The following is a 44,312-nucleotide window of genomic DNA, read 5'->3' as shown; positions in this document are numbered from 1 at the left end:
AAGGAGCGGCTCCGGCTGGTCTTCAAGATGCGACCCGAGGATGCAGCCGATTACCTCGACGAGTGGATCGACCAGGCCAGCCACAGCGACATCGCACCCATGGCAGAACTCGCCGAACGCATCACCAGACACCGCACCCGGATCCTGGCCGCGATCGAACATGACATGTCCAACGGCCCCGTCGAGTCGGTCAACACCAAGATCCGACTCCTGACCCGGATCGCGTTCGGCTACAAAAACCCCGAGGCCCTCATCGCCTTGGCCATGCTCGCCCTCGGACCCCACCGACCCGCCCTGCCCGGCCGACCCTCCTAACCCACACATGAGTCAGGGGAGCCAAAGTTTCGGGCGGGTCAACGTGTTTTTGGTCAGTTCCGGGCGGGAGTACGAGCGCAGCGAGTACTCCCAATGGAGGGACGAAGTCCCTCCACGGTCAGCGTTATCCAGAGGCGCGGGCGGTGAGGCCGGTGGGGCCGCCGGGTGCGCCGTGGCACTGCTTGAACTTCTTGCCCGAGCCGCAGGGGCACTTGGCGTTGCGGCCGACCCCGGCGAACTCGTCGTCGGCGTTGGTCGCCGTGGTGCCCTTGACCTCGACCTGGCCGTCCTCGCTGGGTGCGGAGTAGGACAGGTTGGCCGGGGCGGCGGGCCGCTCGAGACCCTTGGCCCGGATCGTCGGGGCGTGCTGCTGGACGGTCCCCTCGGGCTGCAGGAGCGGCTCGTAGACCTCGTCGTCCTCGTGGACGTGGTCGTGACCGGCGTGGTCGTCGTCCTCGACCTGGACCTCGAGGTTGAACAGGAAGCCGACAGCCTCCTCCTTGATGACGTCCATCATCGCGGCGAACATGTCGAAGCCCTCGCGCTGGTACTCCACGAGGGGGTCGCGCTGCGAGTAGGCCCGCAGGTAGATGCCCTCGCGCAGGTAGTCCATCTCGTAGAGGTGCTCACGCCACTTGCGGTCGAGCACGGAGAGCAGCACGCGGCGCTCCAGCTCCCGCATGACCTCCTCGCCCACCTCGGCCTCGCGGGCGTCGTAGGCGGCGTGGACGTCCTTCTTGAGCAGGTCGATCATCTCGTCGCGGTGCAGGTTGCCCCGCCCGCCGGCGTCTTCCTCGAGCTTCTCGAAGTCGACCGAGAGCGGCCAGATCTGGCCCAGGTCGGTGCGCAGCTGGTCGAGGTCCCACTCCTCGCCGAACTCCGCCAGCGAGCCGTTGACGTAGCCGGTGACGACGTCGTCGATGAAGGTGCGGATCTGCTCCTCGAGGTCGGCGCCCTCGAGCACCTCGCGGCGCTCGCCGTAGATCACCTGGCGCTGACGGTCCATCACGTCGTCGTACTTGAGGACGTTCTTGCGGGACTCGAAGTTCTGCGACTCGACCTGACCCTGGGCGTTGGCGATCGCGCCGGTGACGCGCTTGTTCTCGATCGGTACGTCGTCGGGGATCTTGAGCATCTGCAGGACCCGGTCGACCCACTCGGACTTGAACAGCCGCATCAGCTCGTCCTCGAGGGACAGGTAGAAGCGGGACTCGCCCGGGTCGCCCTGACGGCCGGAACGACCGCGCAGCTGGTTGTCGATGCGTCGCGACTCGTGACGCTCGGTGCCGACGACGTAGAGGCCGCCGAGGTCGCGGACGGCGTCGTGCTGGAGCGCCACCTGCTTCTTGACCCGCTCGAGGGTCTCGGGCCAGGCCGCTTCGTACTGCTCGGAGGTCTCGCCGAGGGGCTCGAGACCCTTCTTGCGCAGCTCCTGGTCGGCGAGGAACTCCACCGAGCCGCCGAGCATGATGTCGGTGCCTCGACCGGCCATGTTGGTGGCGACCGTGACCGCGCCCTCGTGGCCGGCCATCGCGACGATCTTGGCCTCGTCGGCGTGGACCTTCGCGTTGAGGACGCTGTGGGGGATGCCGCGTCGCTTGAGCAGGTCGGACAGGTATTCGGACTTGGCGACCGAGACGGTGCCGACCAGGATCGGCTGGCCCTTGGCGTTGCGCTCCGCGATGTCGTCGGCGACCGCTTCGTACTTGGCCTCCTCGGTCCGGTAGACGAGGTCGGGCTGGTCGATGCGCGTCATCGGCTTGTTGGTCGGGATCGGCACGACGCCGAGCTTGTAGATCTTGTCGAACTCGGAGGCCTCGGTCATGGCCGTGCCGGTCATGCCCGAGAGCTTCTCGTAGAGGCGGAAGTAGTTCTGCAGGGTGACGGTCGCGAGCGTCTGGTACTCCTCGCGGACGGTCACGCCCTCCTTGGCCTCGATCGCCTGGTGCAGGCCGTCGTTGTAGCGGCGGCCCGACAGCATCCGGCCGGTGTGCTCGTCGACGATGAGCACCTCGCCCTCCATGACGACGTACTCCTTGTCGTTGCGGAAGAGCTCCTTGGCCTTGATCGAGTTGTTGAGGAAGGAGATCAGCGGGGTGTTGGCCGACTCGTAGAGGTTCTCGATGCCGAGGTGGTCCTCGACCTTGGTGATGCCGGGCTCGAGGACGGAGATGGTGCGCTTCTTCTCGTCGACCTCGTAGTCGACGTCCTTGACGAGGGTCTTGGCGATCTTGGAGAACTCGCCGTACCACTTCACCTCGTCCTGGGTCGGGCCGCTGATGATCAGCGGGGTCCGGGCCTCGTCGATGAGGATGGAGTCGACCTCGTCGACCACGGCGAAGTTGTGGCCGCGCTGGACGCACTCCTCGATCGAGCCCGCCATGTTGTCGCGCAGGTAGTCGAAGCCGAGCTCGTTGTTGGTGCCGTAGGTGATGTCGCAGCTGTAGGCCACACGACGCTCGTTGGGGCGCATCTCGGGGAGGATCACGCCGGTCGTGAGCCCGAGGAAGTGGTGGATGCGACCCATCCACTCGGCGTGGTACTTGGCGAGGTAGTCGTTGACCGTGACGACGTGGACGCCCTTGCCGGAGATCGCGTTGAGGTACGACGGCAGCGTGGCGACCAGCGTCTTGCCCTCACCGGTCTTCATCTCGGCGATGTTGCCGAGGTGGAGCGCCGCGCCGCCCATGATCTGGACGTCGTAGTGGCGCTGGCCGATCACGCGGTTGGCCGCCTCACGCACCGTGGCGAACGCCTCGGGCATCAGCTCGTCGAGGCTTTCGCCCTTCTCGTAGCGCGCCTTGAGCTCCCCGGTCATGCCCTGGAGCTCGGCGTCGCTCATGGCGACGAAGTCGTCCTCGATCGCGTTGACCGCTTTCGAGATGGTTTCGAGCTGCCGGAGGATCTTGCCTTCGCCGATGCGGAGAAGCTTGTCGAAGAGGACGGGCACGACGGGGTGACTCCTTGTGTTGACAGATTTGGGCCGTTGGAGCGGCGCTCACACTCTACCCAGCGGTCAGAAGGCACCTAAACCGCGAGTCGGGCAGCGAGGTCTCCGCGGGGCTCGACGACCACCTCGTCGAGGCCCAGCCACCCCGCCAGCTGCCGCAGCTCGGCTCCCAGCTCCGCCGCCGTGTCGGGCGGCGCGGAGGGCTCGGCGTGGGCGGCCTTGACCAGCAACCGGCCCGTACGACGGTCCGCCTTGAGGTCGACCCGCGCCACGATCCGCTCGCCCAGGAGGAAGGGCAGCACGTAGTAGCCGTGCACCCGTTTGTGGGCCGGCGTGTAGATCTCGATGCGGTAGTGGAAGTCGAAGAGCCGCTCGGTACGCTCCCGCTCCCAGACCACCGGGTCGAACGGGCTCAGCAGGGCGCGGGCACCCACCCGGCGGGGCAGCCGGGCGTCGCGGTGGAGGTAGCCCGGGCGTTTCCAGCCCTCGATCGAGACCGGCAGCAGCTCCCCGGACTCGACCAGGGTGGCGATCGCGGGGCGCACCTGGTCGATGTGCATGCGGTAGTAGTCCTGGAGGCAGCGGGCCGTCGCCACCCCGTGCGACCGCGCGGCCCGGCGTACGAGCTCGACGTGGGCGTCGTCAGGGGTGGGCGTGGGCCGGGCCAGCACCTCGGGCGGGATCACCCGCTCCGGCAGGTCGTAGAGGACCTCGAACTGCCCGTTGCGCCCGGCGATCGCCAGCTCACCGGCGGAGTAGAGGTAGTCGAGGACGTGGCGCGTGTTGGACCAGTTCCAGCCCCACTGCTCCTTGGTGCGCGGCAGGCCGTCGTCGAGGTCGCGGGAGGTGGCGGGGCCTCGGTCGCGGATCTCGGCGATCAGCGACGCCTCGAGCTCGGGACTGTTGTCGATGACGGTCCACTTGCCGCGCCGGACGCGGAAGGCGTCCATCCGGAACCGCATGAACGGCCAGAGCTCGACCGGCATGAACGCCTGGACGTGGGCCCAGTACTCGACCACCCGCCGCGGCCGCTTCTCCGCGGCCCGGCGGAGCAGGTCGACGTCGTAGGGGCCCATCCGGGAGTAGAGCGGCATGAAGTGGGCCCGCTGGAGCACGTTGACCGAGTCGACCTGGAGCACACCGGTGCGGCCGAGCGTGCGCTGGAAGGTCCGCATCGTCGGCACGGCGGGGCGCGGGTCGAGGAAGCCCTGCGCGGCCAGGGCGATGCGGCGGGCCTGTGACTGCGAGAGGGACTGGGTGGTCACGGCCGAACTCAACCACTCGCCACCGACGGACGGCGTCAGTCGTCGTCGTCGACGGTGCTCACGTCGTCGGGGTCGACCACGACCACCGTGTCGCCGGCGCGGATCTGGGCGCCCAGCTCGGCCAGCCAGTCGTCGTCGGTGATCTCGAAGCCGCGCCCGGCGAACTCGGCCTTCAGCCAGTTCTCGACGTCGGGCTCCCCCTCACGGAAGGCCTGCGCCGTCGCGTCGATCGCCTGCTGGGTCACGGTCTCGACGTACTCGGCCAGCTCGGCTTCGGAAGCGAATTCCATCTCGGAGTCCATCCACTGAACGCTACCCGGGCGGTCACGCACCACGGCGGTCACCCTCGGCGCCCATCCCACCGGGTCTCGACACGCCGGTCGCGAGCTCGTGCCTCGCTCGCGCGGCTGCTCGACCTTCGCTGCGCTCGTAGTCCTCGCGAGCTCGGACTACGGCAGCTCCAGCAGCTTCTCGCGCACGGCGTACATGACGGCCTCCATGCGGGAGTGCAGCTGGAGCTTCTCGAGGATGTTGCGCACGTGGTTCTTGACGGTGTTCTCGCTGATGTAGAGGCTCTTCGCGATGTCGCGGTTGTTGAGGCCCCGCGCCACCCAGCTGAGGACCTCGAGCTCGCGCTCGGTCAGGCGCAGACCGGGCATGTTGTCGCGCTCGGGGCGGGACATCTGCTTGAACTCGTCGATCAGCTTGACCGCCATCGACGGGCTGATCAGCGACTGGCCGTCGGCCACGACCCGGACGGCCTGGGCCACCTCGTCGATCGAGGAGTCCTTGAGCAGGTAGCCCGACGCGCCGCTCTTGACCGCCTCGTAGAGGTCGGCCTCCTCGTCGGAGACGGTGAGCATGATGATCTTGGCCGAGGGCACGGACTCCTTGATCGCCAGGCAGGCCTCGATGCCGGAGCGCTTGGGCATCCGGATGTCGAGCAGCACGACGTCGGGGGCCGCCGACTCGGCGAGGGTCGTGCCTTCGACGCCGTCACCGGCCTCGCCCACGACCTCGATGCCGGGCTCGACGCCGAGCAGCATGGTCAGACCACGACGGAACAGCTCCTGGTCGTCGACCACGAGCACGCGGATGGGTTCATCCTTCTCGGTCACCCGCGCATCATGGCACGTTCGGGTGGTGTCAGTGGCCTGTCGGCATAGACCGAGCAGGCCACTGACCGTGGCCCGTTCGGGTCATTCAGGCAGGAGGTCCAGCGAGATCACTCCGTAGTCGTAGCCCCGACGGCGGTAGACGACCGCCGGTCGGTCGCTCTCCTTGTCGACGAAGAGGAAGAAGTCGTGGCCGACCAGCTCCATCTCGTAGAGGGCCTGGTCGAGGGTCATCGGGGACGCGGGGTGGGTCTTCTCGCGCACCACCAGAGGACCGTCGCCGGTGACCGAGATCGGTCCGACCTTGCGCTCGGTGACGGTCTCGTCATCGGCTACCTCGTCGCCGTCCCCGAGGAGCGGCATGCCCGCGAGCGCCTCGCCCACCGACGGCGGCGTACGACGGCCACGATGCACGCGTCGCCGGTCGGCGGCGCGCCTCATCTGGGCGGCCATCTTGTCGAGCGCGAGGTCGAGGGCGCCCATCTTGTCGTCGGCGGCCGCCTCGGCCCGGATGACCGGGCCCTTCGAGAACGCCGTCAGCTCGACGTGTACGCCGCGTTCCTGCTGGCGGGGGTTGGGCTCTGCGTCGACCTCGACGTGGACCCGGATGATGCGGTGGTCGTGCTTCTCCAGCTTGCTCAGCTTCTCGTTGGCGTGTGCGCGGAATCCCTCCGACAGCTCACAGTGCCGACCCGTGACCACAACTTCCATGTTGAACCTCCCGTTGCACAGTTGGTTTTCTCGATCCACGTGCATGAAGTCCGTCCGGCCGACCTGGTCTTCGACCCCACAACCGCCTGCTGAGGCTCTCGCAGCTTGAATGCCACTACTGACCTTCTCCCACCGGCTCGCGCATCTGACGCGAGGGGCGAGGCAGGACTTACTTCTAAGCCGCACCGTGATCGGCGTGCCCGGGCGGACCCGGCCAGCGCCTTACGTGGGCCGTTTTGCCTGCGACTGGCATCGGCTAGCCGTCCCGGCACTGCCTGGACGACGCAACCACGGACCCGGACGGACTCCATATAGAGACGTTAGTCCGTGCCCTGGTGGCGCGAAAGGCTGGGCCGGATTATGGCCCTGAAGTTTCGCTGTGGATGTCGCCGGGTCCGCTCCCCCAGCGTCTGCGGGTCGCCGCCACCGCCGCGATGCCGTGCACCGTGAGGCCGACGGCCTCCAGCGCCCGCTGGGCCTCGCGGGCCGTGGCACCGGTGGTGAGCACGTCGTCGCACACCACGAGCCGCGCTCGCGGGCGTCTCCGGGCGAGCCGGCGCAGCGCCGGCCCGGGGCAGGTCATCGACCCCTGGAGGTTGGCGGCCCGGGCCGCGGCGTCCAGCCCGGCCTGGTCAACGACGCCCGGTCGCAGCGTCAGCAGCCGGTGTACGACGACGTCGTGGCCGGCGGCCACCAGGTGGCCTGCGGCCAGGCGGGCGAGCGTGTGGGTCGGGTCGTGGCCGCGGGCGCGCACCGACGAGCGTCGTGAGGGCACCGGGACCAGGACGAGCGGGCCACGCACGTCGTACGCCGCGGCGGCGACGGCGACCGCGAGCAGCTCACCGAGCGGCCGGGCCAGCGCCAGCATCCGGCGCTCCTTGAGGCCCAGCACCATCGCGCGGGGCAGGCCGTCGTAGTCGGCGGTCGCGAGCGGGGTCGCCAATCCTGGCGGGGTCGGCACCGGCCAGGCCAGCCGGGCCGTGCGCGGCAGCGTCGAGCGGCATGGCGGACACACCAGCCGGCCCGGCCGGTCGCAGCCGACGCACCTGCTGCCGAGCAGCAGGTCGCCGAGGGCGTCACGGAAGGACATGGATCGTCATCGCACCAGGGGCGGGCGCGCCGGGCAACCGCGCCCTCGGCCGCCTGTGGATCCAGGCTCAGCCCACGTAGTCGATCGAAGCCACCCTCGCCTCGAACGGGACCAGGGCACCCGTGGCGAGGTCGACCAGGGCGTCGCGGGTGACGGCGTACTGCCGGGCGTCCTCGACCGGCGAGCCGGCGAGCCCGACGACACGGGCCGAGATGGTCGTGGACAGGGCCTCGGCCCCGGCGGGAGCGCCGTCGACCGCGACCGTGCGCACCTCGAAGAGCTCGCCCGGGACCACCTGGCTGAGCAGCGCGATCGAGGTCGGCGACGTCCAGGCGATGTCGGTCACGCGCAGCGGCTCGGTGTCGCGGAAGGTGACCGTGCGGACGGCGACCGCGCGGCGTACGCGCCCCTGGAAGTCGACCTCGATCCGGCCGACCCGCAGGCCGTCGACGCCGTTGGTGCGTACGACGGCGACGAAGCGGGTGCCGTCGCGCGAGACCAGGAACGAGCGGACGTCCTCACCGGAGACGTCGGGCACCGTGAGGGACCGGAGCCGGCCACCCTCACGGATGCTGACCCGTGCCCCGGCAGCCGTGCGGTCGACCAGCCACAACCGGTCGGTGAAGTCCCAGGCCGGCGGCAGCAGGTCGGTGGCACCGGAGACGACCTGCTCGACACCGTCGGCCGGCTCGTCCGCGAGGTCGGTGCGCACCGGCGCCAGGAGTACGGCGGTGCCGTCGCTGGAGATGCCCGCCGCCGAGCTGGCCGACAGGTTGACCGACACCGAGCGCAGGCCGTAGCCGTCGAGGCCGAGCGGGCCGTCCGCGGTCGAGAGGGTCTCCGGCTCGCCGGAGAACAGCAGGCCGCCGCGCAGCCCGTAGAGGAGCTGGCTGGCCTGGTAACCGGTGGGGTCGTACTGCGGCGCGTCGTCGACCCCGAACTCGCTCGCCCCGCCCGGGAGCCGGACCTGCTCGTCGCCGACCGTGAGCCTGAGGGCCTGGATGGTGGGCTCCTGGCGCAGCGTCCACGCGAGCTGGGCCAGCATCTTCTCGACGACCTCGGCGTTCTGCTGGCCGGCCTCCCCGACCAGCCGGACGTCGGCGACCCCGTTGGAGACCGGCACGGACAGCCCGACGGTGAGGTCGGGTGGCAGGAAGCTGCGCGAGACCCCGGCCAGGTCCGGGCCGGGCCCGGCCAGCAGGCCGTCGATCAGCGTCGTCGCCAGCTGCTTGTCGCGCGGCACGAAGACGGGCTCGGGCACCAGGATCTGGGCGGTGCGGTCGAAGAAGTAGAGCGAGACCTGGCGGAAGCGCTGCGCGAACCACGACGCGGGCACGATCAGCGCGTCGGGAGCATCGGCGATGCGGTACTCACCGTTCTCGATCACCATCGGGAACTCCAGCACCTGCTGGTCCTCCGGGAGCGGCCCCTGCCAGGCACCCTCCGCGTCGAGCGACTCCGCGTCTCCGAGCGTGACCATCACCTGGGCGCCCTCGACCCGGGGGGTGCTCGAGTCGGTGTAGGTGATGGTCGCGGCGTCCGGGTCCCAGGAGGGCTGGGCGTCGCGGGCGAGGTACTGGCGGGCGGTGCTGGTCTGCACGGGGTAGGCCGTCATCGCCTCCAGGAAGCCGTTGACGATCCCGTTGGGGAGGTCGCCCGGTCGCGGGGGCACGGCGTCGATGGCCGCGGCCTGCGGCTCCTCGACGTCGCTCGGTGGCTGCGTCTCCACCACCGGGCCGCTCTCGGGCAGCCGCACACAGCCGGACAGGGTCGCGGTCATCAGCACCGCGACGGCCCCGGCGACGAGACGGCGTACGGCGCTCATCGCGTCACCTCGGCCACGGGCTCGTCGGCGTCGGCCGGGACCAGGGGAAGCGGGCTGTGCCGCAGCGGCTCGCCGGCCCTGCGGGGCAGCGTGAGCCGGAACTGCGCACCGCGGCCCGGGCGGCCCCAGGCCTGAAGCCAGCCACCGTGGAGGTGCGTGTCCTCGAGGGCGATCGAGAGCCCGAGGCCGGTGCCGCCACTGGTGCGCGCCCGGGCCGGGTCGGCGCGCCAGAAGCGGTTGAAGACCATGGCCGACTCCCCCGGGGCCAGCCCCACGCCGTAGTCGCGCACGGCGATCGCGGCCGCCTGGTCGTCACACGCGAGCAGCACCTTGATCTCGTCGCCGAGACGGGTGTCGGCGTGGTCGATGGCGTTGGTGACCAGGTTGCGCATGATCCGCTCGACCCGGCGTACGTCGGCCTCGGCCAGGCACGGGTTGGCCGGCGGCTCGATGACGACGCGTACGCCGCGCTGCTCGGCGAGCGCCCGCGTGGAGTCGACGACCCGGTGGGCGACGTCGAGCAGGTTGATGTCGTCCGCCTCGAGCACGGCCGCGCCGGCGTCGAAGCGGCTGATCTCGAGCAGGTCGGCCAGCAGCACCTCGAACCGGTCGAGCTCGACCTGGAGCAGCTCCGCGGCCCGCGCGGTCACCGGGTCGAAGGACGCCCTGGCGTCGTGGAGCACGTCGCCGGCCATCCGCACCGTCGTGAGCGGGGTGCGCAGCTCGTGGGAGACATCGGAGACGAAGCGCCGCTGGACCCGGCTCAGCTCCTCGAGCTGGCGGATCTGGCGCTGCAGGTTGCTGGCCATCTGGTTGAACGACGTGGCGAGGCGGGCGAGGTCGTCCTCGCCGGAGACCCGCAGCCGCTCCTGGAGACGTCCGGCCGCGAGCCGTTCGGCGACGCGGCGGGCCATCCGGATCGGGGTGACCACCTGGCGTGCGACCAGCCAGGTGATGCCGGCGACCAGCACCAGCAGCGCGATGGCGGCGGTGAGCAGCGCCCGGGTCACCAGCGCCAGCGTCTCCCGCTCCTCGTCGAGGGGGAACAGGAAGTAGAACGTGTAGGTCTTGCCGTCGGAGGGCAGCACGACCTGGCTGCCGACCACGATGCCCGGTTCCTCGGCGACCTCGTCACCGAGCGGGTTGGTGACGATCTTCGTGTAGGTCCACGACATCGGCGCGGTCTCCTCGAACTGCCCCTGGAGCGAGTCGGGGACGCTGACCAGGTCCAGGCCGGGGGTGTACTCCGGCCCACCGTCGGAGAGCCGCGCGCCGTCGCCGGCCGGGACGCCGAGGACCACGCTGAAGCCGCGGGTCTCCCCGCGGGCGATGATCTGGTCGGCCAGCTCACGCTGCTGGCGGCCGGCGTTGACCTCGGTGCCGGACGCCGCCTCGAGCCGGGTGCGGGCCTCGTCGGTCGTGGCGTCCGCCTCCGCGAGCACGGCGTCGACCCGGTGGTCCAGCAGGCCGTCCTTGGTGGACGTGAGCAGGAACCAGCCGACCCCGCTGATCACCAGGGACGACAGCACGAGGGTGCTGGCCACCACGCGCGCCTGGATCGAGCGGCGCCAGAACGTCAGGGCCCGCCGTACTCCGGGAGGAAGGCCAACGCGGGCCATGACGCTCAGCTGTTTCCGGCCTTGTACCCGACGCCGCGCACGGTCACCACGATCTCCGGGTGCTCAGGGTCGTGCTCGACCTTGGAGCGCAGCCGCTGGACGTGCACGTTGACCAGGCGGGTGTCGGCGGCGTGGCGATAGCCCCACACCTGCTCGAGCAGCACCTCGCGCGTGAACACCTGCCACGGCTTGCGGGCCAGGCACAGCAGCAGGTCGAACTCCAGGGGCGTCAGGTTGATCGGCTCGCCGGCGCGGCTCACCGCGTGGCCCGCGACGTCGATGCTGAGGTCGCCGATCGTGAGCGACTCGACCGACGAGGCGTCGAAGCGGCGCACCCGCGCGCGGATCCGGGCGACGAGCTCCTTGGGCTTGAACGGCTTGACGACGTAGTCGTCGGCGCCGGACTCGAGGCCCACGACGACGTCGACGGTGTCGCCCTTGGCGGTCAGCATCACAATGGGGACGCCGGACTCCGCCCGGATCTCCTTGCACACGTCGATGCCGTCCTTGCCGGGCAGCATCAGGTCGAGCAGCACGACGTCGGGCCGGTAGTCACGGAACTCCTCGATCGCGAGGTCACCGCGCCCGCACATCCGGCTGTCGAAGCCCTCCTGGCGCAGCACGATGGTCAGCATCTCCGCCAAGGAGGCGTCGTCGTCGACGACGAGCACCCGCCCCTTGGGCGTGAGGCTGCTCGCGGTCCCCACCTGTGTCATGACGTCCATAGTGCCACCCGCCCTCCTTCATGAGCCCGCCCCCGGACCCGGGTGGGGTCAGGGGGCGGGAACGTGCTCGGCCTCGGAAGGCTCAGTAGCGGTACTGGTCGGACTTGTAGGGACCGTTGACGTCGACCCCGAGGTAGGAGGCCTGGTCGTCGGAGAGGGTGGTGAGCCGCACGCCGAGCGCGTCGAGGTGCAGGCGGGCCACCTCCTCGTCGAGGTGCTTGGGCAGCACGTAGACGCCGACGGGGTAGTCCTGCGGCTTGGTGAAGATCTCGATCTGGGCCAGGACCTGGTTGGTGAACGAGTTCGACATGACGAACGACGGGTGGCCGGTCGCGTTGCCGAGGTTCATCAGGCGACCCTCGGAGAGCACGATGATCGCGTTGCCAGCCGGGAAGGTCCAGACGTCGACCTGGGGCTTGACGTTCTTGCGGACCGCCACGCCGTCGGCCTCGAGGCCCGCCATGTCGATCTCGTTGTCGAAGTGGCCGATGTTGCCGAGGATCGCGTTGTGGCGCATCTTCGACATCTGCTCGACGGTGACGACGTCCTTGTTGCCGGTCGCCGTGATGATGATGTCGGCGACGTCGAGGACGTCGTCGAGGGTGGCGACCTGGTAGCCGTCCATCGCCGCCTGGAGCGCGCAGATCGGGTCGATCTCGGTGACGATGACGCGGGCGCCCTGGCCACGCAGCGACTCCGCGCAGCCCTTGCCGACGTCGCCGTAGCCACAGACGACCGCGACCTTGCCGCCGATGAGGACGTCGGTGGCGCGGTTGATGCCGTCGATGAGCGAGTGGCGGCAGCCGTACTTGTTGTCGAACTTCGACTTGGTGACGGAGTCGTTGACGTTGATGGCGGGGAAGAGCAGCGAGCCCTCCTTCATCATGTCGTAGAGCCGCAGGACGCCCGTGGTGGTCTCCTCGGTGACGCCCTTGATCTCGCCGGCGATCTGCGTCCAGCGGTCCTTGCTCTCGGCGAGCGAGGCGTTGAGGACGTCGAAGACGACCTTCTGCTCGACGGACTTGGCCGTGGCCGGGTCGGGGGCGACACCGGTCTTCTCGGCCTCGACGCCCAGGTGGACGAGCATCGTGGCGTCGCCACCGTCGTCCAGGATCATGTTGGCGAACTTGCCCTCAGGCCACATCAGGATCTGCTGGGTGCACCACCAGTACTCCTCCAGCGACTCGCCCTTCCAGGCGAAGACCGGGACACCCGACGGGTTGTCGGCGGTGCCCTCCGGGCCGACCGCGATGGCGGCGGCAGCGTGGTCCTGGGTGGAGAAGATGTTGCACGACGCCCAGCGCACCTCGGCGCCGAGAGCGGTCAGCGTCTCGATCAGCACCGCGGTCTGGATCGTCATGTGCAGGGAGCCCGCGATCCGGGCGCCGGCCAGCGGCTTGGAGTCGCCGTAGCGCTCGCGCATCGCCATGAGGCCGGGCATCTCGTGCTCGGCCAGCTGGATCTCGGTACGACCGAAGTCGGCCAGAGAGAGGTCGGCAACCTTGTAGTCCATGCATGCTCCTGAGTCCGGCGGTTGGGCGTGAGAGCAAGGCTAGAACGGGTTCCCGCGGAACAGAGAATCCTCGCGACCCCCCTGAGCGGTCTCTTGAAGTGAGGGTGTAAAGGGCCGGATCGGCTCAGCCTGGCTCAGCCTGCCTGGTGCTCGGAGGCGTCCGCGGACTTGTCGTGACCCTTGCCGTGGCCGAAGGGCAGGAAGTGCATGACCACCACGACGACCGCGCCCACGAGCACGCCGGCGACCGCCGAGAGGGAGGTGTTGACCAGCCAGCCGAGGGTGGAGCCGAAGGCGCCCGTCGCGTGGTGGACGTCCTCCTCGAGGTGGTGCACCCAGGAGTACGGCGCATGCCAGCCGAGGTCGTCGGCGCCGACGAGCAGGATGTGCCCACCGACCCAGAGCATCGCGACCGTGCCGACCAGCGAGATCGTGGCGAGCAGCCCGGGCATGGCGCGGACGAGCCCGTGGCCGAACCGCTGCGCGGCGGCGGAGCTGCGCTGGGTCAGCGCGAGACCGGCGTCGTCCATCTTCACGATCAGCGCGACGATGCCGTACACGACGACGGTGATCAGGATGGCGACGACGACCAGGATCACCGCGCGCGACACGAACGGCTCGTCGGCCACCTCGTTGAGCGAGATCACCATGATCTCGGCCGACAGGATCAGGTCGGTGCGGATGGCGCCGGAGACCATGGTCTTCTCGGCGTCGGCGTCGAAGTTGGTGGTCTGCTGCTCCTCCGGATGGTGCCCGGAGAGGCGTTCCCAGACCTTCTCGGCGCCCTCGTAGCAGAGGAACGTGCCGCCGAGCATCAGGATCGGCGTGAGCAGCCCCGGCAGGAACTGGCTGAGCAGCAGGGCCGCGGGCAGGATGATCAGCAGCTTGTTGCGGATGGACCCGATCGCGATCCGCTTGATCATGGGCAGCTCGCGCTTGGCGGCGACGCCCTGGACGTACTGCGGGGTCACGGCGGTGTCGTCGACGACGACGCCGGCGGCCTTCATGCTGGCCCGGCCGGCCGCGGCCGAGACGTCGTCGACGGAGGCCGCCGCGAGTCGTGCCATCGCCGCGACGTCGTCGAGGAGGGCGAAGAGGCCGCCGCTCACTGTGCCCCCGCCTGGGCGGCTCCGGTCGTCATGGGGGTCAGCCTACTGAGGCACCGGGTGGGCTCAGGTCCCCGGTGGCGAGGGGGTCGGCGGCGGCAACGGGCTCCCGTCGGGGCGCTCCTCCGCGAGCTGGTCGACGAGCTGGTCGAGCACCGGCGCATCGTGGTCCTCGTGCGCCACGACCGTGACCCCCAGGTCGACGGCGTGCCGGGCGTGACGCTCCGCGTAGCCGAACGGGTCGACCAGGACCCCCAGCCGCGCCGCCACGGGCGGCCAGGCAAGGAGCAGCGAGAGGCCGATGGAGACAAGAGTGGTGGACAACAGGCCCGCCACCAGATGGTCTTCGGCCCAGTCCGGGAACCCTGCGTAGAGCGCGCTCTTGACGAAGAAGCCGTGGAACAGGTAGACGACGAGGGTGGCCGCGCCCATCCGCGCGAACCAGCCAGGGACCCGCGGGACCAGGGCCAGGAACGACATGGCGGCAACGCCTCCGACCACGAGCAGGCCACCACGGATGAGGATGGCCTCGACATCCGAGTCGCCAAGCGTGTCGTAGCGGGCGCGGTAGTAGAGCCACTCCGTCGACACCCGGGTCTCGGTGACCCAGGTGAGCGCGACCACGCCGCCGAACACGACGACCGCACCGACCCGGAGCGGCGTACGCCTCAGCAGCTCGAGTCGCTCAGGCGTGGCCTTGAGCCCGAGCACGAAGAACGGAAGAAGCCCGCAGATGCGCGCGATGTCGAACGTGTCACCCGCCCATAGCCCGGCACCCAGGCTGATCGCCACGGCCACGACGACGCCCCCTGGGAGCGGACGGAAGACCGGGGTGACCAGGCGCCAGAAGAACAGCGCGGAGAGGTACCAGAGCGGCCAGTGCGGGTCGAGGAAGAGGTCTGCCATCTCCTCACCGCCGACGTAGACCCGGAAGAGCGCGATCGCGCACTCGAAGATCACGTAGGGCACCGCCACCGTGCGGACCAGCTGCCACAGGCGGGTGGAGGTCCACTCGAAGGAGCGCGAGAGGTAGCCGGTGACGAACACGAACGCCGGCACGTGCCACAGGTAGAGGAAGTCGTAGAGGTGGTCGACCACCGGCTGGTTCGGCAGCAGGGTCCAGGCGTGCCCCACGACCACCAAGGTCACGAGGGTCATCTTTGCGTTGTCGAACCAGGCGTCCCGAGTCGCCATGGGGCGTGCCTCCCCTACCCCTCGATCAGGCCGAGGCGGAGGTACTCGGAGGCATAGGTCCCGCTGAGCAGCAGCGACGCGTAGCGCGCCACCTCGCAGCCGGCCTCGCTCGACACCGTCTCGACGCGCACGCCCCGCTGGTCGGCGGCGGCCCGGAGCCGGCCGCGGTGCTCCCGGAGGACGATGTCGTCGGCGCCGTCGTCGAGCACCAGCAGCATCGGCCGCAGCTCGCCGCCGTCGTCGGAGAACGGGTCGTCGAAGACGTCGCGCGGTCGCGCCGCCTCGATCACGGGCAACAGGTGCTCGGCGTCGCCGGCCAGCGCGGTCCGGCCGCTGGCGCGGCGGATCGACTCCGCCACCCGCCGGGCCGCGCGCGCGGCCAGCACCGAGCCGCCCCACACGAGCGGGTTGGCGTCGGCGAGCGCGATCGCCAGCATCTTGGCCGGGTTGACCGCGAGGTCGCGGTGCGGGGAGCAGGCCGTGGCCACCGCGTCGAGCGACTCGGCGACCTCCTCGGGCGGGGCGCTGGGGCCCAGACCGATCTGGTGCAGGTAGGTCAGCATCACGACCGCGGTCGCGAGCTGGTCGCTGGTGGTCGTCGGCAGGATCGTGCTCCACCGGCCCGCGGCGTGCTCGGCCACGATCGAGCCCGGCGGGCAGGCAGCGACGACCTGGCAGCCCCGGCGTACGGCCTCGGCCACGGCGGAGGCGGTGCCGGTGTCACCACCGTCGGGAGCGAGTACGACGACCAGGTCGAGGCTGCCGGCCCAACCCGGGAGGGCCTGTCCCGGCCACGCCACGAACGGCACCGGGCACCACGGCTCGAGGACGGCGCGCAGCAGCCGGGAGTCGGGGCCGGCGGCGATCACGGCACGGGGCCGCGCCTGCTCCTGGCTGCGGGCGACGACCTCGGCGATCGCCTGGTCGGCGTCGCCCGCCTCCCGGCGTACCCGCGCGCCCGACTCGGCCAGCGTGCGCAGCCGCAGGTCGGCAGCGCCGAGCGCCAACTCGTCGTCGAGCCGGGACTCGTCGAACCAGGACACGACGCTCAGCCCGGCTTGCGGGCTTCGTCGACGAGCATCACGGGGATGTTGTCGCGGATCGGGTAGGCCAACCCACAGCCCTGGCACACGAGCTCGGGGCTGTCAGTGTCGTCGCCGACCAGCTCGAGGTCGGTGTGGCAGGCCGGACAGACGATGATCTCCAGCAGGGTGGGATCCAGGTCCATCTTCGACTCCTTCTCGTTCGCGTTCATCGGGTGCTCCTGATGCGGGCGAGGACCTCGTCGCGCAGGCGCACCATGGTGGCCTCGTCCTTGCCCTCGGCGTTGAGCCGCAGCAGCGGCTCGGTGTTGGAGGGTCGCACGTTGAAGCTCCAGTCGGCGTGGCTCACCGACAGCCCGTCGAGCCGGTCGGTGGTCACCCCGTCCTGGCCGCCGTACTGCGCCTCGAGCGCGTCGACGACGCCGGCCTGGTCGGCCACCTCGGAGTTGATCTCGCCGCTGACCGGGTAGCGCTCGTACTGCGCCATCAGCTGCGACAGCGTCTGGTCGGTGCCGGCCAGCGCCGCCAGCGCGTGGAGCGCGGCGAGCATGCCGGAGTCGGCGCGCCAGAAGTCACGGAAGTAGAAGTGGCCGCTGTGCTCGCCGCCGAAGATCGCGTCGGTCTCGGCCATCGTGGCCTTGATGTAGGAGTGGCCGACCCGGGTGCGGACCGGGTTGCCGCCGAGCTCGCGGACGATCTCGGGCACGGCCCGGCTGGTGATCAGGTTGTGGATGATCGTCGAGCCCGGCTCCTTGGCCAGCTCGCGCGCCGCGATCAGCGCGGTCAGCGTCGAGGGCGAGACCGAGCGGCCGTTCTCGTCGACCAGGAAGCAGCGGTCGGCGTCGCCGTCGAAGGCCAGCCCGATGTCGGCGCCGGTCTCGAGGACCTTGGCCTTGAGGTCGGCCAGGTTCTCGTCCTCGATCGGGTTGGCCTCGTGGTTGGGGAACGACCCGTCGAGCTCGAAGTACATCGGGACCAGCTCGACCCGGTCGGCGCCGAGCAGCCCGAAGACGGCCGGCGCGGTGTGGCCGGCCATCCCGTTGCCGGCGTCGGCGACGACCTTGAGCGTGCGGCCCGCGACCGGGGCGAGCGAGAGCAGGTGAGCCGCATAGGCCTGGAGTACGTTGGTCTCGCTCACCGAGCCGGTGCGCGCGGCCGGGGCGAAGTCGCCCGAGACGACGAGGTCGCGGATCTCGGCGAGCCCGGTGTCGGCACCGATCGGCCGCGCGCCGGTGCGGCACAGCTTGATGCCGTTGTACTGGGCCGGGTTGTGGCTCGCGGTGAACATGGCGCCCGGCAGGTCGAGGTGGCCCGACGCGAAGTAGAGCTGGTCGGTCGACGCCAGCCCGATCATCACGACGTCGGCACCGGCCTGGGTGGCGCCGTCGGCGAACGCGGCGGCCATGCCCGGGGAGCTAGGCCGCATGTCGTGACCGACCACGACCTGCGTCGTACCGACGACCTGGACGTAGGCCCGGCCGGTGGCCCGGGCGAGCTCCTCGTCGATCTGGTCGGGCACGGTCCCGCGGACGTCGTAGGCCTTGAAGATCGCGTGCACGTTGGCGGGATCGAGCGTGCCAGCAGAGGTGCCAGCAGTGGTGTCGGCCATGCGGCAGACCTTAGTCAGTCGGAGGTCAGCACTCGCAGGTGGCCACGTCGCGACGACTCGTGGCCGGTCTCGTCGGTGGGTGCTACGCGGGCGACCGGCACCGGTCGGGCGGCCTCGCGCACGGCGTCGGCCAGCGCCAGCAGGTCGTCGCCCGAGGGACCGGCGTCGACGGGGTCGCAGGCGAGCCGGATGACCTCCCAGCCGCGGGGGGCCGAGAGGCGCTCGCTGTGGATGGCGCACAGGTCGTAGGCGTGGGGCTCGGCGAACGTCGCGAGCGGGCCGAGGACGGCCGTCGACTCGGCGTAGACATACGTCAGGGTGTTGACCGCGGGGCGCCCACAAGGGGTCCGCGAACAGCGACGGGCGAGGCTCACGACGGTGACGGTACCCGCGTGCGGGCCCCCACCCGTTTAGGCTCGCGGCTGTGGAGGACAGGCACCGCACCCGAGATCGCCGCGGCCGGGGCATGCGCGGCCCCGCGGTGACCCCGCGCCGGCCCGGCAAGCCCGAGCGGCGTACCCAGCGCGAGCGCTTCGACGCACTGGTGCTCGGCATCGTCACCGACATCGACGAGCGCTGGTCCGACCGTCTGGGCCTCGTGGAGTACGCCGTCGAGGACACGCCGCTGATCCCCGACGACTGGAGCGGCAACGTGCCCCTGTCGTCGCTGGTGCGCGGCACCGGCACCCAGGCCACCCGGCTGGTGCTGTTCCGCCGCCCGATCGAGCACCGCTGCGAGACCCGCTCCGACCTGGAGGCGATGGTGCTCACGGTGGTCGTGGAGCAGGTGGCCGAGCTGCTCGGCATCGAGGCCGACGAGGTCGACCCGCGCTACGGGGAGTGACTTCGTCACTCCCTCGGGAGTCCGTTAGGGCCGGGACATACGAGCGTAGCGAGTACTCCCAATGGAAAGACGAAGTCTTTTCACAGACCGGGTCGGACGGAGCCGATCAGGCCGCTGGTGACCTGCTCGCGCAGCCGGATCACGGCGGCACCGTCGTCGTCGGCGACGACCACCGACCCGATGACGTCGGTACGCCGCGGGGTCACCGTGAGCAGGACCGCGCGCCTCGGTACGTCGACGACGTAGCCGCGACCGGCGACCACCTCGATCCGTTCGTCGGCGACGACCTCGCCGTCCGCCGTACGCGCCGTCACGGTCACGGTCCCGGCCTGGGTGGCTCCGGCCAGGACGACCTGCTTGTCGCCGGTGGGGGCGAGCACCGTGGTCGGCTGGGCGATCGGCGCGCCCGGCACCGCGTGGGAGAGGTCGCCGCCGGCGTAGGTGCGCACGGTCGCGGTGATCGGGGCCGGGGAGTCGACGAGCAGCCCGAGCGCTCCGTCGCCGGCGGCGCCACGCATCAGCTCGGTCAGCGACACCCGGGTGACGCTCTGCGGCGGCAGCACGACCTCCTCGAGGCCGGCGGGGCTGAAGACGGAGCGATCGGACACGACGCGCACGGTGGCCCGGGTCTCGTCGGTCCCGGGGTTGAGCAGCACGAGGGTGCGCAGCCCGGCGCCGGGTGCCATGCCGAGGAGCAGGTTGCTGGTGGCAGGCGCGTCCTGGGGGCGCAGCCAGTCCTCGGCCGCGCCGCCGGTGCCGAGCTGCTGGTAGCGGTCGCGCAGGCTGGCCGTGACACGACCGCGTGAGGTCGTGACGTGCAGGGCGAGCTCGTCGCGGCGCGGCACCAGCTCGGCCAGCGAGAGACGGACGGCACCGCGGCCGGGCACCGCGACGCCGCGCAGCTCGGGGGCGTCGACGACGCCGGAGACGCCGTAGAGGGTGGCGTCGACCACGGCCGGCCCGGCGTCGGGGTTGACCAGCTCGAGCACCGAGGTGTGCCGGGCGCCGGAGCCGAGCCCGGTGAACCACTGGTCGGGCGCCGGGGCGCGGCACTCGGCGGAGGCCAGCGGGGACTCGAAACGACCAGCGACCAGTCCGGGTGCCAGCTCGCCCTCGGCCCGGACGACCAGCGGGCCCTTGCCGCCGGTGACGGTCGTGACGCCGGTGGCCGTGACCTCCGCGGAGCCGTCCTGGTCACCCAGCAGGTAGTCGACGCCTCCTCCGGCGCCGTTGCTCGTGGCGAGCGCAGCTTCGGGCGCACCGCTGGGGCAGATCACGACCGAGCGGGTCAGCGCGGTCTCCTCGGGCGGGGTCGCGTCGGGGGTGGGTACGTCGGGTCGCACCAGCGCCAGCGCGGCGACGGTGAACAGCGGCAGGACGACGGACAGGACGGTCGTGACGTCGAGCCGGCGGCGGTTGCGCGACCGGCCGGCGGCCGGGGTGGTGTGGCTCATCGCCGCCTCCTGCGGGCCGTGGGGGCACAGAGCACCGCGACGACGACGATCGCCACCGCCTGGAGGACGAGCAGCCCGACGCGGAGCCACGAGCGAGGCCCGTCGACGGCGTCGGTGGCCAGCGGCCGGTCGACCTGCCAGGCCCGGGTCGTGCGCTCCTCGGCGCTGGCCTGCTGGAGCCCACCCGTCGCGTCCAGCGCCGCCAAGACGGCCCCGTCGGCCGGCGCCGGCAGCACGACGTACTCGATGCCCGACTCGGCCAGGGCGTCGACGACCCCCGTGGTCGGACGCGACAGGAGCGTGCGCACGACCTCGGTGAAGGCCGGGTCGGCGGTCGCGAGGGTGAGGACCTCGTCCTCACCGAGGGTCACGCCGTCACCGCGGCGCACGGTGTAGGTGAGCCCGTCGGCGACCGAGCCGCGCACGACGAGGATGCCGTGCTCCTGGCCGGTGACGGCGCTCTGGACCATGTAGGCGGGGATGTCGGCGTCCTCGGTGTCGGTGAGCTCGTCGTGGCCGCCGATCCCGAACCACACGATCCCGCCGAGCGGTACGACGGCAGCGGCGACGGCGACCGCGGCGACCAGCGGACGGGCCCGCGAGCCGCCGGACACGGCTGCGGCCAGTCCCTGGCCACCGAGGGTCGCGGCCGTGACGAAGGCACCCTGGAGGACCACGAGCAGGAAGCCGACCCCGAGCGTGGTCTCGGTCGCGTCGAGGGTCACGGTCACGTTGCCGAGTGCGGCGGCGAGGACCCCGGCCACCAGGGCGACGACCCAGCAGACCAGGACCGGGATCCGGGTGGCGCGCGGCACCAGCGCGAGGACGGCCGCGACGAGCACGATCATCCCGAGCCACCACGGGGCGCCCAGGTCGCCGAGCCGGCCGGTGAGCAGGTCGAGGGCGTCGGACGCGGGGGCCGGCAGCCGACCGATGTCGAGCAGCAGACCCTCGCTCGCGCCGTGGATGACCGACGGGAGCCACCAGGGGGCGAGCAGCACGGGCACCGTGAAGACCGCCGCGGCGGGAGGTCCCCAGGTGGAGCGGTCGCGCATGGCGCTGGGCACGATCGCGAACGCGGCGGCGACCACGACGAGGCCGACGCTCAGCCCGAACAGCCACGCCACCGGGGCGAAAGCAGTGGTCAGGGCGAGCAGCAGCGCGGTGCGCCAGCCGGCGCGCCACCGGCGGTCGGCCGACGGGTCGGCGAAGCCGAGGGCGGCGTGGGCGAGCCAGGGCAGCAGCACGGCGGTGACGACCGGGCCGAGGCGTCCGTCACCCCAGGCCCCGCTCGCCACGGGCACCAGCGCATAGGTGGTGGCGCCCCACAGCAGCACCCAGCGCGATGCGCCCCGCGTGGAGACCAGACGGCCGGTGACCCGCAGGAACCGCCAGGCGCCCCAGGCTCCCGCGGGAACCGCGAGCACGAGGAGCGCGGAGATCGTGAGGCTGGTGCCGAGCAACGAGGCGAGCAGCGCCAGGGGCAGGAGGTACGCCGGGGCGGGCACGGCGGTGCCCTGGCCGAGGGCGTGCCAGGTGTCGAGGTGCAGGCTCCACCAGGCGCCGGCCGAGGCGGGCACCGGCGACAGCCCGCCGCCGACGACGGAGCCGAAGGCGTCGCGCGCGCCGATCAGCGCGGCCACGACGAACAGCGCGAGCAGGACCGCGATCGGGCTGGTCAGGAACCGGGCGACGACGCCGGTGTCCTCGAAGCTCTCGTCGTCGTCATCGGCGACGGGTCGGCGGGCGGCCAGCGACGACGGGTCGCGCTCGATGGCCGCCGCACGGCGTCGCTCGGCGACGTCGGCGGCCTGGTTGGTCGCGGCCGCGGCAAGGTCGCTGACGAAGTCGAGGCCGTGCCGGTAGGGCAGCCAGGTGGGGGCGAGCAGCGCCCGCACCTCAGCAGGGTCGGCGACCTGGCGCCCCTGACGCTCGCGCCGCGCGGCGAGGATCTCGCGCGGGCTGGAGTAGAGCGACAACAGTGCGGCGAGGTCGTCGAGCGCCTCCCCGACCGAGCGGACCAGCAGGAACCCGATCATCCGCAGCAGCGTCCCGAACAGCAGCCGCACCCACTGGAACGGCAGGAAGCGGGCGCGGGTGTTGACCAGCAGCGTGTAGAGCGCGGCCCGGCGCTCCTGGTAGTGCGTGTGCCGCCCCGTGAGCGGCGTACGGCGGATCCCGCGGTGGGCGGCCTCGGCGTGGAACACCACGGCCTGCGGGACCACCAGCGTGGTGTGGCCGGCCGCGGCGGCGCGCCACCCGAAGTCGATGTCGTTGCCGAAGATCGGCAGCTGGTCGTCGAAGCCCCCCAGCTCCTCGAGCACGGTGCGGCGCACGAGCATGCCGGCCGTGTTGACGGCGAGCACCCGGCGTACGGCGTCGTGCTGGCCCTGGTCGTACTCGCCCCGCTCGAGTCCGGTCTCGCGCCGGCCGGTCCCGGAGATGGTGACGCCCACCTCGAGCAGGCGGCGCAGCGATGGCCACTCGCGCAGCGTCGGGCCGAGCACGTCGGCCTCGGGGTGGTCGACGGCGGCGGCGAGGAGGGCGGCGAGCGCGCCGGGCGCGGGGTTCGCGTCGTCGTGGAGGATCCACACCCACTCGACCGGCTCGCCCGCGGCGCGCAGGTGCTCGAGGCCGAGCTCGACCGCGGCCGGGAAGTGCGTGGTGCCCGGGGCCCGGAGGACGGCGCCGCCGGTCGGGGTGAGCGCCTGGTCCAGGAGGTCGGCGCTCGCGTCCTTGCTGGCGGTGTCGACGGCGACGGCGTGGTCGACGGGGCGGGTCTGGGCGGCCAGCCCCTCGAGCACGGTGGGCAGCCAGCGCGCGCCGTCGTGGCTGACGAGCAGCGCAGCTACAGAGGTCCCGGACACGGTCGGCCACACTAGCCGCGCCCTCAGAAGGGGCGAAAATGAAGGAACCCCGGCCACGGGGGCCGGGGTGATCCTTCGTGCGTCAGACTGCGCGCTTCTTCAGCTTGCGGCGCTCCCTCTCGGAGAGACCACCCCAGATGCCGAAACGCTCGTCATTGAACAACGCGGCCTCGAGACAGTCGTCTCGGACCTCACAGGTGAGACAGACCTTCTTGGCCTCTCTCGTCGACCCACCCTTCTCGGGGAAGAACGCCTCAGGATCGGTCTGCGCGCACAGCGCGCGGTCTTGCCAACCCGCATCCTCGGCATCCGGTTCGAGAAGAAACAGTTCTCTCACGGTTTACACCCTTTCGACCCAGCAACACCCCGAACAACACTGTGGGAATTACATGCCTGTCGTACACCGGAAGTCAAGCCCCGATCTGCTAAGGGGGCCGTCCGGGAGGCAACAGTTCTGCCCCGCGTCGACACGGAACCGCAGCCGTGCGGCAAGGTATCCGCCATGGTGCAGCAGATCACGGTCCTGTCCGGCGGCATGGGCGGAGCCCGGTTCCTGCAGGGCCTCATGCACGGCATCGCCGCCGGAACGCTACCCGGCGTCGCCTCCGACGCCCAGGTGACGGTGGTCGCCAACACCGCCGACGACATCTGGGTGCACGGCCTCAAGGTGTGCCCCGACCTGGACACCGTGATGTACACGCTGGGCGACGGCATCGACCTCGAGCGCGGCTGGGGCCGGCGCGAGGAGACGTGGAGCGTCAAGACCGAGCTGGCCGAGTACGGCGTCGAGCCGACCTGGTTCGGCCTCGGCGACCGCGACGTCGCGACGCACCTGGTGCGCACCCAGATGCTCGACGCCGGCTACCCGCTCTCCGCGGTCACCGAGGCGCTCTGCCGCCGCTGGCTCGCCCCTGTCTTCGGGCAGGGTGTGACCCTGCTCCCGATGACCGACGACCGCGTCGAGACCCACATCGCGATCGCCGACCCCGAGACGCCGAGCGGGCGCCGGGTCGTGCACTTCCAGGAGTACTGGATCAAGCTGCGGGCCTCGGTCCCGGCCGAGGCCGTGCTGTTCGTGGGGCTCGACGACGCCACTCCCGGCCCCGGCGTGATCGACGCGATCACCGACGCCGACCTGATCCTGCTGCCGCCGTCCAACCCGGTGGTCTCCGTCGGCACCATCGTCGGTGTCCCCCGGGTACGCGAGGCGCTGGTCGCCACGAAGGCGCCCGTCGTCGGCCTGTCCCCCATCGTCGGCGGCACCCACGTGCGTGGCATGGCCGAGCAGCTGCTGACCGCCATCGGCGTCGAGGTCAGCGCCGCCGGCGTCGGCCTCCACTACGGCTCCCGCTCCGACGGCGGCATCCTCGACGGCTGGCTGGTCGACGAGCGTGACGCCGACCAGGTCGCCCGGGTGACCGAGAGCGGCCTCGCGTGCCGCGCCGTGCCCCTGATGATGAGCGACCACGACGCCACCGCCGCGATGGCCGCAGCCGCCATCGAGCTCGTGCGATGACCGGCACCGTCTCCGTCACCGCGCCGGACGGGCTGCCGGAGGTGCGCCCCGGCGACGACCTCGCGGCCCTGGTCGCCGGCGCGCTGGAGGGCCTGGCCGAAGGCCTGGCCGACGGGGACGTCGTGGTCGTCACCAGCAAGGTCGTCAGCAAGTCCGAGGGCCGCGTCGTCCAGGGCACCCGGGACGAGGCGCTCGCCGGCGAGACGGACCGGGTGGTCGCGCGCCGCGGGCCGACCACCATCGTGCGCACCCACCACGGACTGGTCCTCGCCGCCGCGGGCATCGACGCGTCCAACGTCGAGCAGGGCTCCGTGGTCCTACTCCCCCGCGACCCCGACGCGTCGGCACGCGGCCTGCGCGAAGGCCTGCGCCGGCTCACCGGCCGCAACGTCGGCGTCGTCGTCACCGACACCGCCGGCCGGGCCTGGCGCGAGGGCCAGACCGACATCGCGATCGGCGCGGCCGGGCTGCTCGTGGCCGAGGACTACGCCGGCCGGGTCGACGACCACGGCAACGAGCTCGCGGTGACCGCGCCCGCCGTGGCCGACGAGATCGCCGGCCTCGCCGAGCTGGCGCAGGGCAAGCTCGGCGGCCGTCCCGTCGCCGTGGTCCGCGGCCGCTCCGACCTCGTGCTGGCCCCGGACGATGACGGTCCGGGTGCGCGCGCACTGGTGCGGCCCGAGGGGGCCGACCTGTTCGGCTTCGGTGCCCGCGAGGCCGTCCTGCGCGCCGTGGCCGGCGACCCGGCCGACCGACGGGTGTTCGGCAGCCCCGCTCCCGACGACGAGATGCTGGCCGCCCTGCGCGCCGCCGGCGCCGAGGGCACGCCGTACGACGGCGGGGTGGTGGTGACCGCGGGGCCCTCCGCGGAGGTCCTGGCGGTGCTCGCCTTCGCCCACGGCTGGGTGCTCGACGCGTCCGCCGCGACCGACCGCCTGCGGCTGCGACCGGCCACTCCGTAGACTCTCCGCGACCCGCACCCCGAACCGAGGTACTCCTAACCGTGGCCAAGCAAGCCAAGTCCGACCGCCAGAAGGTCATCGACGACATCCGCAAGAAGCAGAAGGGCGCCGACAAGCGCCGCGGCTACATGATCGTCGGCGTCTGCGTGGTGGTCGCGCTGCTCATCGTCGGCGCCGCCGCCTACCGGCCCGTGATGAACTGGATCGACCTGCGCGGCTTCGAGGACCTCGACCTGGAGAGCATCGGCGCCCCGGCGTCGGCCTGCGGCAAGGTCGAGACCAAGCCCGCTGAGGGCTCCAACGACCACATCCCCACCGGCACCCCGGTCGTCTACGACGACGCGCCGCCCGCCTTCGGTCCCCACTGGAACGAGCTCAACGTCGCCCCGGCGCCGATGGACGACAAGTTCTACTTCGCCGACGAGCGCCCCGAGCTCGAGTCGCTGGTCCACAACCTCGAGCACGGCTACACGATCGTCTGGTACGACGAGACCATCGCCGACGACGAGGACGCCGTCACCGAGCTCCAGGCCGTGGCCAAGAAGTTCCCCGGAACCGACAACTACCGCTACAAGTTCATCGCGGCACCGTGGACCTCCGACGACGCCGACGGCGCCGAGTTCCCCGACGGTCAGCACATCGCCTACACCCACTGGTCGGCCGGCGGCGAGGGCGAGACCGACCCCGAGAAGGCCGAGGGTGTCTGGCAGTACTGCTCCGAGTTCAGCGGCGAGGCGCTCGAGGAGTTCATGATCGACTACCCCTACCTGGACTCCCCCGAGCCCGACGCGATGTAGTCGCGGCCCGTCGCGCAGGTCCTCACGCGCCCGGACAGCGTCAGGTCAGCTCGACGCGGCTCTCCCGCAGCGCGGCCACGATGTGCTTGACGTCCTGGGCCCGGGCCCGGCTGGTCACGAGCAGTACGTCGGGGGTATCGACGACGACCACGTCGTCGAGGCCGATCAGGGCGACCAGGCGGTCGCCGGCGGGGACGACCAGGCCGGTCGACTGGAGCGCATGGACCAGGGAGGAGTCTCCGAGGACGGTGGTCTCGGTGGTCTCGTCGCTCTCGAGAAGGGTGGCCAGCGAGTCGAAGTCGCCGATGTCGTCCCAGCCGAACGACGCCGGCACGGTCACGACCCGGCCGGCGGCGGCCGCCGGCTCGGCCACCGCGTGGTCGAGGGCGATCTTGGGCAGCGTGGGCCACAGCGCCTCGAGCCGGCCGCCGTCGGCGGCGATCTCGCGCAGGCCCGCCGCGAAGTCGGGGTCGACCTCGGCCAGCAGGTCCAGCAGCACCGTCGGCCGGACCACGAACATCCCGGCGTTCCAGCGGAAGCGTCCCGTGGCGAGGTACTCCTGAGCCACCGAGACCGACGGCTTCTCCACGAACTCCCGCACCGCGCAGACACCCGCGTGGCCGTCCAGGGGCTCGCCGAGGTGGACGTAGCCGAAGGCGGACGAGGGGAACGTCGGCTCGATGCCCAGGGTCACCAGCCACCCGTCGCGGGCGACCTCGACCGCCGTACGCACGCACTCGCCGAAGGCGCCCTCGTCGGAGATGACGTGGTCGGCGGCGAAGGAGCCCATCACGCCGTCGGGGTCGGCCCGTTCGAGCAGCGCGGCGGCCAGTCCGATCGCGGCCATCGAGTCGCGGGCCGACGGCTCGACCAGGATCGACTCCGCACCGAGCTCGGGAAGCTGCGCGGCCACCGCGTCGCGGTGCGCGCGGCCGGTAACGACCACGACCCGGTCCTCGACCAGCGGAGCCAGCCGGTCGTAGGTGCCCTGGAGCAGGGAGCGACCGCCGCCGGTGAGGTCGCGCAGGAACTTCGGCGACGCGGAGCGGGACAGGGGCCACAGGCGGGTGCCCGCGCCACCGGCCGGGATCACCGCCCAGAAGTGCTCGATGGCAGTCATGCACGGAGCCTAGGGCCGGAAGGCGAACCCCACTCGGGAACACTGGCGATGTGACCACCTTCGCAGCCGTCCTGTCCGCCCGCCTCCGGGACGACCCCGGCCAGCCGCTGGTGACGTTCTACGACGACGCGACCGGCGAGCGCGTCGAGCTCTCCGTCACGACGTACGCCAACTGGGTGGCGAAGGCCGCCTCCCTGCTCGTCGAGGAGCTCGACCTCGAGCGTGGCGACACCCTGCGGCTGGACCTGCCGGCGCACTGGCTGGGCCCGGTGTTCCTCGGGGCTGCCTGGACCGCCGGCCTCGCCGTCACCGACGCCGACGACCCCGACGTCGTGGTCTGCGGGCCGGACGAGCTGCACCGGTGGGCGGCCCGGGCCGACGACCTCCCGGTCCTCGCCTGCTCGCTGCTGCCGATGGGCGTCCGGTTCGCCGAGCCGGTGCCGCCCGGAGTGCACGACGTGGGCGTCGAGATCTGGTCGCAGCCCGACTCGTTCATCCCCTGGGACCCCACCACGCCCGACGACGTCGCCACCGCGTTCGGCGGGGTCGCGGTGAGCCAGCAGGAGCTGTGGAGCGCGGCCGCCGCTGGGACTCTCGTCCCGAGCGGCGGCCGCCTCCTGTCGGTGGCGAACCCGGCTTCCCCACCGGGGATCGCCACCTTCGCGCAACCGCTCGAGAAGAGCGGCTCGCTGATCCTGGTCACCCACGCCGAACGGGAGCGTCTCGAGGCGACGTACGCCACCGAGCGCGCGACCGCTCGCTTCCCTGCCTGAGCTCCAGGACGTCTGTTATCCCGCCAGGTCGTAGGCTCCCATTCCGTCTCCGATGAAGCGGCGCTTGCCGAACCCGGTCGGGGTGGTCGGCACGAGGTAGAGGTAGCCACTGGCCTTGTCGCGCACGATCAGGTCGGCGTGGCCCACCAGGCCGATGTCGCTGATCCCGATCACCCAGTCGTACGGCGTCAGGTTGAGCGACAGCGTCTTGGAGCCGGTCAGCCCGCCCGGGCCGTTGCCGGGGTAGAGCAGCAGCTGGGAGCCGTTGCGGAACAGCAGGTCGGGGGCTCCGTCGGTGTTGTAGCGGCCGATCGGAATCTGGCGCGACGCCGTGACCCGGCCCGCGGCCACGTAGCCGCTGCGGAGGCCGTCGACGCCCCGGCCCGGGTAGATCCGCATGTCGGAGCCGGCCGGCTGGCCCATCAGGTCCGGCCACCCGTCACCGGTCATGTCGCCCACGGCCGCGAGGAGCTGCACCTTGGAGAACCCGCTGGCGATCGCCTTCGGTGCGGCGAAGGCGCCCTTGCCGTTGCCGAGCCGCAGGTGCAGGGTCCCGGTCGCCGTCTCGCGGGTGATGATGTCGCCGAAGCCGTCGCGGTTCCAGTCACCGGCGTTGAGTACCCGGTTGACCGTGGACAGGTTGACCCCGGTCGCGATCGGGCGGCCGGTGTCGAAGCCGTTGGTGTTCTGGAGGACCAGGATCGCGTCGCCGCGGCGGGCCACGAGGTCGGCCCCGCCGCCGCCCACGAGCGGCGCGGCGGTGATGCCGTAGGTGTCCTTGGTGCGCACGATCGGGCCCAGCGGGTGGCCGAACGTGCCGCCACCGCGGCCCGGCAGGACGAAGCCCATCTGGTCGGAGGTACGTCGGACGTAGAGGTCGGGCACCCGGTCGGAGTTGAAGTCCCCGAAGCCGGTGATGGTGTCGAACTGCTTCCAGGCCCCGGCGACCTGCGTGCGGGTCTTGAGGCTGGCGCCGGCGCCGCCGGCGTGCAGCCACACCTTGCCGCCGGTCTCCCGGGCGATCAGGTCGGGCTCGCCGTCGCCGGTGAGGTCCGCAGCGCCGACGAGGCGGTTGTAGCCGCCCCAGCCCTGGCCCAGCTCCTGGCGCACGAAGCCACCTGAGCCGCCGCCGAGGAAGACGTCGAGACGTCCGGTCCCGCCGGCTCGCGCCACGACGTCGTTGTTGCCGTCGTCATCGAGGTCGCCCACGGCCGTGATCAGCTCGTAGCCGGCGAACAGGTCGCTCTTCTTGACGGGGTCGCCGAAGGTGCCGTCGCCGGCGCCCGGCATCACGCCGGCCTCGCCGCTCTTGGCGCGCACCAGGAGGTCGCCCTTGGCGTCGCCGGTCAGGTCGGGTGAGGCGACCACCGTGTCGACCCCGGCGAAGCCGGTGGCCACGCTCTTGCCCGGCGCGAAGGCGGTCAGGCCGCCGGTCGGGATGATGTAGCCCATCTTGTCCGTGGCGTTGCGCACGATCAGGTCGGGATGCGCGGTCGAGGCGAGGTCGGACTCGAGCTCGCGACCGGCCCAGCCGCGCTGGGCGGCGGCGGCGAGCTGCCGGATCCGCGCGATCTTGGCGTAGAGGTACTTGCCGGGGCAGGCCGTGGAGGCCGCGTCCCGGTGGCCGTTGACGGCCGGGAACGCCTTGCTGCCCACCAGCTGGCTCGGCGACGACGCGTCGACACCGTGCAGCGAGAGCTTCCAGGCGAACAGGGCGCCGTACGCCTGGACCATCGCGGCCGGCGGCTTCTTGATGTCGAAGTTGCCGATCGCCGACATCGCGAACGCGTAGTCGTTGTAGCCCAGCGTGTGCGCGCCCACGACGGGGCGGTCGACGCCTCCGTAGCGGCCCTCCCAGATCCGGCCGAACCGGTCGACGAGGTAGTTGTAGCCGATGTCGCTCCAGCCGCGGGACTTGGTGTGGTAGGCGTAGATGCTGCGCAGCAGACCCGGCACCTCGGCCTCGGTGTAGTCGTTGGCGTTGACCGTGTGGTGCACGAACCCGGCGTGCACCTCGAAGTAGTGCAGCGAGCTCTTGTCGCGCATCTTCTCGTCGGCGCCCCACTGGGCACGGGAGTAGATCACCGGCTTGGGGGTGTACGTCGCGGCCTGGAGGTCGATCGCGGGGTCGGTGGCCGGGTCGGTGGCGGGGTCCTCGACCGGGGGCTCCTCGACCGGCCCGTCGCCGGCGGCCTCGTCGAGCTCACGGGTGTTGATCTCGGGGGCCTCGACCTTGGTCGTGGCCGGCTCGCCCGGAGCGATCACGGCGAGCTTGAGGTCGGGCGGCGGGGCGCCGTTGGGCGTGGTCACCCGCACCTGCACCCCGTCGACGTTCCCGACCAGCAGGGCGTCGGTGCCGGGGCGCGCGTGCCGGGCCTCGTCGCTGCGGGGGTCGGGGCCGTGCTCGGCGTCGTACTGCACCGGCATCCAGGAGGTCCACGCGCTGTCGGTCTCGGTGCGGACCTGCACCGTGATGTCGCTCTCCGCGAGCTCGAGCCCGTGCTGCCAGGTCACGCCGACGGCGCCGTAGCCGGTCACCTTCTGGGGCACGCTGGTCAGCTTGCTGCCGCCCGCGCCCGCACCGCCCGCGACGACCCGCGCCTGCAGGCCGCTGGCGATGAGCTTCCCCGAGGCGCCGGACGGCGGCGTGAGCGCGTACTCGGTCACCACCGGGTCGACCACGGTGGCCGGCAGCACCGACGTCGCGGTCGTCGCCCGGGCGTAGGCCGCGAGCGAGGTGGGGGTGTTGAGCGGCGCCTGGTGGACCACGTCGATGGAGACGACGCTGGCAGCCGGGGTGAGTGCGGCGAGGACCAGACCGAGGGTCAGCAGCTGCTGACAGGCAGTCACGTAGCGAGCTTTGTTCGAGGGCATTTTCACTTGCTCCAGTGCGAGGGGAAGAGTCACACGAGAAGCAACTGTCACACGAGCAACAGGGGCCCGAACAGAGAAACTGAGTAACTACAAACGTGTAATTTCCACTCGACACGCCGATCGCTTCGAGATTTGTCAAGTTTCTCGCGCCACGCGCGGGCGCGCCGGTCGACCCGAGGATCAGTCGGGTGTGGGCTCGCGGCTCCGACTCAAAGCGGAGTCAGCGCGGGAGTCAGCGCGGGGGGATGGTGATCGTGGTCTCGGCGCGCGAGCCGCGGACGACGCCGTTGCCGGGGTAGACGACGGTCACGTTGTAGCGGCCGGGCCTGAAGCCGCGACCGCGTCCGAAGCGGGCCACGCCCGCGCCGTCGGCGAGGGAGACGGTCTTGGTCCGGTTGTTGACCTGGACCCGGATCTTGCCGGTGGCCACGGCGGTCGAGCCGGAGGGCGGGCTGACCTGGACATAGATCGTCGCGTAGCCCTTGCTGCCGGCGCGGGTGCCGACGGTGACGGTCGACGGAGCGGTGACGGGGCCGGGCGCCCGCAGCACCTGGGTGACGGGCTCACGCCCTGGCGAGCTGAGCTCGAGACCACCCGAGATCACGGCGCCGACGTCGGCGGCGACGCAGGTGTAGACCGCCCCGGAGGCACCCGTGATCACGACGTCGTCGCGGGCCCAGGCGAAGGTGTGGGTGGCGTCGGCCGGTGTGTAGTCCCCGGGCGAGAGGACGAGCTGCTCGCCGAACGCAGGGGTCCCGGACAGGGTGGCCGGTCGGGTCACAGCGATCGGGTCGGCAGCGTCGCGGTAGCGGTCGATGACAGCCTGGGTGCGCTTGCGGATGGTCGGCAGCACGTCGTAGAGGTGCTGCCCCGGGCAGGCGGTGTCGTTGGTGTCGCGATGGCCGTCGATGGCGGGGAGCTTGACCACGCGCGACGCGCTGTACTTGTCGCTGCCCTCGGACGCGACGCGCACGAAGCCGTCGGCCTTGCGGCCGTAGAGGTCGAGCTTCCACGCCGCGATCGACGCGACCGCGTCGATGATGGCCTTGCCGGGCTTGACCAGGTCGAAGTTGCCGATGACCGAGATGCCGGTGGAGGTGTCGTTGAAGCCGAGGGTGTGCGCGCCGCGCACCGCCTTGGCAGGTCCCCCGGCGCGTCCCTCCCAGATCCGGCCGAAGCGGTCGACGAGGAAGTTGTAGCCAAGGTCGGACCAGCCCAGGTTCTGGGTGTGGTAGCGGTACATGCCCCGGATCAGGCCCGCCACGTCCTCCTTGGCATAGTCGTTGGAGCTGACCGTGTGGTGGATGTGGACCTGCTTGATCGTCTCGTTGTAGCGCGGCGCTCCGTCGCGCAGGGACTCGTCGGCCCCCCACGTCCTGCGCGCGACGATGGTGGGGCGCGGGACCGTGGGGGTCGCGCGAGTCTGCACCGAGGTCGTACGACGACTCGCGTCCGCGTCGAGCAGTGCGTCGCTGCGCTCGCGCGAGGGGTGCAGGAGCACCAGCGTCAGGTCCTGCGGACGCCCGCCGGCCACGTGGATCTGGATCCCGTCGGAGTCGCCGATCCACAGCAGGTCAGTGCCCGTGACACCGCTCCGCTCCCCGGAGTCGAGGTCGGGCAGGTCGCGCAGGACCTCGACCGCCTGCCACGGGCTCCAGGCTCCACGGCGGCGGGACTTGATCTGGATGCGAGGCTCCGCGGTGCCGGTCCAGGTGAACGCGAGCATCGAGTGCGTGGTGGTCGGCAGCTGGGCCGACCGGAAGCGTCCGCCGGAGATCTGTGGGAGCAGGTCGTCGCCGAGGCGCAGGTCGAGTGCGCCGACCCCGCCCGCGCCCTGGCCGGACAGCTCGAGGCGGCCGCTGGCACCACCCGGTCCGTCGTCGCCGCTCGTGACGCGCACGACCGCGCCTACCGCACCTATCGCGACGACTCCGCCCGCCATGGCCTTGAGCAGGGGGCGGCGCGGTGTCGACTCGGGAGGCATGACCACCATTGTGAGTCACATAGGCCACTCACGTCGCAACCCGGGGACCCAGGCGTGTCAGATGTCGGCGCCGAGCTCCTCGTCGAGGTCGCCCATGTCGTCGGGGTCGTTGTCGGGGTTCTCGTCCTCGTACTTGAGGTACTTGATCCCGGCGTTGACGGCGCCGTCGAAGCCGACCTTGCCGTTCTCGAGGACGATCACCCGGTCGCACATCTTGCGGACCGAGGCGGCGGCGTGGCTGACGTAGAAGAGGGTGCGGCCGCTGTCGCGGATCTCCTGCATCTTCTCCATGCACTTCTTCTTGAACGGGCGGTCGCCGACGGCGAGCACCTCGTCGGCGAGGAAGATGTCGGAGTCGACGTGGACAGCGACGGCGAAGCCGAGCCGGGCGAACTGACCCGAGGAGTAGTTGCCGACGGGGGCGTCGAGGTGGCGGCCGATCTCGGCGAACTCGATGATGTCGTCGAACTTGCGCGCGGTCTCCCGTTCGCTCATCCCGAGCACCGCGGCGTTGAGGTAGACGTTCTCGCGGCCGGTGAGCTGGGGGTGGAAGCCGGCGCCGGTGGCGATCAGGCCCGCGATCCGCCCGCGCGTGAGCACGGTGCCGGAGTCGGGCTTCATGATCCCGTTGACCAGCTTGAGCAGGGTGCTCTTGCCGGAGCCGTTGAGCCCCATCAGGCCGATCGACTCGCCCTGCTTGACCGTGAAGCTCACGTCGTCGAGCGCGTTGAACGTGTCGCTGAGGTCGCGGCCCTTGAGCAGCGCCACGGAGACCTGCTTGAAGGTGCGGTGGTAGCGCAGCGTGAACGTCTTGGTGACGTCCTCGACCACGATCGAGGTGTCGCTGGGGTAGCTCATCAGAGCCGCTCCGGGATCTTGTTCTCGAGCCTGCTGAACACGAGCTGCGCGATGACCAGCATGACCACGGACGCCCCGAGCGCGATCGCGCCGCGGCTGAGCAGGTGGTCGGGCAGGTGCACCAGCGCGGTCGCGGCGGGGTCGTCGGTGGTCCCGGTCCAGAACGCGCGCTGCATCAGGAGCACGGCGTCGGCGATCGGGTTGGCGAGGTAGAGCTCGGTGTGACCAGCGAACCGATCGGCGACGAGGGTGTAGGGGTAGATCATCGGGACCCCGAAGCGCACGAAGTTGGTCATGATCGAGACCGCGCTGCTGAAGTCGCGGAAGAACACGTTAGCGGTGCTGAAGAGCAGGGCCAGCGACGTGCCCAGGAACATCACGATCCCGAGCGCGAGCAGGCCCGCCACCATTCCCACCGGATCCGGTGCCCACCCGGTCGCGAGGCACGCGACCAGCAGGATCACCAGCTGCGGGCCCACGTGGAACAGCGACACCAGCATCGAGGCGACCGGAAACATCTCCCGCGGCATCGCCATCTTCTTGACCAGGGCCTTGTTGCGCACGATCGAGCGGGTGCCGGCGTTGAACGTCTCGACAAAGAAGTGGACGATGATCAGTCCGGCGAAGACGTGGACGGGATAGTTCTCGGCCTTGTCGCCCATCCCGATGATCTTGCCCATCACGAACCAGAAGATGAAGAACTGCGACAGCGGGTTGATGTAGGACCACAGCAGGCCGAGGAACGAGCCCTGGTAGCGCGCGCTGATCTCACGGCGTACGAGAAGCCGCAGCAGGTAGCGGCGCCCGAAGACACCGAGCAGACCGTTGGACGCCGACGGCGGGGCGAGCGGCTGCTCCGCGACTGGCACGTGCTCAGTCATCGACACCCTGGGTCCACGGCTTGAAGGTCTCGTCCCACGCCTCGGGGGCGGTGATCGAGCCGAGCTCGTCGCGGTAGAGCTGGGCCAGCCGCGGCCACTCGCGCCGGTAGCGCTCGTGGATCTCCAGGGTGCGCTTCATCAGGTCGCGGAACTTGACGTTGTCGCGCTGGTAGAACGCCGCCGACGTGCCGTCGTTCATCGACACGATCGCGGAGTCGAAGCTCGCCAGGCGGTACCACTTGGCGTCCATGGCCCGGATCTCGGCCTCGGGGTGCTCGCGGGACAGCTCGCGGGGCGGCTTGAGCTGGCGCAGCGGCGCCAGCCCGGCGGTGATCAGCTGCGAGACCCGGCCCGGCACCTCGACAGCGCCGCGGCCCTTGCGCGGGGGCTTCTTGCGCCGGATGGACGGGAACGCGTCCGGGTCGGGCTGGAGCTGCGCGTCGCGGAACTGCTTGCGGAACGCGTTGACCTCCGTCAGCCGGTTGGGCAGCATCCCGTGCAGCTTGTGCGGGCCGGCGAGCACGTCCTCCATCGCCTGGAGCCGCAGCTCGGCGGTGGAGTACTGCATCGACACCAGGTGCGCGATCTGGTGGTTGAGGCTCTCGCGGATCATCCGCCCGCCCTTGGGGTACGGCGAGTGGAGCAGCGCCGTCACGAAGCGGTTGCGGTGGTGGAAGTAGGCCTGCCAGTCGAGGGCGTCGTTCTTGTCGGTCCACGGGACGTGCCAGACGGCGGCACCGGGGAAGGTCACGGTCGGGTAGCCGGCCTCCTTGGCGCGCAGGCCGTACTCGGAGTCGTCCCACTTGATGAACAGGGGCAGCGAGAGCCCGATGTCGGCGATCACCTGGCGCGGGATCAGGCACATGAACCAGCCGTTGAAGTCGACGTCGACGCGCTTGTGCATCCAGCGGCTCGAGCGCAGGTTGCGCGCGGAGAGGTCCCAGTCGGAGAAGGTGTCCAGGGGCGACTGCCACCAGAAGCGCCAGGGCTGGATGATCTCGCCGAACGAGTGCAGTCGCGAGCGGCTGAAGAGGCTGAACATGTGGCCGCCCACGATCGTGGGGCGGCGAGCCAGGTCACCGAACGTGATCGCCCGGATGATGCCCTCGGGCTCACAGACGACGTCGTCGTCCATCATCATCGCGTAGGTCGCGGTGCCCTTGCGCAGCGACTCGAGCTGGCCGCGGGCGTAGCCGCCGGAGCCGCCCAGGTTGCCCTGCTCGATCATCCGCAGAGTGGCTCCCAGGGTGCCCTCCGCCTTCGCGAACTCGGGCGAGTCGACGACCTTGTCGGTGCCCTGCTCCATGACGAACACGGTGTCGAGGTAGGGCCGGAGGTCGTCGTCCTCGCCGATCTGCGTGAGCAGCTTGGCGCAGAAGTCGGGACGGTTCATCGTCGTGATCGCGATGTCGACGGTGCCGTGGGCCGCGCGGTCCTCGGGAACGTCGGTGCTCCACTCGGCCGACTCGACGACGACGTCCTCGTCACCGGCGACGACGTTGTACCAGTACCAACCGCCGTCGACGAAGGGCTTGAGCGACAGCTCGAACTCGAACGTCGCGGACCCCTCGTCACCGACGGCGGCCGACTCGACGCGCTGCGAGCGACCGTTGGCCATGGACTTGTAGACGATGACGCTGGCGCCCCTGCCGGCGACCCGGACGGTGAGCGTGACGTCGGTGACGATCGTCCAGCGCCGCCAGTAGCTCGCCGGGAACGCGTTGAAGTAGGTGCCGAAGGAGAGCCGCTCCCCGGACTTCACCCGGAACGCCGTGCGCGACTCGATCTGGTCGGGGTGGATGCTGCGCCCGGTCGAGGTCGACTGGCGGATCGCGGCGTTGTTGAGGTCCTTCGCCGCCCGGTTGCCACCGATCTCGTACTTGTCGGCGTCCAGACGCGCCTCCTCCGGGTCGACGTAGAGCGCGAGGACGTCGAAGTCCCGGTCGAGCGGGAAGATCTGTCGTTGCAGCAGGCGCTTCGTCATTTATTCGTCCACTCCCCCGCTCGTCAACGGCGCGCCGTCGACGAAGTGCGGCTTCAGCTTGTTCTCGAACATCGACAGCGCCGACCCGATGGCCATGTGCATGTCAAGGTACTTGTAGGTGCCGAGCCGGCCTCCGAAGAGCACCATCGGCTCCTTCTTGGCGAGCTCACGGTATTTCAGGAGCTTGGCCCGGTCGTCGGCGGTGTTGATCGGGTAGTAGGGCTCGTCGTCGTCCTCGGCGAAGCGGCTGTACTCGTGGACCACGATCGTCTTGCCCGGCAGGTAGGTGCGCTCGGGGTGGAGGTGCTTGAACTCCAGGATGCGGGTCCACGGCACCTCCTGGTCGTTGTAGTTGACCACGCCCGTGCCCTGGAAGTCGTCGACGTCCAGCTTCTCGGCCTCGAGGTCGACGGTGCGCCACGACAGTCGACCCTCGGAGTTGTCGAAGTACTCGTCGACCGGGCCCGTGTAGACGATCGGGACCTTGCCCTTGTACTGCTCGGCGACCCCGTTGGAGGCGTCGAGGAAGTCGGTCTCGAGCCGGACCCCGATGTTGGGGTGCTCGGCCATCCGGGTCAGCCAGGCGGTGTAGCCGTCGGTCGGCAGGCCCTCGAAGTCGTCGTTGAAGTAGCGGTTGTCGAAGGTGTAGCGGACCGGGAGCCTCGTGATGATGTCAGCGGACAGCTCGGTGGGGTCGGTCTGCCACTGCTTGGCGGTGTAGCCCTTGACGAACGCCTCGTAGAGCGGGCGGCCGATTAACGAGATCGCCTTCTCCTCGAGGTTGGTGGCGTCCTCGGTGGCGATCTCGCTGGACTGCTCGGCGATGAGCGCGCGCGCCTCGTCGGGGGTGTGCGACCGGCCGAAGAACTGGTTGATCAGCGCGAGGTTCATCGGGAACGAGTAGACCTGCCCCTGGTACTTCGCGAAGACGCGGTGCTGGTAGCCGGTGAAGGTGGTGAACCGGTTGACGTACTCCCACACCCTCTTGTTGGACGTGTGGAACAGGTGGGTGCCGTAGACGTGGACCTCGATCCCCGTCTCCGGGTCGATCTCGGAGTAGGCGTTGCCCCCCAGGTGGTGGCGACGCTCGAGGACCAGGACCTTGAGCCCCAGCTCGGTCGCGCAGCGCTCGGCGATGGTCAGGCCGAAGAAGCCGGAACCGACGACGACCAGATCGGGAAGTCCGTCAGGGCTCGAGTCAGGGGTGGGCACGATCGGTCAGTCTACGGATCGGCTGGACTAGCCACCCACTCCCCGCGCGTCGCGCATGGCGCGGGTCACACGCCGTGAAGATTGCACCAACTGTCGGGGGGTAGTTCTAGGCTGTCCGCGTGCAGGTGCGAACGATGTCACGATCTGTTGGCGAAGACTTCCGCTATGCGTGGCTTGCTGGCCTCCTCATGGCCGCCGCCACGCTCCTCATCGCCTGGCTCGAGAACCTGCCCATCCGCGACCCCGACAGCCTCATCCCGGGCTACATCCGCTTCCCGGCGATCGTGCTCGGCGCGATCTCCCTCGACATCGTGCCGCGCGCCCTCTGGCGGGCCCGCCGGACGCCCCGGACGCTCTGGACGGTGACCCGCGAGATCACCCGGGAGCGGTGGCCCGCCTCGCACTGGCGCTTCGCGCTGGGCGGCGTCATGGCCTGGTACCTCTGCTACGCGACGTTCCGCAACCTCAAGAGCTTCGTCCCGTTCGTCCACGCCGAGGGCGACCCGCTGTCCGCGACCGACAACGTCTACGACACGCAGATGGCCAACCTCGACAAGATCCTGTGGCTGGGCCACGACCCGGCCAAGGTCCTGCACGACCTGCTCGGCACCGGCTTCGCCGCGCAGCTGTTCTCGGCCGTCTACATCATCTGGATCGTGCTGGTGCCGGTCTCGATCGCGATCGCACTGGTCTGGACCCGCCACACGGCGGCCGGCTCCTGGTACGTCACCGCGGTCGCGTTCGACTGGGCGCTGGGCGCGGCGATCTACCTCATGTTCCCGTCCGTCGGCCCCATCTACTCCGATCCCAAGACCTTCGCGGACCTGCCGGAGACCTACGTGTCCAAGCTGCAGACGAGCATGTGGGACGACCGGGTCACGGTGGTGGGCGACGTGGTCGGCTCCGGGACCCTGCAGACGATCGCGGCCTTCGCGTCCTTGCACGTCGGGATCATGCTGACGATCTGCCTGATCGTGGAGTACGTCGGGCTGTCGCGGTGGATCCGGGTCACCTCGTGGGTCTTCCTGGTGCTGACGGTGTTCGCGACCGTCTACCTCGGCTGGCACTTCTTCATCGACGCGATCGCCGGCGCCGCCCTGGGCGCGAGCACGGTCTGGCTGGCCGCGATGGCCACCGGCAACCGGGTCGGGCTACGGCCCAAGCTGCGTCGGAACCACGAGCCTGAGCCGAGCGTCGTCAGCGAGGACTCGACGGCGGGTTGAGCAGCGCCGCGGGTGCCGCGGCCGGCGAGAGCCGGCGCAGCCCCCGGGCGTCGCGCAGCGCGCGGAGCACGTTGCGGGCCTCGGACCGCCCGCCGCGCAGGGGGCTCAGCACCGCCACCGCGAGCGCGATCAGCCACGGCTTGAGGCGGACGGCGACGTTCTCGCCGTACCGCAGGTGCACGACGAACAGGTTGCGGTACATGAAGTAGCCCTTCCACCCGGCCAGGTCGTGCTGCTGGTCGAAGGCGAGCTGGCGGACCAGGACGGCGTCGCGGACGCCCCAGATCCGGCGGCCGGCGCGACGGGCGCGCAGGGCGAAGTCGACGTCGTCGTAGAAGATGAAGTAGGCCGGGTCGGGCAGCCCGATCTCCGCGACCACGGTGCGTCGGACCAGGAACCCCTCGAACGCCACGTTGTCGAGCTCCACGAGCTCGGGCATCGCCTCGCGGGTGCCGTAGACGGTCTCGACCATGCCGGTCTTCGGCTTGATCGCGAGCGGGTTGCGCAGGTCGAAGCGGGTGGCGGCCTTCTCGACCAGCTGCCCGGAGGTGTCCTCGCGCACCGACATCAGGCAGTCCTCGTCGTGGGACATGAGCACGGTGAGGCAGTCGGGTGCGGGCACCACGTCGTCGTCCATGAGCCAGATCCGGTCGAAGCCCTGGTCGTACGCCGTCCGCACGCCGAGGTGGAACCCTCCGGCGCCGCCGAGGTTCTCGGGGGTGGTGAGGACCTGGAGCGGCAGGTCGTCGCGGCGCAGCACGTCCTGGGTGTGGTCGGTGCTGGCGTTGTCGACGACGATCACCGCGTCGGGCCGGCGCTCGAGGGCCGCGAGGCCGTCGAGCATCCCGACCAGCAGGTCGGCGCGGTTGTAGGTCACGACCACGACGGCAACGGTCTCGCGCTGCGCTCGCACCTCAGCCATGGCCGGGGTCCCCGCGGCGTTGTTCGTCGGAGGAGCGAAGCGGGGGAGACGAAGAACGTCGTGGGGTGGTACTGAGGTATCTCCGGTGGCCGGTGAAGTCGCCGCGCAGACCGGCGTACGCCGCCCGGGCGCTGGTGACCACGCGGCGCGGCTGGGGGCGGGTGAACAGGTAGAACCACACGGTCTTGACCCAGAACATCAGCACGTGCGGCCAGCCGCGGTAGGTGCGCAGGTTGAGGGTGTTGTTGCGGGCCATGCAGTAGTGCTTGAGGTCGCTGGGCGTGTGGTTGTAGGTCGTGCGGCCGAACATCATCGGGGTGCCGAGCTCGCCCACGCTGGGGTGCAGCACCCGTGCGCCCACGACGGTGGCGATCCGGCCGCCGGCACGCTCGGCGCGCAGGCGGTACTCGTGGTCGTCGCCCCAGATGAAGAACTCCGCCCGGGGCAGCCCGATCCGCTCGACCAGCGCGCGGGTGACCAGCACGCCGTTGAAGGGGATGACCACGTCGCGGATCAGCCCGTCGTCGGCGGCCGCCCGGACGTCGTCCATCTCGTGCACGGTCCTGGTGCCGCCGGGGAGCCGGATCGGGAAGACCAGCCGCTCAGTGCGCTGCTCGTCGACGACCACCGGCCCCCAGAAGTCCAGGTCGGTGCGCTCGAGGAGGAGGCTCAGGCAGTCGCGGTCCGGCAGGCCGTCGTCGTCCATCAGCCAGGCCAGGTCGGCGCCGCGCTCCATCGCCCACTCCAGCCCGTCGTGGAACCCGCCGGCGCCACCGCGGTTGTCGGCCAGGGTCCGGCTGACCAGGTCACCCTGGTCGCCCTGCTGGGCCAGCCACTCCCCCGTGCCGTCGGTCGACGCGTTGTCGACGACCAGGATCTCCGCGACCGCAGGGAAGTCACGCAGTCGCCCGACCAGCCGCTCGAGCAGCCCCAGCCGGTTGAACGTGACGACCACGGCCACCACCCGCGGGGAGGTCGCAGGGGGCTGGTCGGTCACGGCGTACACCCTAGGGCGAGGGTTGGTCGGGTCGTGTGCCCGAGGGTGCACCGGAGCGCACGGTGGGGCACACGACCCGCGTTCTCGCGGCGCAGTGCAAGGTCAGCAGGCGGCGCCGAGGTCCTCGGAGTCGTTGGCGGCGTAGCCCTCGCTGAGGGAGCCGACGGAGCCCCCCGTGACGGAGTCGGGCTGCTTGGCCTTCGCTGACTTGTCGGGGGGCGGGGCCTGGCCCTCGGCGCGGTCGATGGCCTCGGCGACCTTGCGGTGGACCAGCTTGATGTCCGGGTCGCCGGTGTTGATCATCGGCGGGACCAGGGAGAGGCTCGCGATCTTCTGGTCACGGGCCTTGAGGGCCAGCGACACGAAGGTCGCGAACTCCGAGGACGGCAGGTTGGTCGAGAGCATCTCGGAGGACGCCTCGGCGATGTCGGAGAAGTTGCGGACCGCGGTCTGCGGGCTGACCTGCTCGAGCATCGCGTTCATGACGCACTTCTGCCGGGCCATCCGGGAGTAGTCGTCGGAGCCCTCGCGGGCCCGGGCGTACCAGAGGGTGTCGTGGCCGTTGAGCTTGCGGACGCCCGGGTCGATGTAGCCGGTGACGTCGGAGCCGAGGCCGCCGACCGGGATCGGCTGACGCACGTTGAGGGTGACGCCGCCGACGGCGTCGACGAGGTCCTTGAAGCCGGCGAGGTTGACCATCGCCCAGTAGTTGATCTTCAGCCCGGTGATGCCCTCGATCGCCATGATCGTGGCGTCGACGCCGGGGTTGGTCGAGTCGGGGAAGAGCTCGGTGTTGTCCTGGGCCCAGGTGCTGACGCCGTTGAGGTAGCAGCCCTCGCAGTCGAAGCCGTCGGGGAACTGCTCGCGCATGACCGAGCCCCTGGCGAACGGGAAGTTGGCCATGTTGCGCGGCAGCCCGATCAGCACGGTGCGGCCGGTGTCCTCGTCGATCGAGGCGACGGTCATCGAGTCGGGCCGCAGGCCCCAGCGGCCGGCGCCGGAGTCGCCGCCGAGCAAGAGCACGTTGTAGCGGCCGTCGTGGGCGGAGGTGGCCTCACCGTCGCCGGACAGCGCGAGGATGAAGTCGCGCTGCACCCCGACGATGTGGGCGCCGAACAGCAGCACGCCGGCGACGCCGAAGCACAGGAGCCCGTTGACGCCGACCATCGCGCGGCGGTGCGTCATGCCCAGCGACAGCGGCTGGCCGAGGCGCCAGGCGTCGACGAGCAGGCCGGCCCAGCCGATCGCCGCGGCCATCAGCGCCAGGCGCAGGAAGAGCAGCAGCGTCGTGTTGAAGCCCATCTCCAGGACCAGGCTGCGGTCGACCAGGACGGCGAGCAGGGTGACCGCACCGATGCCGAGCAGGCACAGCCAGATCCGGAACGCGACCAGGCCGACCTTGCGGTTGCCGGCGGCCAGCTGCGCGGATCCGGGGACGACGAGCGTCATCACCATCAAGGACACGGCTCGACGGAAACGGACGCGGGCAGCGCGCTCGACCGTGGAGGTCATCGGACGCCTCTTTCCAGCACCGGGGGGAAGAACAGTGCTGCCAGCCAGTATCACCAGTCACACGCGTCACACGGCGCAGCGACGCGCCGAGGTCTGCAGGAGGTCTCAGGAGTCGACGCGACCCTGGTCGATCTCGGTCTTCTTGGCCAGGCGGTGCGCCCGCCGGATCTCGGCCTCGCGCATCCGGCGTACCTCATGAGGCGTCTCGGGTAGCAGCGGTGGTACGGCGCGGGGCTGGCCGTCGGCGTCGATCGCGACGAAGACGAAGTAGGCCGACGCGACGTGCAGGCCCTCGGCCGACGGGTCGTTCCAGGGCTGGGCCTCGACCCGCACCCCGATCTCCATCGAGGAGCGACCCGCCCAGTTGACCTGGCCCAGGGTGCGCACGATGTCGCCGACGTGGACCGGCGCGAGGAACGCCATCTCGTCCAGGGCCGCGGTCACGGCCGGACCACCGCTGTGCCGCTGCGCCACGGCGCCGGCCGTGGAGTCGGCGAGCTTGACGATCTCGCCACCGTGGATGTTGCCCAGCAGGTTGGCCTCGTTGGCGGAGGTCATCATCGCCAGCGAGACGCGGGCGTACGACGGGTGCAGCGGGGCGAGGGGGGTGGTCACCGCGCCACGCTAGCGCGCTCAGATCTCCTCGGGCACCATCGCGATCGCCCCCGCGGGGCACTCGGCGACGCACAGGCCGCAGCCCTTGCAGTAGTCGAGGTCGATGAGGTACTCGCCCGGCGGACCGAGCCGGCGTACCGCGTTGTCCGGGCACACGCCCACGCAGTTGTCGCACGAGAAGCAGTTGCCGCACGACATGCAGCGCCGAGCCTCGTAGAGCGCGGTCGTCTCGTCGAGCCCGAGCACGACCTCGTCGAACGTCGACTGCCTCCGCACTGCCTCGAGCATGGAGCGCTGCTGGTGAGGCGCGTCCTCGTAGTACCAGGTGTTGAGCATCGCGAAGTCGGCCAGCTCCCGGTGCGGCACCGGCTCCGGAGCCCGGTCGGCCAGCCAGTCGTCGATCGCGCGCGCCGCCCGCCGGCCGTGGCCGACCGCGACGGTCACGGACCGCTCGTGCGGCACCGCGTCGCCGCCTGCGAAGACGCCCGGCCGCCCGGTCATCAGCTCGTGGTCGACGGTCACGACTCCGTCGCGTACGGCGATGTCGTCCATGCCCTCGAGCAGCGAGAGGTCCGTGTCCTGGCCTAGCGCCAGCACGAGGGCGTCCGCGGACAGCGTGTCGAACTCGCCCGTCGGGTGCGGGAAGCCCGACTGGTCGAGCTCCATCCGCTCCACCGTCAGCGAGCCCTCGTCGACCTGCGTGATGGTCGTGAGCCAGCGGAAGAGGACGCCTTCCTCCTGCGCCTCGCGCACCTCGCCCTCGTGGGCCGGCATCCGGTCGCGGGTGCGCCGGTAGATCACGACGGCCTCGTCGGCACCGAGCCGGCGCGCGGTCCG

38 protein-coding genes (1 of these 38 cut by a window edge) are annotated in these 44,312 nt (G+C 70.9%); 7 read left to right on the top strand and 31 right to left on the bottom strand.

The genetic code is table 11. The features are described 5' to 3' along the window. The coding region (locus BLR90_RS19660; RefSeq protein ID WP_143016280.1) for a transposase at nucleotides 1-315 on the top strand (315 nt) is incomplete at its 5' end. A gap of 124 nt (nucleotides 316-439) precedes the next feature. Here the strand turns inward: BLR90_RS19660 and secA are convergent. The 16 genes from secA to BLR90_RS19580 form a co-directional block, all read right to left on the bottom strand. Beyond that, on the bottom strand, nucleotides 440-3,265 hold the full coding sequence (gene secA / locus BLR90_RS19655; protein WP_091026926.1) for a preprotein translocase subunit SecA: 2,826 nt from the start codon (nucleotides 3,263-3,265) through the stop codon (nucleotides 440-442). A gap of 77 nt (nucleotides 3,266-3,342) precedes the next feature. Then, the gene (locus BLR90_RS19650; RefSeq protein WP_245715422.1) at nucleotides 3,343-4,530 is read right to left on the bottom strand and encodes a winged helix-turn-helix domain-containing protein; all 1,188 of its coding nucleotides are present in this window, start codon (nucleotides 4,528-4,530) and stop codon (nucleotides 3,343-3,345) included. A gap of 35 nt (nucleotides 4,531-4,565) precedes the next feature. Further along, a complete protein-coding gene (locus BLR90_RS19645; RefSeq protein WP_091026925.1) occupies nucleotides 4,566-4,832 on the bottom strand; it encodes a hypothetical protein in 267 nt (88 codons plus the stop codon). A gap of 147 nt (nucleotides 4,833-4,979) precedes the next feature. After that, nucleotides 4,980-5,648: a response regulator gene (locus tag BLR90_RS19640; protein WP_091026924.1), complete on the bottom strand. Its 669-nt coding sequence runs from the start codon at nucleotides 5,646-5,648 to the stop codon at nucleotides 4,980-4,982. 81 nt (nucleotides 5,649-5,729) lie between these two features. After that, nucleotides 5,730-6,356 (bottom strand): ribosome hibernation-promoting factor, HPF/YfiA family, encoded by a 627-nt coding sequence (hpf, locus tag BLR90_RS19635; RefSeq protein WP_091026923.1) that lies wholly within the window; start codon nucleotides 6,354-6,356, stop codon nucleotides 5,730-5,732. Nucleotides 6,357-6,714: 358 nt separating this feature from the next. Then, complete coding sequence (locus BLR90_RS19630) at nucleotides 6,715-7,446, bottom strand: ComF family protein (RefSeq protein WP_091026922.1); 732 nt, start codon at nucleotides 7,444-7,446, stop codon at nucleotides 6,715-6,717. A gap of 67 nt (nucleotides 7,447-7,513) precedes the next feature. Continuing rightward, a complete protein-coding gene (locus tag BLR90_RS19625; RefSeq protein WP_091026921.1) occupies nucleotides 7,514-9,271 on the bottom strand; it encodes an LpqB family beta-propeller domain-containing protein in 1,758 nt (585 codons plus the stop codon). Beyond that, a complete protein-coding gene (mtrB, locus tag BLR90_RS19620) occupies nucleotides 9,268-10,890 on the bottom strand; it encodes an MtrAB system histidine kinase MtrB (RefSeq protein WP_091026920.1) in 1,623 nt (540 codons plus the stop codon). Before mtrB ends, BLR90_RS19625 begins: the two co-directional genes overlap by 4 nt. Nucleotides 10,891-10,895: 5 nt before the next feature. Further along, on the bottom strand, nucleotides 10,896-11,615 hold the full coding sequence (gene mtrA, locus BLR90_RS19615) for an MtrAB system response regulator MtrA (RefSeq protein ID WP_425433651.1): 720 nt from the start codon (nucleotides 11,613-11,615) through the stop codon (nucleotides 10,896-10,898). 82 nt (nucleotides 11,616-11,697) lie between these two features. Further along, nucleotides 11,698-13,128: an adenosylhomocysteinase gene (gene ahcY / locus BLR90_RS19610; RefSeq protein WP_091026919.1), complete on the bottom strand. Its 1,431-nt coding sequence runs from the start codon at nucleotides 13,126-13,128 to the stop codon at nucleotides 11,698-11,700. A 134-nt stretch (nucleotides 13,129-13,262) separates the two neighbouring features. Continuing rightward, nucleotides 13,263-14,237: a DUF808 domain-containing protein gene (locus BLR90_RS19605; RefSeq protein ID WP_091026918.1), complete on the bottom strand. Its 975-nt coding sequence runs from the start codon at nucleotides 14,235-14,237 to the stop codon at nucleotides 13,263-13,265. Nucleotides 14,238-14,300: 63 nt separating this feature from the next. Next, a complete protein-coding gene (locus BLR90_RS19600) occupies nucleotides 14,301-15,428 on the bottom strand; it encodes an acyltransferase family protein (RefSeq protein WP_091026917.1) in 1,128 nt (375 codons plus the stop codon). A gap of 14 nt (nucleotides 15,429-15,442) precedes the next feature. Continuing rightward, nucleotides 15,443-16,471: an SIS domain-containing protein gene (locus BLR90_RS19595; RefSeq protein ID WP_091026916.1), complete on the bottom strand. Its 1,029-nt coding sequence runs from the start codon at nucleotides 16,469-16,471 to the stop codon at nucleotides 15,443-15,445. A gap of 5 nt (nucleotides 16,472-16,476) precedes the next feature. Beyond that, nucleotides 16,477-16,683: a Trm112 family protein gene (locus BLR90_RS19590; RefSeq protein ID WP_245715421.1), complete on the bottom strand. Its 207-nt coding sequence runs from the start codon at nucleotides 16,681-16,683 to the stop codon at nucleotides 16,477-16,479. Then, complete coding sequence (locus BLR90_RS19585) at nucleotides 16,680-18,080, bottom strand: phosphomannomutase/phosphoglucomutase (RefSeq protein ID WP_091026915.1); 1,401 nt, start codon at nucleotides 18,078-18,080, stop codon at nucleotides 16,680-16,682. Before BLR90_RS19585 ends, BLR90_RS19590 begins: the two co-directional genes overlap by 4 nt. A gap of 14 nt (nucleotides 18,081-18,094) precedes the next feature. Further along, entirely contained in the window at nucleotides 18,095-18,454 is a 360-nt protein-coding gene (locus BLR90_RS19580) for a DUF3499 domain-containing protein (protein ID WP_091026914.1), read from the bottom strand. A 50-nt stretch (nucleotides 18,455-18,504) separates the two neighbouring features. On the opposite strand from BLR90_RS19580, the gene BLR90_RS19575 reads away from it, so the two are divergent. Beyond that, nucleotides 18,505-18,924, top strand: coding sequence for a metallopeptidase family protein (locus BLR90_RS19575; protein WP_245715420.1), 420 nt, complete (start codon nucleotides 18,505-18,507; stop codon nucleotides 18,922-18,924). Between the two features lie 80 nt (nucleotides 18,925-19,004). On the opposite strand, the gene BLR90_RS19570 is transcribed toward BLR90_RS19575, so the two are convergent. The 3 genes from BLR90_RS19570 to BLR90_RS19560 form a co-directional block, all read right to left on the bottom strand. Next, complete coding sequence (locus tag BLR90_RS19570) at nucleotides 19,005-20,378, bottom strand: DUF5719 family protein (RefSeq protein ID WP_091026912.1); 1,374 nt, start codon at nucleotides 20,376-20,378, stop codon at nucleotides 19,005-19,007. Continuing rightward, nucleotides 20,375-23,245, bottom strand: coding sequence for a glycosyltransferase family 2 protein (locus BLR90_RS19565; RefSeq protein ID WP_143016279.1), 2,871 nt, complete (start codon nucleotides 23,243-23,245; stop codon nucleotides 20,375-20,377). Before BLR90_RS19565 ends, BLR90_RS19570 begins: the two co-directional genes overlap by 4 nt. A gap of 82 nt (nucleotides 23,246-23,327) precedes the next feature. Then, complete coding sequence (locus BLR90_RS19560) at nucleotides 23,328-23,582, bottom strand: WhiB family transcriptional regulator (RefSeq protein WP_091026910.1); 255 nt, start codon at nucleotides 23,580-23,582, stop codon at nucleotides 23,328-23,330. A gap of 165 nt (nucleotides 23,583-23,747) precedes the next feature. Here BLR90_RS19560 and cofD point away from each other — a divergent pair, with 165 nt between their 5' ends. From cofD to BLR90_RS19545, 3 genes are read left to right on the top strand one after another with little or no spacing between them, the layout of a single operon-like run. Next, on the top strand, nucleotides 23,748-24,761 hold the full coding sequence (gene cofD, locus BLR90_RS19555; RefSeq protein ID WP_091026909.1) for a 2-phospho-L-lactate transferase: 1,014 nt from the start codon (nucleotides 23,748-23,750) through the stop codon (nucleotides 24,759-24,761). After that, a complete protein-coding gene (gene cofE, locus BLR90_RS19550) occupies nucleotides 24,758-25,723 on the top strand; it encodes a coenzyme F420-0:L-glutamate ligase (protein WP_091026908.1) in 966 nt (321 codons plus the stop codon). The genes cofD and cofE overlap by 4 nt, the downstream gene beginning before the upstream one ends. Before the next feature lie 41 nt (nucleotides 25,724-25,764). Continuing rightward, entirely contained in the window at nucleotides 25,765-26,520 is a 756-nt protein-coding gene (locus BLR90_RS19545) for a DUF3105 domain-containing protein (RefSeq protein ID WP_091026907.1), read from the top strand. A gap of 40 nt (nucleotides 26,521-26,560) precedes the next feature. On the opposite strand, the gene BLR90_RS19540 is transcribed toward BLR90_RS19545, so the two are convergent. Continuing rightward, nucleotides 26,561-27,640 carry a mannose-1-phosphate guanylyltransferase gene (locus tag BLR90_RS19540; RefSeq protein WP_091026906.1) on the bottom strand — a complete coding sequence of 360 codons (1,080 nt, stop codon included), beginning with the start codon at nucleotides 27,638-27,640 and terminating at the stop codon, nucleotides 26,561-26,563. Between the two features lie 50 nt (nucleotides 27,641-27,690). On the opposite strand from BLR90_RS19540, the gene BLR90_RS19535 reads away from it, so the two are divergent. Beyond that, nucleotides 27,691-28,413 carry a TIGR03089 family protein gene (locus BLR90_RS19535; protein WP_091026905.1) on the top strand — a complete coding sequence of 241 codons (723 nt, stop codon included), beginning with the start codon at nucleotides 27,691-27,693 and terminating at the stop codon, nucleotides 28,411-28,413. 15 nt (nucleotides 28,414-28,428) lie between these two features. On the opposite strand, the gene BLR90_RS19530 is transcribed toward BLR90_RS19535, so the two are convergent. The 6 genes from BLR90_RS19530 to glf all read right to left on the bottom strand — a co-directional run bounded on the left by BLR90_RS19530 (nucleotide 28,429) and on the right by glf (nucleotide 38,206). Then, nucleotides 28,429-31,263 carry an FG-GAP-like repeat-containing protein gene (locus BLR90_RS19530; protein WP_143016278.1) on the bottom strand — a complete coding sequence of 945 codons (2,835 nt, stop codon included), beginning with the start codon at nucleotides 31,261-31,263 and terminating at the stop codon, nucleotides 28,429-28,431. A gap of 256 nt (nucleotides 31,264-31,519) precedes the next feature. After that, nucleotides 31,520-33,271 (bottom strand): peptidoglycan recognition protein family protein, encoded by a 1,752-nt coding sequence (locus BLR90_RS19525; protein ID WP_143016277.1) that lies wholly within the window; start codon nucleotides 33,269-33,271, stop codon nucleotides 31,520-31,522. Nucleotides 33,272-33,328: 57 nt separating this feature from the next. Continuing rightward, the gene (locus BLR90_RS19520; RefSeq protein WP_091026902.1) at nucleotides 33,329-34,129 is read right to left on the bottom strand and encodes an ABC transporter ATP-binding protein; all 801 of its coding nucleotides are present in this window, start codon (nucleotides 34,127-34,129) and stop codon (nucleotides 33,329-33,331) included. After that, the gene (locus BLR90_RS19515; RefSeq protein WP_091026901.1) at nucleotides 34,129-35,010 is read right to left on the bottom strand and encodes an ABC transporter permease; all 882 of its coding nucleotides are present in this window, start codon (nucleotides 35,008-35,010) and stop codon (nucleotides 34,129-34,131) included. The genes BLR90_RS19520 and BLR90_RS19515 overlap by 1 nt, the downstream gene beginning before the upstream one ends. Then, the gene (locus tag BLR90_RS19510; protein ID WP_091026900.1) at nucleotides 35,003-36,994 is read right to left on the bottom strand and encodes a glycosyltransferase; all 1,992 of its coding nucleotides are present in this window, start codon (nucleotides 36,992-36,994) and stop codon (nucleotides 35,003-35,005) included. The genes BLR90_RS19515 and BLR90_RS19510 overlap by 8 nt, the downstream gene beginning before the upstream one ends. Continuing rightward, a complete protein-coding gene (gene glf, locus BLR90_RS19505; protein ID WP_218029468.1) occupies nucleotides 36,995-38,206 on the bottom strand; it encodes a UDP-galactopyranose mutase in 1,212 nt (403 codons plus the stop codon). It abuts the gene before it with no gap. 134 nt (nucleotides 38,207-38,340) lie between these two features. On the opposite strand from glf, the gene BLR90_RS19500 reads away from it, so the two are divergent. Beyond that, the gene (locus BLR90_RS19500; protein WP_091026898.1) at nucleotides 38,341-39,429 is read left to right on the top strand and encodes a phosphatase PAP2 family protein; all 1,089 of its coding nucleotides are present in this window, start codon (nucleotides 38,341-38,343) and stop codon (nucleotides 39,427-39,429) included. Here the strand turns inward: BLR90_RS19500 and BLR90_RS19495 are convergent. From BLR90_RS19495 to BLR90_RS19475, 5 genes are all read right to left on the bottom strand, one after another. Beyond that, nucleotides 39,404-40,351 (bottom strand): glycosyltransferase family 2 protein, encoded by a 948-nt coding sequence (locus tag BLR90_RS19495; protein WP_091026897.1) that lies wholly within the window; start codon nucleotides 40,349-40,351, stop codon nucleotides 39,404-39,406. The two genes, BLR90_RS19500 and BLR90_RS19495, sit on opposite strands and share 26 nt — an antisense overlap. Further along, entirely contained in the window at nucleotides 40,344-41,348 is a 1,005-nt protein-coding gene (locus tag BLR90_RS19490) for a glycosyltransferase family 2 protein (protein WP_091026937.1), read from the bottom strand. Before BLR90_RS19490 ends, BLR90_RS19495 begins: the two co-directional genes overlap by 8 nt. Before the next feature lie 102 nt (nucleotides 41,349-41,450). Next, nucleotides 41,451-42,860, bottom strand: a complete 1,410-nt coding sequence (locus tag BLR90_RS19485) for an LCP family protein (protein WP_091026896.1) — start codon at nucleotides 42,858-42,860, stop codon at nucleotides 41,451-41,453. A 105-nt stretch (nucleotides 42,861-42,965) separates the two neighbouring features. After that, entirely contained in the window at nucleotides 42,966-43,475 is a 510-nt protein-coding gene (locus BLR90_RS19480; RefSeq protein WP_245715419.1) for an acyl-CoA thioesterase, read from the bottom strand. A gap of 18 nt (nucleotides 43,476-43,493) precedes the next feature. Then, nucleotides 43,494-44,312: the end of an NAD(P)-binding protein gene (locus BLR90_RS19475; RefSeq protein WP_091026895.1), read on the bottom strand. It continues 825 nt past the right edge of the window; the window shows 819 of its 1,644 coding nt (coding positions 826-1,644); the start codon falls outside the window, past its right edge; its stop codon occupies nucleotides 43,494-43,496.

Origin of the sequence: Nocardioides szechwanensis (assembly GCF_900103935.1) — a bacterium.
In the GTDB taxonomy this organism is placed as follows: Bacteria; Actinomycetota; Actinomycetes; order Propionibacteriales; family Nocardioidaceae; genus Nocardioides; species Nocardioides szechwanensis.
The sequence above is the reverse complement of the archived record's forward strand: the minus strand, read 5'-3'. Positions and strand labels throughout refer to the sequence as shown.

What these genes read in the sequence shown, in the direction of transcription:
- BLR90_RS19645 (WP_091026925.1), bottom strand. Translation starts at nt 4,832, where the DNA reads ATGGACTCCGAGATGGAATTCGCTTCCGAAGCCGAGCTGGCCGAGTAC.
- hpf (WP_091026923.1), bottom strand. Translation starts at nt 6,356, where the DNA reads ATGGAAGTTGTGGTCACGGGTCGGCACTGTGAGCTGTCGGAGGGATTC.
- BLR90_RS19630 (WP_091026922.1), bottom strand. Translation starts at nt 7,446, where the DNA reads ATGTCCTTCCGTGACGCCCTCGGCGACCTGCTGCTCGGCAGCAGGTGC.
- BLR90_RS19625 (WP_091026921.1), bottom strand. Translation starts at nt 9,271, where the DNA reads ATGAGCGCCGTACGCCGTCTCGTCGCCGGGGCCGTCGCGGTGCTGATG.
- mtrB (WP_091026920.1), bottom strand. Translation starts at nt 10,890, where the DNA reads ATGGCCCGCGTTGGCCTTCCTCCCGGAGTACGGCGGGCCCTGACGTTC.
- mtrA (WP_425433651.1), bottom strand. Translation starts at nt 11,615, where the DNA reads ATGGACGTCATGACACAGGTGGGGACCGCGAGCAGCCTCACGCCCAAG.
- ahcY (WP_091026919.1), bottom strand. Translation starts at nt 13,128, where the DNA reads ATGGACTACAAGGTTGCCGACCTCTCTCTGGCCGACTTCGGTCGTACC.
- BLR90_RS19600 (WP_091026917.1), bottom strand. Translation starts at nt 15,428, where the DNA reads ATGGCGACTCGGGACGCCTGGTTCGACAACGCAAAGATGACCCTCGTG.
- BLR90_RS19590 (WP_245715421.1), bottom strand. Translation starts at nt 16,683, where the DNA reads ATGAACGCGAACGAGAAGGAGTCGAAGATGGACCTGGATCCCACCCTG.
- BLR90_RS19585 (WP_091026915.1), bottom strand. Translation starts at nt 18,080, where the DNA reads ATGGCCGACACCACTGCTGGCACCTCTGCTGGCACGCTCGATCCCGCC.
- BLR90_RS19570 (WP_091026912.1), bottom strand. Translation starts at nt 20,378, where the DNA reads ATGAGCCACACCACCCCGGCCGCCGGCCGGTCGCGCAACCGCCGCCGG.
- cofD (WP_091026909.1), top strand. Translation starts at nt 23,748, where the DNA reads ATGGTGCAGCAGATCACGGTCCTGTCCGGCGGCATGGGCGGAGCCCGG.
- cofE (WP_091026908.1), top strand. Translation starts at nt 24,758, where the DNA reads ATGACCGGCACCGTCTCCGTCACCGCGCCGGACGGGCTGCCGGAGGTG.
- BLR90_RS19540 (WP_091026906.1), bottom strand. Translation starts at nt 27,640, where the DNA reads ATGACTGCCATCGAGCACTTCTGGGCGGTGATCCCGGCCGGTGGCGCG.
- BLR90_RS19525 (WP_143016277.1), bottom strand. Translation starts at nt 33,271, where the DNA reads ATGCCTCCCGAGTCGACACCGCGCCGCCCCCTGCTCAAGGCCATGGCG.
- BLR90_RS19520 (WP_091026902.1), bottom strand. Translation starts at nt 34,129, where the DNA reads ATGAGCTACCCCAGCGACACCTCGATCGTGGTCGAGGACGTCACCAAG.
- BLR90_RS19515 (WP_091026901.1), bottom strand. Translation starts at nt 35,010, where the DNA reads ATGACTGAGCACGTGCCAGTCGCGGAGCAGCCGCTCGCCCCGCCGTCG.
- BLR90_RS19510 (WP_091026900.1), bottom strand. Translation starts at nt 36,994, where the DNA reads ATGACGAAGCGCCTGCTGCAACGACAGATCTTCCCGCTCGACCGGGAC.
- BLR90_RS19500 (WP_091026898.1), top strand. Translation starts at nt 38,341, where the DNA reads ATGTCACGATCTGTTGGCGAAGACTTCCGCTATGCGTGGCTTGCTGGC.
- BLR90_RS19495 (WP_091026897.1), bottom strand. Translation starts at nt 40,351, where the DNA reads ATGGCTGAGGTGCGAGCGCAGCGCGAGACCGTTGCCGTCGTGGTCGTG.
- BLR90_RS19485 (WP_091026896.1), bottom strand. Translation starts at nt 42,860, where the DNA reads ATGACCTCCACGGTCGAGCGCGCTGCCCGCGTCCGTTTCCGTCGAGCC.